Below are 42,171 nucleotides of genomic sequence, written 5' to 3'. Positions count from 1 at the left end.
CACTTGGTTTCTTATTCAGTTCTCAAAGGTCTTTGTCTCTCTTAAGACAACTCCTGTATTCTAGCAAATCTAGAATAGCTTGTCAACACTTTTTTGAAGTTTTTTTACTTCTCGTGTTGGCCGCCCCTTCCGAAGCAGCTTATTTATAATATCATCTCTCACTTGTCTTGTCAATAACTTTTTTAAAGTTTTTTTCAAACTTTTTTCAGTTACTGAACAATTTCCTTGAGACTTTATTAGTCTATCAAGTTTGTGAACCAATGTCAATACTTATTTTATATGCAATAAGTGAAAGCAAAAAGAAGATCTCTAGTATCTCCTTTTTCATTTTTTATAGAGCTGCTCGCATACGTGCTTGTGAATTTTCGACATTTCGTATTGAGCGCGGTAAGAACGCACGGATGTCATCTTCTTTATACCCCACTTGCAATCTCTTATCATCAATTAAGATTGGACTTTTCAAGATTCTTGGGTTTTCTTGAATCAAATCAATCACTTCACTAACACTGAGCTCATCGATATCACAATTTAAAGCTTTAGCATAGCGATTTTTTGATGAAACAATGCTCTCAACACCATTCTCTGTTTTTGATAGGATGTTTAAGATTTCTTCTTTTGTAAGTGGTTCTTTACCAAGGTTTTGTTCTTTATAAGGAAGTTGATGGTTGTTCAACCATGTTTTTGCTTTTTTACAACTTGTACAACTTGAGATTGTATAAATCTTAATCATGTTAATTCTCTCTTTCTGTCACATGATACTATTATCTTATCATTGTCCTTAGTTTAAGAAATCGGTCTAGCGACCTATTTTGAATCTAAGGGGACTTTTTCAATTATCATAGATCTTTTTTTGCTTAGATTAAATAAAAGAGAAAAAGAGCTCTTCGGCTCTTTTACACTCATTCTTCAATTTCAATGGTTGAATCAAGGTCCAAAACAAGTTCATCAGATGTTGCTTCAACTTGTGTTTCTTCAACACTATCCTCTTCATCTGGTTCAATCAAACCATAGTGTACACGTACTTTATGATCAATTTCTTCAAAAATATCTGGATGATCTGCCAAATATTTTTTAGCATTTTCAGATCCTTGACCAATCTTCTCTCCATTATATGAGAACCATGCTCCGGCTTTTTGAATAATTCCTAAATCACTAGCGATTTTTACAAGCTCACCTGTTTGTGAAATCCCTTCACCATACATAATTTCGACAAAGGCTTCTTTAAATGGTGGGGCAACTTTGTTTTTGACAACCTTGATTTTAGTTTCCTTACCAACATTTTGATCTTTTTTATCACCAGTCCCTTTGATTTGCGTATTTCCACGTACATCAAGACGTACTGATGCATAGAATTTCAGAGCACGTCCACCAGGGGTCGTTTCTGGATTACCAAACATAATACCAACTTTTTCACGCAATTGGTTAATGAAGATAGCAATTGTTTTTGTTTTATTAATAGATGCAGATAGCTTACGCATGGCTTGACTCATCATACGCGCTTGAAGCCCAACATGACTGTCACCAATATCTCCATCAATTTCTGCACGAGGTACCAAGGCTGCAACTGAGTCAACAACAACCAAATCAACTGCACCAGAGTCAATCAGCTTACCAGCAATTTCGAGACCTTGTTCACCTGAATCAGGTTGTGATAAAAGAAGCTCATCGATATTAACACCTAGGGCTGCCGCATAAGCAGGGTCAAGGGCATGTTCTGCATCGATAAAGGCAGCAATTCCACCTTCTTTTTGTGTCTGAGCAACAGCATGGAGGGCTACAGTTGTTTTACCTGATGATTCTGGTCCGTAAATTTCGATAATACGACCTTTAGGATAACCACCTGCACCAAGAGCAATATCCAAAGCTAGCGAGCCTGAGCTCATAACCTGAACCTTCTGCTCTGCACGCTCACCAAGACGCATAACCGCACCCTTACCAAAATCTTTTTCAATATTCTTCAAAGCATCATCAAGTGCTTTACGACGCTCATCTCCAAATTTCTTTGTAATTTCTTCTGTTTTCTTTGTTTTCTTAGCCACTTATTTTCCTCTTCTTTCTATAGTTAAAGACAAACTTAAATCAAGTTGTCTCTTGTAATAAAGCTTGGCGAACTAGGTTAAAGGCATAGAGGGTACTAATATATCTAACGTCAGAACGACTTCTTCCACCTATAACAACCTTGATTGACCTTACTTGATTCCTATCAGCAATACCAATAAATACTGTACCTGCTGGGTGTCCTTCTAATGAATCTGGTCCAGCTACACCGGTAAGTGCAATTCCGTAATCGCTATCTGTTTTAGCTCGGGCACCTTCAGCCATTTTTTCTGCAGTAAAATGACTGACAACACCATGTTTTTCTAGTTGCGACAAGGGAATATCCAACATTTTAGATTTTTCTTCAATGCTGTAAGTAACAAAGCCGCCTTTAAATACTTGTGAGGCTCCTGAAAAATCAGCAATACTAGCCTGAAATAAACCTGCTGTTAGGCTTTCAGCTGCAGTGATAGTCTTGCCATGGTTCTTAAGCAAACGAAAAGCTTCAAAGGCTAAACTATTAGACTCTCCATACCCATAAATAAAATCAGATAAGGATTTGCCATCTAGAGTTTTAGTAGAACGAATTTGTTTTTCTAAAACATCTAGTTTTTGATCTGCTTCTTCTCGTGAAGAAGCCTTTGTAGACAAGCGAAGTGTTACTTCCCCCACTTTAGCGTATGGAGCTATGGTTGGATCTGTTTGGTTAACAATAAAATCCTTCAGAATAGTCACCAATTGACTTTCTCCAACGCCAAAGAATCTTAGGACTCTCGAATAAAGACTTGCGTGATTCTCAGTAAGTGCTGGAACAAGTTCCTGATTCACCATAGGTTTGAGTTCACTTGGTGGACCAGGTAAGACTACATAGGTCACCCCTTGAGCAGTAATGACGCCTCCAACTGCAAGACCTGTAGGATTTTGCAAAGGGATAGCCCCCTCAACAATTTGCGCTTGACGTTCATTATTAGGCGTTCGTGTGTGTTTAGGACGAGTAGCAAAGAAACTGTCCAATTTTTTACTTGCCTCCTCATCAAAAATGAGTTCTTTGCCTAAAAACTTAGCCAGTGTTTGCTTGGTTAAGTCATCCTCAGTAGGACCAAGTCCTCCACAAAGTATGACTAAGTCACTACGTTTACTAGCTTGGTCTAGAACTGAGAGTAGGCGGTTTTCATTGTCTCCTACTGCTGTGTGAAAATACACGTCAATTCCTAGTTCAGCTAGTTTCTCAGATAAAAATTGGGCATTGGTATTGGTGATTTGCCCGGTTAGGATTTCGGTTCCTACTGCAATCAATTCAGCTTTCATTGGTTCACCTATATTACTATTCGTAAAATAATCTCAAAAATATGTTCGTTTATAAACTAACACGTTTTTCTCGTCTTGTCAATCAAATCCACTCATTTATTTGAAGTCACAGTTATTTTCATGATCATTCACAAATCCTGCGGCTTGTAAAAATGAGTAAATGGTAGTCGGGCCTAAAAATTTAAACCCTCGCTTTTTTAAATCCTTTGCTATTTGTTTAGAAAGGTCTGTTGATGATGGGACGTCCTTATATGTGGGAACGTTATTTATCAAGGGCTTCCCGTCAAAGAAATGCCAAAAATATTGGGATAGGGAGCCAAATGCATCTTGGAGTTTAAGTACTTGTTTGGCATTATTTACAGTTGCTTCTAGTTTAAGTTTGTGACGAATGATATCCGGATTTTGAAGCGCTTCTTCAAGTTCACTTAGGCTAAACTGGGCAACACACTCAATATCATAGTTATGAAAAACACGATTAAAAGCCTGACGCTTATTTAAAACCGTTAACCAGGAAAGCCCTGACTGATAACTTTCTAAGCAAAGAAGCTCAAAAAGTTTTTGATCATCAACAATAGGTTTTCCCCATTCCTTATCATGATAATCACAATAGAGTTTGTTGTCGGTTGGAACCCAACGACATCGATTGACCATTGCTTACCTCATTTCATCAACATCTTAAGAGCTGATTTAATGTATTGCTCTGCCGTTTCATTAGTACCTTCGAAGAAGGCTTTGATTTTCTTAAGTTCTGCAACTTTATAACCTAGAGCAAGCAAAGCTTCCATAGCCTCATCCAACTGATGATTCCCTTCAGGTTGACTTGGTGTCGTCTTGGTCGTTTCTGTTGGTAACTCTGCAAATTTCCCTACCAAGTCCAAAACCATTTGCTGGGCTGTCTTTTTACCAATCTTTGGAAACTTCATCAGGTACTTGATGTCACTATTATCAATGGCAGCCACCAAGCCTTGATTATCATCTACAGCAACAATGGCTAGAGCAGTCGTCGGACCTATTCCAGAAACTGAAATAAGCTTAAGGAAGACCTCTTTTTCATCTTCAGTATGGAAACCAAAAAGAAGGTGGGCGTCATCCCTAATAACCTGATGAAGGTAGACTTGGATAGTCTGATTCATCTGGTCAGAAAAACTATATGGGTTCGCTACAGTGACAATATAACCTAGGCCGTTTGCTTCTATAACAATATACTTGGCAGTAATTTTCACTAGAGTTCCCTTGATGTAATCATACATAGCGTGTGATTTCCTTTCTCGTTCGTATCTTCAATGGATTGCTTTGTTATTTTATACTTATAAGATAATTGTCTTGAGTGTTTATTTTGTCACCTCAAGCACTGCTGTACTATTGTAACAAAAAATCCACTCGAAAGTGGATTATGTTTGCTCTATTTTAAGGATGACTACTCGTCTTTAAAGTATCTGTAATCATCTTCAAGCCTAATAGAATATATGTTACAACGCCTAAAGTAAAGGCAATGCTAGAAACATTTACTAGGGCATTCTCCAAACTTGGTCGACCTAACCAAGCCAAAATATAGAAAATCAAGCTAGTCGCTAAAAATGTTAAGCCAACAAGTAAAAAGTGTTTATTAGTTTTTGTTAGGTGTCTCATCACTCTACCTCCTAACTTAAAAATCAGTCAATCATCCTACAATGATGTGCTAAAACATTAGAAGATTCCTTGTCTTCACCACTATTATAAATCTAACATTCCTATTCGTAAAGTAAGACGAAAAAAAGTTTTAATACTTCCCTAGGTCACGTAGACTAGTATGATTTTCTTGAATTCGACGGAACATTTTTTCCATATCAGACTTTGTAAAGTTGACAAGTACAGGACGTCCGTGAGGGCAATTGTAGGGGTTTTTACACTGTGCAAGCTGTACTAGAAGGTCACGCGCAGAGTAATCATCGAGAGCATGATTGGCCTTGATTGAACGTTTGCAACTCATCATGATGGCTAACTCAGCACGGTAGGTCTTAACAGACACTTCATTCGTCAAAAGAAGCATGTCGCACATCTCATAGACTGCAGATTCAATCTCTTCTTCCTTCATCCAGATAGGATGTTCACGAAGAATGAAGGTGTTATTCCCATAAGGCTCTAAATAGATACCAACCTGATTAAGAAGAGGCATTTTTTCTTGTAAACTAATGTAATCCGAACCTGAAAATTCAAAGAGATAGGGAACCAAAAGCTGTTGTAAACTACTGTCAACCTCACCAATATTTTCGCGATAGTACTCATACTTGACACGTTCTTGGGCAGCATGCTGGTCAATGATGTAAAGTCCACCTTGTCCTTGAGCAAAGAGATAGGTTCCATGCATTTGACCAAAAAACTCCAACTCAGGGAAGGTTGAGGTTTCCTCATTGTCCAGATTTTCAAGCATGCGCTTCATTTTCGACTTGTTTTTATAATCAAGTTTTTCGTGTTCACTATCACTTTCATCTGCTGAACGTTGTGCTTGTTTAACAGAAGGTTGCGGTTTGTTTTCTACCGATGAAACTGGAGACTCTGACACGAGTGGTTTGATATCCTCTTGGACTGTCTCTGGTTTGACAAAGAAATCATTACGACTGCTATCATAGTAAAGATTGGTTTGTTTGAGTGGGAGACTCGTCTGAACTGGCTTAGTTGCACCTCTAGTACTTGACTTGGCTAGATTTTCAAGGGCATCTGGAATTAAATCCTGCTCTCTAAGACTTTGAGCAATAGCAGAGCTGATAAGGGCCATGAGCTCTTTTTCTTTAGAGATACGTACTTCCTGCTTTGTTGGGTGAACATTGACATCAGCCAAATAGGGATCAATTTGAATATCAATAACCGCAATAGGGAAGCGTCCTACCATGAGTTTAGAACCATAACCATCAAAAATAGCACGGTTAAGCAGGAAGTTTTTTATATAGCGTCCGTTAATGAGAATTGTGATGTAGTTACGATTTGCACGAGTTAATTCAGGAAGGCTGACATAGCCAGAAACTTCAAAATCAAGGTCAGAATTTGAAATTTCCACCATTTTTTTAGCCGTTGTCAAACCATAAATCCCGGCAATAGCTTGACGGAGGTCTCCAGTACCTGAGGTCTGTGTCAACTGACGACCGTCATTAAGCAAGGTGAAGGCAACTTCGGGATGAGCTAGACTCAGACGATTGACAACATCGACAATATGAGCCAACTCGGCCTGTAAACTCTTCATATACTTGAGACGAGCAGGGGTATTATAAAATAAGTTTTCAACGGTAATCTTTGTTCCAACTGGTGTTGAAATAGGATCCTGACTCTCAATTTCCCCACCCTTGGCAACCAGTTTAGTTCCATAGGCTTCTCCATCAGCCGCCGTCACAATGGTAAGATGACTGATAGAAGCTATTGATGGCAGGGCCTCACCTCGAAAACCAAGAGTTCGAATACGAAAGAGGTCTCCTTGATTTTTGATTTTACTTGTTGCATGACGGCGCAAACTCATAGCTACATCAGATTGAGCCATTCCTTCGCCATTGTCTGTAATTTGAATTTTTGAGAGGCCTGATTCTTCAACTTCAATGGTAATCTGGGTGCTGCCTGCATCAATAGCATTTTCCACCAGCTCTTTAACTACACTAGCTGGTCGCTCTACGACCTCTCCAGCAGCAATCTGATTGGCTAGAACTTCAGGCAATTCGATGATTTTTGGCATAATTATTTTTTCTCCCTTCTAAAAGGTTGATAAATTCACTGGTGCTGACTGTTACTTATGCTTACTATAAAGCCACAACTCACACACAACTGTTAGCCAAGATAAGGCTGTGGCTATAACAATCATATCCCCATGACGAAGGTTGAACCAAATGAGCCCAGAAAAAATCAAGAGGTAGATGATTTGGAAAATCCATTGGTAGGTTTTAGGCGAGCTTGTAGAATCCATAAACTGCTTAACAAAGAAATAAAGCAAGAGCAGGTTCAGTGTTAGTGCCTTTTCAAAAGGTGTAAAAAAACTCAAAATCAGACTGCAGGCAAGAAAAATTCCTGCTAACCATTTCATTATAGATTTCATGTGATTACCTCGTCAGTACGTTTTCATTAAGTATAGGGGTTTTCTAAAATATTTTCAACCACTTAGACACCATATGGGACCACATAGACAAACGCTATTGCTGTGGACTAGTAAATAGTGTTTAATAAAGTTGTGAAAGGGAGGAGGCCTCCTCAATTACAAACAAGAAAGGATAGTTATGAAAATAAAAGTTCAGATTGACTCGGTATTTCAAGAAGAGACGTTGCAGATTCAGGCACCTAGTCGGACGCCAAAGATTCAGCAAGTCGTCGAGTTTGTCGAAAGTTTGGATGACAACCACCGACTCAAAGGAAAAAAAGATGGAGAAACTTATCTTATCGAACCCAAAGCTATTTCCAGAATTTACATCGAAAATCGACAAGTTCTAGCTGAAACTATTCAAGGAGAGTACCCCTTAGGCTTACGTCTCTATCAAGTTTTAGAAAAACTGCCATCTTACTTTATCAAAATTTCACAATCAGAGATTGTCAACCTCAAAGAAATTGAACGCTTCAACATCACCCCTAACGGCCTCGTAGAAATTCACCTTAAAAACAAGGAAACTACCTACTCATCACGCCGTTACCTCAAAGCAATAAAGGAGAAATTACAATGAAAAAACAATTTTTTAAATCAGGCACAAGTGGCATCCTTATTGGATTAGCTGTATCTATGATTATGTCTCTTATCTGGGCGCCAAGCTACATGCCTCTTAATCCTCACTCAGCCATTGGGCAATGGATGACATCACATCAGGTTCACGGATCTATAGTATTGGCCTACTGCCTCATCACTTGGTTTGCTATCGGTATTCTTTTTGAAGTCGCTAGTTATATCTTCCGTAAGGCTGAGTGGAGTTTGCTTCGTGCAACCCTCACTCACTACACCTTGACCTGTCTAGGTTTCATCCCACTAGCTACCCTCAGCGGATGGTTCCCTCTACGTTTGACTTTCTACTTGGAGCTAGTCATTGAATTCAGCCTTATCTATCTCCTCGTTTGGGTTTTCTCTTATTGGAAAATGAAAAAGGATATTGAACAACTCAACCAAGAATTGAAACACCTATAAAAGACAAGAAGCCTGTCAATTGACAAGCTTCTTTTATAGTTTCTGTTTTAAATCTGCTACAGCCATCATGACTTGCATAGGTGTCATATTGTAAATGTCCAAATCACGCAACTCTTGAAGAACTGGATTTTCAGTAAAATCATCAAAGAGAGAGATTTGCTCGTTGACATGCGTTTCAGTGGCAGGTTTCTCTTGAGGCGATACCTTTTCCTGAGGTTGGATGGTAACTGTATCGCCCTCTAGTTGTGTCAAGATGGTGTCAGCACGTTCCAGTAAAGCTGCTGGTAAACCTGCAATCTTAGCCACATGAATACCATAAGATTTATCGGCTGGGCCATCGACAATCTTGTGAAGGAAAGTCACCTCACCTTCCTTTTCAAGTGTCGCCACATGAACGTTGACAAGGTGTGTCAAAGTATTTGACAGAGCTGTCAACTCATGATAATGGGTCGCAAACATGGTTTTAGCCCCCACCTTGTCATGAATAAACTCAATGATAGACTGGGCCAGAGCCATACCGTCATAGGTGGCTGTCCCACGTCCCAACTCATCAAAAATAATCAAGGAATTAGGTGTCGCTCGCTTAATGGCCTGATTAGCCTCCATCATCTCAACCATGAAGGTCGACTGGCCTGAAATCAGGTCATCTGCAGCACCAATACGTGTATAGATGGCGTCAAAAACTGGCAAGTCAATACTATCTGCTGGCACGTAAGACCCCATCTGAGCCATAACGACTGACAAGGCTAACTGACGCATATAGGTGGATTTACCACTCATATTTGGTCCTGTGATGAGCTGAATATTGGTCTGACTGTCAAAGGTAATGGTGTTTGGAATGTATTCTTGAACGCCCATAACCTTCTCAACCACTGCATGACGGCCTTGATCAATAACAATACGATGCTCATCATTGAACACAGGACGAACATAATGATTGGTCTCTGCTACAACAGCTAGACTCTGAAGCACATCGACTGTCGCAATAGCTTTAGCCAAAGATTGCAAACGGTCAATATAGCGTTCCACCTGCTCACGGACACGCATGAAAATATCATACTCTAGCGTTGATGATTTTTCACGCGCCTCAAGCATCTCACCTTCAATTTTAGCCAACTCAGCAGTTCCAAAGCGCTCTGAATTTTTCAGAGTTGCCTTGCGGAAGAAATGGTCAGGAACCAAGCTAAGGTTAGAGTTGGTCACATGGAAGTAATAACCATCTTTACGGTTATAATCAATCTTTAGTGTTGTAATACCAGACGCTTCACGTTCTTTAGCTTCGATATCTGCGATCCATGAGGTTCCCTCACTCATCACCTTGCGATACTTGTCCAAGGTCTCATCAAAACCAGCACGGATAATGCCACCTTCTGTAATGGTTGCAGGAGCATCTGGATCAATAGCCGACCGAATCAAACTCTCTAATTCTGGCAGAGCATCTAACTCTTGTAAAAGGCGTGACAAGGCCTCATCATTAAAGGACTCCAAAATCGCCTTAATCACCGGTACTTGAGCCAAAGTATGACCTAGCTGAATCAAATCTTTTGGATTAGCCTTGCCAAAGGAAACACGACTGGCCAGTCGCTCAATATCGTAAACACCTTTTAGACTCTCAGTCAAGTCACTACGCTCGAAGAAATTGTCCAAGAAAACTTGGATAATATTCTGACGCTCGGTGATAGTGGCTTGATTCACTAAAGGACGATCAATCCAAGTTCGCAAGAGACGCATTCCCATAGCTGTCTTGGTTTCATCCAAGAGCCAGAAAAGAGATCCGTGTTTCTTGCCCGTTCTAGCATTTTCCAGTAAATCCAAACTTGACTTGGTCGCATAGGACATCTGCAAGTAATCCTTAATCTCATAGTGCTGAGCCTTTTGTAAATGACTGAGCTCTCGCATCTGAGTACGATGAACATACTGGAGAAGTTTACCCGCCACACTGCTTTCCAAATCTGTCAAACTAGTGTCAATCAAGTGGACATCATCGTAAACCTCCGTTTCCTTGGAGAGAAGCAGGTTGAGTTGCTTCACCAAAACTTGTTCATCAGCTTCAGGTAAATCATACCCAACGACTACTTCACGTGCCTTAAGATTCTGAATTTCACTGCAAACTGAACTAAAATCATCCAACTCTGTCGCAAAAAATTCACCCGTTGATACATCCATATAGGCCAGGCCGAATCGACTTCCAACCTTGTCAATGGCTACTAAGAAATTGTTGGCATTATCAGGTTTAGAGCTGTCAACCACTGTCCCTGGCGTGATAACCTGAACTACCTCACGCTTAACCACGCCAACAGCCTGTTTAGGGTCCTCCATCTGCTCAGCAATGGCTACTTTGTAGCCCATCTCAACCAAGACATCAATATAGGCTTGAGCCGAATGATAAGGAACACCTGCCATAGGAATGGGATTATCTGCGTTCTTATTACGACTGGTTAGGCTAATTTCCAAAATTTGAGCAGCCTTAACGGCATCATCGTAAAATAATTCGTAAAAATCCCCCATCCGAAACAGCAAAAAAGCATCTGGATAATTTTCCTTGATATCCAAATACTGCTGCATTCCTGGAGATATCTTTTCCTTAGCCATGTCTTAACTCCTCGTTAATCTTTTCTTCGATAGACTTGGTCACATATTGAATCAAGTCACTGGCATCTTGCATCTTTTGACGGTAATCCTGAACAATGGGCAAATTTTCCAACTCATTCTGAATCAAATCTGCCTGCTCACCTGCCTCCTCATAGGCACGTTGTTTCTCAATTTTTTGAAAAAGCACCGCTTCTTGTTGATAGGCCTTCATCTGTCCAGCCATAGAACTAATCTGAGGGATCTGTCCAATAGCTTTCTCAGCCTCTTGAAAAGCAAGAACCGCCTCATGGTGTTTGAGGAGGTCGATTAACTCTTCTTTGGCTTTTTGGAAATCCTGATGGGGAGTCTTCATCAGTGAAACTCACTTTCCAATCTTTCAGCAACCACTGCGTCCTTACAGATTACCAATAGGGTATCTGCGCCAGCAACGGTTCCTAAAATTTCAGGATTACCGTCACTATCAATCAGGTTAGCCAAAACATCTGCTTCACCCAATTCTGTATGGAGAACCAGCATAAACTGGGCACGGGAAACTGATTTGACATAGTCCTTAACCGTAGGATCCAAACTTGAAAGCACATGCTCAGACAAACTATAGTAAAGTTTACCTTCCTCATCACGAAGCTTCAACAGGCCAATCTCACGCAAATCACGTGACAAGGTAGCCTGTGTAACCGTGATACCTTCCGCCTCTAGGCGTTGCTTAATTTCCTCTTGTGTCCCAATCTTATCTCTTGAAATCATCTGTTTGATAACAGCTTGACGATCTCTCTTCATTATCTTTCCTCTTTTTATGTATATTCCTTGCATATTATAACAGAATTTTTGTATTTTTTCATGGAATACTTCCTAATAGATGCTTTCTTGTCCCTACCCTATTAACTAAAATAATGGTAAAATAGGTATGAATGACAAGATTTGAAATGGAGTACCTATGAATACTAAAGAACTCATTGCAGCAGAAATTGCTAAAGTTGTTCCCGAATTGGAGCAAGAAAACATTCAAAGTCTGCTTGAAACCCCTAAAAATGCTGACATGGGGGACCTTGCCTTCCCTGCCTTCTCATTGGCTAAAGTCTTACGCAAGGCTCCTCAAATGATTGCAGCAGACATCGCTGAAAAAATTGATGCTTCAAACTTTGAAAAAGTTGAAGCTGTTGGTCCTTACATCAACTTCTTCCTTGATAAATCAAAAATCTCAGCGGACGTTCTTGGACAAGTCATCGCTCAAGGCAGCCACTACGCTGACCAAAACATCGGTCACGGACGTAACATTGCCTTTGATATGTCTAGTCCTAACATCGCTAAACCTTTCTCTATCGGTCACTTGCGTTCAACAGTTATCGCTGACGCTCTTGCTAACATCGTAGCTAAACAAGGCTACAAACCAGTCCGCATCAACCACTTGGGTGACTGGGGTAAACAGTTTGGTATGCTGATTGTTGCCTATAAGAAATGGGGTAGCGAAGAAGCTGTCAAAGCCAACCCTATCAATGAACTCCTTCAACTTTATGTGCGTATCAATGCTGAAGCTGAAGAAGACCCTTCTGTAGACGAAGAAGCTCGTGAATGGTTCCGTAAATTGGAGGCTGGTGACGAGGAAGCAACTGCCCTCTGGCAATGGTTCCGTGACGAAAGCTTAGTAGAATTCAACCGTCTCTATGATGAACTTGGTGTTTCTTTTGATAGCTACAACGGTGAAGCCTTCTACAATGATAAGATGGATGAAGTCGTTGACATCTTGACTGAAAAAGGACTTCTCCAAGAATCTCAAGGTGCCCAAGTGGTTAACCTTGAAAAATACGGTATCGAACACCCAGCCCTCATCAAAAAATCAGATGGTGCGACACTCTACATCACACGTGACTTGGCTGCTGCCCTCTACCGTAAACGTACTTACGACTTTGCCAAAGCCATCTATGTGGTTGGTAATGAACAATCTGCCCATTTCAAACAGTTGAAAGCTGTTCTTAAAGAAATGGGTTACGACTGGTCTGACGAAATGACTCACGTTGCCTTTGGTCTAGTAACTAAGAACGGTAAGAAATTGTCAACTCGTAAGGGTAACGTTATCTTACTTGAGCCAACTATCGCTGAAGCTGTTAACCGTGCTCAAGCTCAAATCGAAGCTAAGAATCCAAACTTGCCTAACAAGGAAGCTGTTGCCCACGCTGTTGGTGTCGGAGCTATCAAGTTCTACGACCTTAAAACAGACCGCATGAATGGTTATGACTTCGACCTTGATGCCATGGTATCCTTCGAGGGGGAAACTGGACCTTACGTACAGTATGCTCACGCTCGTATCCAATCTATCTTGCGCAAGGCTAACTTCACGCCATCTGCAGATGCCACATACAGCCTAAACGACGTTGAAAGCTGGGAAATCATCAAACTCATCCAAGACTTCCCACGTATCATCAACCGTGCATCAGACAACTTTGAACCATCTATCGTTGCTAAATTTGCTATCAGCTTGGCTCAAGCCTTTAACAAATACTATGCCCATACACGTATCTTGGACGAAAGCCCAGAACGTGACAGCCGTTTGGCTCTTTGCTACGCAACAGCAACAGCCCTCAAAGAAGCACTTCGCCTTCTCGGTGTTGAAGCTCCAGACGAGATGTAAGCCATATTTAAAACGCCTAAGGGCGTTTTTTTAGTGACCAAAAAAAGAACCCAACACATGGTGTTGAGCTCTTTTGGAGATTATGAAAAAGAAAAGTTCGTTGTTCTACAAAAAGTGTAAGCCAACGAGACTTACTGAACAAGGTTCAGTAAAAGTTATTTAGGAGACTTAAAGTATAACCTCCCTACCTTAAAGAAACCTTAAATCGCAGAAAAAAATCCCCAAAGGGATTTTCACAGCAGCCCAGAGACCACTGAAAAGATACGATTGTACAGGCTTCCCAACCTCTTCTTCCTAATCCTCCAAGGTGACCACTTGTCCAATAGAATCTTTATATAACTATATTACCTTGTTTTGGAAGGGTTTTCAAGTATTTTCTTAAAATATCCTAATAAAACCTCAAAAAAGAAGAAAAAAGCCTAGATTTCTAGACTTTCTTCGGGGAGATTTGTTATGAAAAAATTATGTTTACCTCTAGCTCACAAAAGCTAGTTGCTTTATTAGGATGGTTATAATATATCTTAATAAGCTTAAAGGTAACTTAAGAAATCGTTATCTTGCATCACTTTTTAAAACGATAAGTAAAATAAGTAATAGTAAGCACCCATTAGGAATATCCATATCTAAAAACCAAGACGGTGCTTTAAGACTACCAATATCATTCATAATCCGGATGATATTATAAGCAACACTTACTATTAAGAGACTAAGTTCCGGTAAATAGCTAAGTCGTCCTTTTAAGATGGCTAACTTCTCCTTTCTGATAGTTTTCTAGCGATGACTCTATTATAAGGCTGAAAAGAGAACAAAAATAGTGACATAAATGTCACCATCAAAAAAAGCAGGTCAAACCTGCTTTCTGCTATCTTGCTTCAATTAGTCACCCAAACCAATGCGTTCAAAGATTTCATCAACACGTTTAGTGTAGTAAACAGGGTTGAAAATTTCGTCGATTTCTTCTTGGGTGAGGCGAGAAGTTACCTCTGGATCTGCTTCAAGAAGTGGTTTGAAGTCTACTTGGTTATCCCATGATTGAGCAGTCTTTGGTTGAACAAGGTCGTAAGCTTGCTCACGCGTCATGCCTTTTTCAATCAAAGTAAGCATCGCACGTTGGCTGAAGATCAAACCAAATGTAGAGTTCATGTTGCGGATCATGTTTTCTGGGAAGACCGTCAAGTTCTTGACGATATTTCCAAAACGGTTAAGCATGTAGTCAATCAAGATAGTCGTGTCTGGTGTGATGATGCGCTCAGCTGATGAGTGAGAGATGTCACGTTCGTGCCAAAGAGCAACATTTTCATAGGCTGTGACCATGTGACCACGGATAACACGCGCAAGACCTGTCATGTTTTCAGAACCGATTGGGTTACGTTTGTGAGGCATTGCTGAAGACCCTTTTTGTCCTTTGGCAAAGAACTCTTCCACTTCACGTTGTTCTGATTTTTGAAGACCACGGATCTCAGTCGCCATACGCTCGATAGAAGTTGCGATGCTAGCAAGAACTGCAAAGTACTCAGCGTGAAGGTCACGAGGAAGTACCTGTGTAGAGATTTCTTGAGCACGGATACCAAGCTTGTCGCAGACGTATTTTTCAACGAATGGTGGGATGTTGGCAAAGTTCCCAACCGCACCAGAAATCTTACCAGCTTCCACACCAGCAGCAGCATGCTCGAAACGCTCGATGTTACGTTTCATTTCGCTATACCAAGTGGCCAATTTAAGACCAAATGTTGTAGGCTCAGCGTGCACACCGTGGGTACGACCCATCATGATGGTGAATTTGTGTTCTTTCGCCTTATCTGCCACGATTTTAGTGAAGTTTTCAAGGTCACGACGGATAATTTCATTGGCTTGCTTGTAGAGGTAACCATAGGCCGTATCTACCACGTCAGTAGATGTCAAACCATAGTGAACCCACTTGCGCTCTTCGCCAAGCGTTTCAGAAACCGCACGTGTGAAGGCAACCACATCGTGACGCGTTTGCTGCTCGATTTCCAAAATACGGTCGATGTCAAAGTCCGCTTTTTCACGAATCAAAGCTACATCTTCCTTAGGGATTTCTCCCAACTCAGCCCATGCTTCGTCAGCCAAGATTTCCACCTCAAGCCAAGCACGGTATTTATTTTCTTCACTCCAAATGTTCGCCATTTCTGGGCGAGAGTAACGTTCGATCATGTTGTTTCTCCTTTAAATTATCTAAAAAATGCAAATATCAAAAATAAAACTAGAAATACTGCCGTAGCAACTGCCCACTTTAGTCTTTCTTCCTTAGAAGTCTGAGTTTTTTCTGCTGAAGTTACATTTGAATAAAATGTTTCGTTTTCATCTAATTCATCTTCATTATCATCAGAAGATAAACCTAATGCATTTCCCCCACACCCAATAAATAGTACTAAAAATAACCACTTCATCTATAGCTACCCCTTCAGTAGAGTCTGTCTATATTCGAATGCTTCAGCGTTCTCATTTAATTCTATAGTCAACTCTTCGTGTTTATCTAAAAGTGCCTTAATTTTTTCAAATGGAACCTTGAAGTACTCTTTACGGTTATTTACTTTATTAACCTTATACTCACTAAGTTGATTATGTAATTCAGTCTCTAATGCAAAAGCTTCTTCACTAAAAATCAAAGCATGGACATCAAATTGAAAAGGTACTGATGCGCTACTTAATTCCCTGATGCGTTCAAGAGGTTCTAAACGACGAGTAACTCCAATTTTATAAACATCTTCACCAAAGGAACCAATGTTAGAAATAACATATACGTAGCCTGCAGTTGCATGACCTTCACGATAATCAATATCTTCTTCGATTTCATCTAGTTCGGATAATTTATCTTGATACTCAGATAACTGTCTCTGAAGTTCTTCAAGCTCCTCACCAGTAGCATTTTTCAAAAGTTCCTCAACCTTAGAAACCATATTTTTAAAGTGGGTTCTATCTTTTTCCAATTGCTTTCGACGTGCTTTAATTTCAGCCTGAAGTTTTTTGTCCTCACGCTCTTTTGCTCTTTGCTCACGAAGCAATTCTTTTTCTTCTTGCTTCTGTAATTCAAACTCAGCAGCTAGGCGCAATTCTTCAATTTTTAAATTTAGATAGGGTATCGTTATTTCAATTTGATTACGTGAATACATTCTATTCAGTTGTTGGAATGCTTTCTTCAATGCCTGAATTTTCTTTTCAACATTCGAAACAGAAACTTTTACTAACAAGGCATCCGCTTCACCATTAAAACCACGAATAGCCGCTTTAATAAGCTGATTCTGCATTGCCTTCCCCTTGCTTTTATTATTATCTAAAAGCATAGGTACTATAATTCTACCAGCCTGACCAGATTTAACTAAATCTTTCTGCTGTTTTCGCAAATTATCCAAAGCTTCCTTATATTTTGTGCTATCGGAAAACTTATACTGTCTCTCAAAGAATCCAAACTCTTGTAATCCAAGTGTGTCATTAGCTAAAGAAATCTCGTTCTGAATAGCAAATAATTCTGACCGCTTCTGAGATAACTCCGTATTTAATGAGACTATCTCGTCTGCTATCTTTATTTGAGCTTTTAAATCTGCCAATTTTGCTTTTTGAATAGCAATCTCTTGATTTAATCTCTGAATTTTATTTTCTAAAGCTTCATCTTTGGGTTTTCCAAAATTAAATATCGACATTAAGGTCTCCTATTCAAACTCCTCTTTCCCAATCCACACTGATGGATAGTGATCCAGTGTATTCAAATCAGTATCCATCGGCAAATCATAGATAGCTAAATAGTTTTCAGGATATTGAGCAATCAACTCTTCATACTTAGCTCTCACTTTTTCGTGATTGCTACTAGCATACAAGACTTCGACGACTGCTCCAGTCTTATCTTTTTCAACAAATGCGTTGACGATGAGTTGAATCATAAAACCTCCTAAATCGAAATTCCCTTCATGTTTGCTTCTAGAATGGGCATGTCCACACCTAACTCCTGACCGGTCTGATAGACACTTTGACAACAGTAGAAAATATCCTGTTTATCATTGTGTAAGGTCATGATTTTTCGGGTCAGCTCATTTTTCGCAAACATGACTTTCATGGCTTTTCCTGCAATCCAAGCGGGAATTTTGTATGGCAAGAGTTCTGCCTTATAAAGCTTCAAATTTACGCCACGCGCTTCTACGACTTTCAAAGCCTCTTGAATGGCCTTGATGGCCAATGACAATTCCGAAGAACTATTCATCAAATTCAGAGCCAGCTGTTCTGGATTTTCCAAATTTCCTGAACGAGCAGCTGTCGAAGTAACACCCGCATTAATCGCCATGTGAATCCAAATCCACTCGACCATATCATGAGGAACTTCCCACTTCAAATCTGCAGAAGTCAATAAATCTGTCAGATCAGCATAGTTAGAAATGTCTGCTTTTTGCTCACCTTCTAGCATTAAATGGTCGAACAAGACACCATCCAAATGGTCCTCATGCATATGACCGCCCGCTGTCGGAAAAGCCAGAATATAGTCGTAATCTCCTGCCCACTCTTGAACCTCTTTTCGTGTATTCCAGAAATTGCAGAAGAAAACGAGGGTGCCTTTGATATTATTTTTTCGCAAGGTTTCCACGGCTTCTTTGACAAAACCATGACGCACACTCAGAAAAATAAAATCATATTCTGAATGAGCTTCTGCCACATGAACTTCATAGGTGTCGTGTTTGTTCTCACCTTTGGAATGATAGCGACCATCTAGTAGATCAACCAACAACTCCTTGGGAGCATTGTTTTTCTTACTATCTCTAAGTACGTGTTCCACTTGATGGCCTGCTTTTTGAAAAGCGTAGGCGTAAGTGGTCCCGATAACTCCGAGTCCTAGGATTGCTATTCTCACCTAAAAATCAATTCCTTTCCCGAACTCAACCACACTATCTGGTTCATTACTAAACAAAGTCACATGTCCCATTTTGCGGTTGTGCTTCGCTTCTAGTTTACCATACATGTGGAGGTGGGCGCTTGGATTTTCTGTGACATAACGCTCAGCAGCCTCGACATGTTGGCCGAGGACGTTGAGCATGACAGCAGGTGCATGGAGGTGAATTGCTGGGAGTGGCGCTCCGAGAACGCCCAAGATATGCGTGTCAAACTGTGAAAAGTCGCAAGCTTCGATTGAGTAGTGGCCTGAATTGTGTGGGCGTGGCGCAATTTCGTTGACGATGATGTCATCAGCAGTCGCAAACATTTCCACACAGAGAGTACCAGAGAGGTTAATCTGCTCAGCAATCTTCACCGCCATAGCTTTCGCTTTCTCAGCTAGACTGTCAGAAATGCGAGCAGGCACGATGGTTTTAGAGAGGATGTTGTTGCGGTGAATATTTTCCTGAACTGGGAAAACTGTCACGTCTTTACCATTACCAGACACGATAACCGAAATTTCAAGGTCGAAGTTAACGAACTCTTCCAAGACACACTCGGCTGAGTTAGCAAGGGCATTTGCCTCTTCCAAATCGTCGGCTGACGTGATGACCTTTTGACCGTGACCATCGTAACCACCTGTCGCAGTCTTGAGGACGTATTTTTTAGAAAGGTCAATATCTTCCAAATCAAGACTAGATGTCACAACCTTGTAAGGGGCAACGGTCACTTTAGCCTTGTTTGAGAGGAAGTCTTTCTCAAAGATACGGTTTTGCGAAATGCGAAGCAGGTCTGTTCCTTGTGGAAGCTGACCGTCTTTGATAACAGCGTCAAGGCCGTCAGCATCGACATTTTCAAACTCATAAGTGAGAACATCACAGCGGTCCGCCAACTGACGAAGGGCATCTACGTCATCGTAGGGTGCCACGATAACCTCAGACACACGAGAAGATGGACAATCTGCTGCAGGATCAAGGGTGATAACCTTGTGGCCCATGTAGATAGCTGAGATAGCCATCATCTGACCGAGCTGGCCACCACCGATGATACCAATGGTTTTAGTTGAGCTCATTTGTAGACTCCTCTGCGATTTTTCCTTGTTCTTCAGCAAAGTTAGCAAGCGCATCCGCAATGGTCTTGTCTTCTACTGATAGGAGACGGAGGGCAAAGAGGGCAGCGTTAGTCGCACCCGCTTCACCGATAGCCATGGTTGCGACAGGTACACCACCCGGCATCTGAACGATAGAATAGAGCGAATCTACACCGCTAAGGGCACGTGATTTGACTGGCACACCGATGACTGGAAGGGTTGTTTTAGCAGCAACCATCCCTGGCAAGTGAGCAGCGCCACCAGCACCTGCGATGATGACCTTGATGCCACGGCTACGTGCTTCTTCCGCATGTTTGAACATGAGGTCCGGTGTACGGTGTGCGGAAACAACTTTCTTTTCGTAAGCGACGCCGAAGTTGTCGAGAACTTCAGCAGCTTTTTGCATGGTTGCCCAGTCGGATTTTGAGCCCATGATAATGGAAATTACTGGTTTAGTCATAATTTTTCCTTTTCTTTTTTGATAATGGTCTTAGGTGGTGGGGACGGAAGCAAACCTTCGGTTTCATTCCTAAACTTTGAGACTAAAGTCTCAAAGTTTCCCCCGACCAGAACAGATGCTGTTCTGGTCTTTTCACCACGGCGACCATTATCGGATTGGCGACTTCGTCGCCTAAAATAGCATTGATATTCGAAAACTCAAAGAAAATCATAGAGTGACAAGGCAAAGCGACGAAGATAGAACTAAAGTTCATCAAGGAGCTTTAACACAGTCAATCGAAGGTTTTCAAAGAGTTTTATTTATTCGCCTTGCTACCGATATCCGTACGGTAGAAGAGGCCTTCTGTGTTTTGTTTGTTGAGTTCGTTGTAGATGATATTTTGGCCATCTTTGACGGTATCTGCTGTGGTAACCAGCATGTAGACACGTCCACCGTTTGAGAGAAGGTCTTGGCCATTTTCAGCGATTTTGGCACCGGCATAGTAAGTGATGATATCGCCTTCTGTCTTGGTAGGAAGCTTGACACCTTTCTCATAAGCGAGTGGGTAGCCATTTGAAGCTACAACCACGCCCAGTGTCACACCCTTATCCGTCCAAGTAATAGCTGGCTCTTTGCCATCCAAAATGTCAGTGATATTTTGCGCAAAATCAGAAGTCAAACGAGGCAAGATGATTTGCGTTTCAGGATCGCCGAAGCGAGCGTTAAACTCGATGACTTTCGGTCCGTCAGCTGTCAAGATAAGCCCCGCGTAAAGGACACCAAGGTACGGACGGTCTTCTTTAATCATACCTTCAAGAACTGGCTTGACAATGGTGTCAACCGCTGTGTCAACCACGCTCTGTGGCAAGTGAGGAACCGGCGCATAGGCACCCATCCCACCAGTGTTAGGGCCCTTGTCCCCATCATAAGCACGTTTGTGGTCCTGAGCCGTTGGCATAATGTAGAATTTATCTCCATTGACAAAGGCAAAGAGAGAAAACTCTTCCCCGTCAAGAAATTCCTCGATGACCACTCGCGCACCTGAATCACCGAATTTATTGTCCAAAAGCATCTCGTGAGCAGCTTCGACGGCTTGCTCAACTGTCTCAGCAACGACGACACCTTTCCCAAGGGCCAAACCGTCTGCCTTGACGACGATTGGAGCGCCTTTTTCCTCGATGTAGGCCTTGGCTTCCTTGAAATCTGAAAATGTGCCATAGGCTGCTGTCGGAACGTCGTATTTGACCATGATTTCCTTAGCGAAATCCTTAGACCACTCCAACTCAGCCGCAGCCTTGGTCGGACCAAAGGCTTTGAGTCCTGCCGCATTGAAATCATCCACGATACCAGCCGCAAGGGCATCATCTGGACCGATAAAGGTCCAAGCAATATCGTTCGCTTTTGCAAAGTCAATCAGCTTAGAATGTTCGGAAATTCCGATATTGATCAAATCAAGACCGTCCAATGTCATCCCGTCATTACCAGGAGCCACGAAAACTTGCTCAACATCCTTAGACTCCAATAATTTCTTGGCAATCGCATGTTCACGACCACCAGAACCAACAACCAAAAGTTTCATTTGAAAGATACCTCAATATCAAATAAGACTAGGGGCAAATGCCCGTTAACGACAATCATTCGGAAAAATTAGCAATTTTCACGAATTATACATAACCATTATAACATATTTGTTCGGAGATATGGGTGTGTATCCAAATTTGGACATAAAAAAGGCATCCCTTCAGGTAGCGGAATGTACTGCTCCCTCAAAGCTAGACAATTTATCATAACGAAAAAGTAGTAAGTACTTTCTCCCGTCGGAGATTTCCTCACTACTAATCTTAATTTTTTTATAACAACTTGATATAGTCGCTTTTAGAACTAAAGATGTGGGAGACTACAATCTCTTTTCTACTTTCGTCTATAAAATAAAGTATGACATAGCGTTTAACGACAAGTGCTCGTGTCTCAAATGTGTCATTGATTCTTTTACCATAACGTTGATCTGCATTAAAACCAGCCTCAGGAAAAGTCTTCAAACTTTCCATTCCTTGCAAAAGCTTCGAAACTATCTTCTTGGCAGCAGTTTCATTAGAAAGTACATCACGAATGTAGTCATATATACTTCTCAAAGAAGAGCGAGCACGCTTAGTGAGTGAAAGACTATAGGTTGTATTCATCCTTAACCTCCTCAAGGGGTATTATATTACCCGCCTGATACTCAGCTACACTCTCTGCTACTTCAGCTTTAAGCTGCCTAAACAGTCTTTCTTTTAGCAATTCATCCTCCGTCATTACTGGTATTTGCTCGGTAGCAACAATCGTCTCCAAAAACAAATTAAACGATTTACTCATATCTAAATTATTTGCCTTTACAATTTTTCTTGCCCTTTCCAACAAAATCGGGTTAGTTTGGAAATTTACTTGAACACGCTTCTCTACAACAGTCATAATTAACTCCTTATATATTATTTTATATAATTATATATAGTTTTTTGAAAATAGACAAATTATCTTCATTTTCCAGAAAAACTACGAATAAGTAGGTGGAGGTTAAAATGAAGAAAAAAATACTAAATTGTCTTTTACCGCTAGCTTGTCTAGCGACTGTATCGGTTTCGTGTGGCTCCTCTGCTCAGGCGGCTGTCCTCGGAGATGACTATCCTTCCTCTTGGAAATATGGAGGCTTCGGCGTTGATCCTTGGACCATGTACTGGCGTCAGTGTACATCCTTTGCGGCCTATCGCCTCAGTAACACGAATGGTTTCAACCTACCTGTAGGCTATGGGAATGCCATTACATGGGGAAGCATCGCACGTGCCAATGGTTACCGTGTCGACATGAATCCTGCCGTAGGGAGCATCGCTTGGTTTTCAGCTGGTGTCAACGGGGCCGGTCACATGGGGCATGTAGCCTGGGTTGCTGACGTTCAAGGAGATCAGGTAACGATTGAGGAGTACAACTACGATGTGGGGCAAGGACCTGAGAAATACCACAAACGTAGCTTCCATAAAAGTCAAGTATCCGGCTATATCCACTTTAAAGACCTTGAATCAGGAACTCAGACTAGTAATACAACCAACTCTTCTATCAACATTGGTGATACTGTCCGATTTACAGGTACTTTCCGTGTAACATCTATAGTAGGAAATAACATCACCAGCCAAGATTTAGCAGGAGGCACACCAACCAAACACAATATCGTTGATCCTGGACCTGTTCTTGAAGTTGATGGACAAGGCAATCCAACTTCAGACCAGTACCTCAATCCTGGTGAGACCTTTACTATTCCAGGTAACTTCAAAGTGCTAGCCATTGACCCACCTAGCGATGGCGTCCTCGTCCAAATCGGAAATCGCAAGACTTGGGTAACCCAGTCTGTCCTTGAAAAGGTTTAAATCTATTGAACAATCGTGAGAACGGTTGTTTTTTTGATACTATGAAATCATAACCATCCGTCTAATGATATGATATCAGAACGGGTGACTTGCTCTTCGGCTGAAAGCCTCTGCTACCGGCCGAGGCCTAAAGGCCCACCAAATGGTTTCCCTTTAGCACCACCTTTGCTAGCTGACCCGACTAGCGGATCTCTTTAATACTACTTTCTTTTATTCTTCTCACCTGTAAACGGATCATACTCCTCAAAAAGACTGAGCTGATCTGCTATCACGTCTTCTTGTATCGGAACCACTAGCACAGCTAGTGGTTTTCGTGAGACAAAAAGAGGACCTATCCGGTCCTCTCTAGATGTTAGTTTTTCGTCACCCACTACAGTTGACAAATAGCCAAAAACATCCAATTTTTTGGATGCTTTGTAAATTCTTAATGACGGAAGTGACGAACGCCTGTAAAGATCATTGTCAAACCATGTTTATCAGCCGCTTCGATTGACTCTTGGTCACGTACTGATCCCCCCGGTTGAATGATAGCTTTAATACCTGCTTTAGCAATTTCTTCCACGTTATCTGCAAATGGAAAGAAGGCATCTGAAGCAAGAACAGCGCCGTCAAGACGGTCTTTAGCTTGGTCAATGGCGATACGGACAGAAGCCACACGATTAGTTTGACCAGGACCAACACCAAGTGTCATGTGGTCGTTAGTCACGATGATACCATTTGATTTGACGTACTTGATAGCTTTCCAAGCAAACTCAAGAGCTGTCGCTTCTGTTTCAGTTGGTTGGCGTTTAGTAACCACTTGCCAGTCAGCTGGACTTTCTTTAACAACGTCTTGGTTTTGAACGAGAAGTCCACCGACAACACCAGTGTATTCTGCTTCCACTTCGCTAGCATCTTGAGCGTCAAATGGCAACTCAAGGATACGCAAGTTTTTCTTCTTGGTTGTCAAGATTTCAAGCGCTTCGTCTGTGTAGCTTGGTGCAATGATGATTTCAAGGAAAACACCATGCATTTTCTTAGCTGTCGCAGCATCAACTTCACGGTTGAGGACTACAATACCACCGAAGATTGACACTGGGTCAGCTTCATAAGCGTAGTCCCAAGCTGTTTCAATGTCATCAGCTTGACCGATACCACATGGGTTCATGTGTTTGAGAGCCACAACTGTTGGGCGGTCTTTGAAATCACGGATGATACGGATAGCAGCATCAGCATCACGGATATTATTGAATGACAATTCTTTACCGTTAAGCTGTTTAGCTGAAGCAATCGAGTAAGCCGTTGGCAAACCTTTTTGGTAGAAGTCTGCGTCTTGTTGAGGGTTTTCACCGTAACGCATTGGTTGCTTAAGGTCATAAGTCAAAGTGAGTTTTTCAGGTTTTGTTTCACCCACTTGAGCTGTGAAGTATTCTGCAATCAAAGCGTCGTATGAAGCTGTGTGACGGTATACTTTCGCTGCCAAACGTTGGCGAGTTTCGTAGCTTGTTTCGCCGTTTGCTGACAATTCGTCAAGAACAACAGCATAGTCAGCAGGGTCTACAACAACTGTTACGCTAGCATGGTTTTTAGCTGCTGAACGAAGCATTGATGGTCCACCAATATCGATGTTTTCAACTGCATCAGCGTAAGTCACGTCTGGTTTGAGAATGGTTTCCTTGAATGGATAAAGGTTTACCACAACAAGGTCAATCAATTCGATATTATTGTCCTTAGCCGCTTGAAGGTGGCTATCGAGGTCACGACGAGCGAGGAGACCACCGTGGATATTTGGGTGAAGGGTCTTAACACGTCCGTCCATCATTTCTGGGAAACCAGTCACATCGTCGATGGCGATAGTGTCTACCCCAGCATTGTCAAGGGCAACTTTGGTACCACCTGTTGAGATGATATCCCAACCTAATTTTTTGAGTTCTTGGGCAAATTCAACGATGCCCGCTTTATCTGAGACTGAAATAAGTGCTCGTTTAGTCATGTATTCTCCTTACTAAAAATAAATTTATTGCGTTATCTAATCTTCATTATTAGAATATTTCTTTTTTAGTTCATCGTAATAGTATATGATATCAGAGAGATTTTCACTTTTATCTAAAATATGATATTGTCTTTTAAATTTAGGGATTTCTTCCTTTATCCACTCTCTGCGTATAGATCCATTATTATTTGATAAACCACCTATTGTCTCTTTCAATTGTTGTTTATGAGTTTCTACTTGAAGAAGGTAATAATCTGAAAAATCAGAGCTATTTCTCACTATCATGTATAGTACTGTATTACGTTCACTAGAAATAGAAAAGCTAGAAATTGTATTATATCTTAGCGAATACTTCAAATATCTTTTTTTATCTGTGTATTTTATTACAAAAAATGCTTGTAATATAAGGCGGAATAAAATCAGACAATTTACACTCCATAAAATATTTAAAATATTACTATTTTCTTGGTTTTTTAAAAATATAAAATAATCGTCAACTATATAAAAGTTTGGATTGATAATAAAGATTAGGCAACAGTAAAATATAAAATAATCAGTTGATAAACTAAAAATCAAACTAAATAATCTATTGACTGCACTAAGTGGATTCCAAGAAACAACCGTTCCATCAGTATACTCAATATCTTCTGGTAATTTATTAAAAATATTAGTTTTCTTAAATAACACCAAAATTAAAAGAGCAATGAGAGTTACTATCAGAAGAATCCCAATATAGTTGTTAAAAATTATTGATAATAATTCAGTTAATAATGTTATAATCTGCCTTATAACATTACTCAAAGTAATAACCTCTGAAATTTGTTGCCCTTTACCAGAATAGATTAATACATTTAAGAGAAAGAACATCATGTATGTGAAAGGAACCTTAATCGTTTCCTCAGTTATTTCCTTCAGTTTTGACCAAATATCAATAATATTATTCATTAATACCTCTCCACTCCCAAACTATCCAAGACTTCTGGATAGAGTTTGTACTCTGCTTCGTGGATGCGAGTTTCGAAAGTATCAAGGGTATCACCTTCAAGGCGTGGCACACGGACTTGTTTGATGACCTTTCCGGTATCAACGCCAGAATCCACCCAGTGAATAGTTACACCAGACTGGTCAACACCTGCATTCCAAGCATCCTCAATACCATGAGCCCCTGGAAATTCAGGGAGATAAGCCGGGTGAATATTGATAATACGGCCTTCATAAGCTGCTAGCAAGGTTGGGCCGACGATTTTCATATAACCGGCCAAACAAACCAAATCAATCTGGTGATCATCCAAGAGTTTGACGATAGCCTCTTCATAAGCCGCTTTATTGTCAAATTCCTTGAGTTCAAAGGCATGGCTAACCACATTGAGATTCTTGGCACGTTCTAAGACATAGGCATCACGGTGATCTGAAAAGACAAATTCTACTGGAAATTGTTCTGCAATCACCTGAAAGTTTGAGCCGTTGCCAGAGGCAAAAACAGCAATCTTTTTAGCCATTATTTAATCACCACACTTGCGCCATCTTTCTTCACAATACGACCGATTTCATAAACAGGTTCGTCAAGAAGTTCTTTGACGCGTTCAACATTTTCTGGTTTAACCGCAAGCATGAGACCAATACCCATGTTGAAGATTTCAAACATTTCTTCATGTTTGATTTCACCATATTTTTCAAGGGCTTTGAAAATTGGAAGGACTGGCACTTTGCTTTCGTCAATTTCAGCAGCCAAGTCATCTGAGAACATACGTGGCACATTTTCGATGAAACCACCACCTGTGATGTGGGCAATACCGTTAACCAATTCTTCTTTGATAGGTGGCAAAGCTGCTTTAACGTAGATACGAGTTGGTTCAAGAAGAACGTCTTTAAGTTTTTTGCCTTCAAGTTCTGGGAGAACTTCTTCACCTGTGTAATCCGCAAAGACACGACGCACGAGTGAGTAACCATTTGAGTGGATACCACTTGAAGCAAGTCCAAGAAGCACGTCACCTTCAGCTACTTTTGATCCGTCGATGATTTGAGATTTTTCTGCGATACCTACCGCGAAACCTGCCAAATCATAGTCGTCTTCACCATACATACCAGGCATTTCAGCAGTTTCACCACCAATAAGGGCTGCACCAGCTTGCACACAACCTTCAGCAACACCAGCAACGACCTGCTCCAATTTAGCTGGTTCATTTTTACCAGTTGCTACGTAGTCAAGGAAGTAAAGGGGCTCAGCACCTGCGGCGATGATATCGTTAACACACATAGCGACACAGTCTTGACCGATAGTATCGTGTTTGTCGTACTTAATAGCAAGCATGAGTTTAGTACCGACACCATCTGTACCTGAGATCAAAACAGGCTCTTTGACACCTGTTTTTGAAAGGTCGAACATACCACCGAAGCCACCTAGAGCTCCCATGACACCTGCACGCTCTGTACGAGCAACGTGTTTTTTGATACGTTCAACAACTTCATAACCTGCTTCAACATCTACACCCGATTGAGCGTAAGCATTTTTAGACATAATTTTTTCCTCTTTTTTCTTCTGCACTGCTCTTAATAGAAAGAAGTGTGTTCTTTCAAACTTTCCAAATAGCGTTCTTCGTAGTCATACAATGGTGTTGGATATTTACCATCAAAGTAAGCCACACAAAGGCCACCGTTTGGTGCATCTGTGTCAATTCCAATAGAATCAATCAAGCCATCAATAGACAAGTAAGTCAAGCTATCCGCACCAATGATTTCGCGTGTTTCCTCAACTGTATGATTGGCCGCAATCAATTCCTTACGTGTTTGAATATCGATACCGTAGAAACATGGATAGGCAAGGGCTGGACTACCGATTGCTACGTGAACCTCTGTTGCTCCTGCTTCTTTTAGCAAATTAACGATACGACGTGAGGTCGTCCCACGTACAATAGAATCGTCAATCATAACCACACGTTTGCCTTTAACAACACCTGATACGGCAGAGAGCTTCATACGAACCCCTTGCTCACGTAATTCTTGTGTTGGTTGGATAAAGGTACGTTGAGTGTATTGGTTTTTAATCAAGCCCATTTCATTTGGCAAGCCTGATTCTTCTGCAAATCCCATGGCTGCGCTAAGTGATGAATTAGGCACACCAACTACAATATCCGCTTCATGTTTGAATTCACGTGCCAATTGAGCACCCATACGTTTACGAGCTGTATGGACATTGACCCCTTGGATATTTGAATCAGGACGGGCAAAGTAAATATACTCCATTGAGCAAACAGCCAATTGGGTGTCCGTTGTATAGTTATCGTAAGTAATGCCATTATCATCGATGATAACAACCTCACCTGGATTCACATCGCGAATCCACTCTGCTCCAACCACTTCAAAGGCACAGGTTTCAGATGAAACCACAATAGCTCCATTGGCCATCTTACCAATAGAAAGGGGACGGAAACCATTTGGATCCAAGGCTGCAATGAGCTTGTCCTCAAGCATGAGGAGGTAAGCAAATCCACCTTTAACAGTGTTCAAGGCTTCTTTCACCTTACCCATGAAGGATGGGTTATGGCTACGACGAATCAAGTGAGCCAAAATTTCTGAGTCAGAAGTCGAGTTAAAGATTGCACCATTTTTTTCCAACTCACGTCTAAGTGACTCTGCATTAGTCAAGTTCCCGTTGTGGGCAAGTCCAAACTGATTATCATAAAACTTAAACAAGAAAGGTTGAATATTGTCTACAGAAGCTTCACCAGCAGTCGCATAACGAACATGACCGATAGCAGCCGTTCCAGTTAGCTTATCCAAGTTGGCTGGATCACGGAAAACTTCTGAGAGAAGCCCCATATCACGATGACGCTTCAATTGACCCGCATCATTTGAGAGAATTCCTGCTCCCTCTTGACCACGGTGTTGGAGACTGTGAAGTCCGAAATAAGTTAATTTGGCAGCATCTGGGTGACCCCAGATACCAAAAACACCACATTCTTCATTAAGAGATTTAACTTCGTATGTCATTTTTTATACCTTTTATTTTTGATATTTTCCTTATGCAAGGCGAACGAAAAACTGTTTCTACCCTCTCATTTCACTAATTGGAACTCAAGTTTTCAAGCTCTTTATAACCACTGCATATCGAAAAATATCATTACTGAGTACACTTGGCACTCTATTATTTTCCAGTAAAGTATTTAACCGCTGACGCAAAGAGGTGTTGGTCTTTATTTCCTGGAATATTTTGGAAAAGACCGTCTTCGAAACGTTCTGAGTGACCCATCTTACCAATAATTTGACCGTTCTTACTTGTGATACCTTCGATAGCATTCACAGATCCGTTAGGATTGTATTTTGAATCCATGCTTGGTTTACCTTCGAAGTCAACATATTGGGTAAAGATTTGACCATTGTCACGAAGCTCTGCAAATTCCTCAGCTGTCACGACAAACTTACCTTCACCGTGTGATACTGGGATGGCATGGATGTCACCAACTTCTACTCCGGCAAGCCATGGTGAGTTCGTGTTGGCAATACGTGTTTCAACCATCTTAGCCACGTGTTGGTTGGCATCATTGTAGAAGAGGCTTGGACTAGTACTGCTTGCATCTTCAAAGTTACCATATGGAAGAAGACCTGATTTGACAAGAGCCTGGAATCCGTTACAGATACCGATAATCAAACCACCACGTTCGATGAAGCTATCGATGGCTGCACGTACTTTTTCATTGAGCAAGATGTTAACGATAAATTTAGCTGATCCATCTGGTTCATCGGCTGCTGAGAAGCCACCTGCAAAGAAGATAATGTTAGCTTTTTCGATATTGTCAACCATAGTGTCAACAGACTTGACAATAGCTTCTTCATTAAGTGTTACAAATGGTACCAAGTTAACTTTTGCACCTTCTTTTTCAAAGGCCTTAGCTGAATCGTACTCAGAGTTAGTACCTGGGAATACTGGAATGTAAACTACTGGTGTCTCAACTGTTTCTTTAGCTTTGATCACAGCATCTGATGCCACAGCTGGCACTTCTTCCAACTCAGTTGCTTGTGCAAATTCCGTTGGGTAAACTTCTTCCAATTTACCTTGGAAGGCACTGTCAAGTTTGTGTCCATCAAGCGTTACATCATTGACAGTTAGTGTAAAGTCAGCTACTGTTTGTCCAATCTTGGCAACACCTGAAATCTCTTCCGGAGATGTGAAGACGAATCCACCCAATTGAGCTGTCAAGGCAGTCTCAAGATTTTCAAGGGTTACAGTGGCACCAATATGGTTACCAAATGTTGCAAGGGCAAGAGCTTCAAGGACACCACCATATTTGACAGCTGATGCAGATGTGACTTTATGGTCACCTTGGATGGCTTCAAATTGAGCAAAGTTAGACTTGATAAGATTGAAGTCAATTTCTTGTGCCAAAGCTTGACCAGGAATGTAGTAAATATTTTCACCAGCAGCTTTGAATTCTGGAGAAAGAACCTTACGGCTATCTGCAGTTGTTACCCCAAAAGCAACCAAGGTTGGTGGTACTGTCAATTCTTCAAAGGTACCAGACATAGAGTCTTTACCACCGATAGATGGCAAACCAAGTTGAATCTGAGCTTCGATTGATCCAAGGAGAGCTGATACTGGTTGACCAAAGCGCTCCGCTTGTTTATCCATACGCTCGAAGTATTCCTGATAAGAGAAGCGAGCCTTAGACCAGTTTGCACCAGCAGCAACCAAACGAGCTGTTGCTTCGATTACTGCATAGGCAGCGCCATGATATGGAGACCATTCTGCTACATAAGGGTTGAATCCTTGCGCCATAACAGAAGCAGTTGTTGTCACGCCATGTTGGACTGGCAATTTCTGTACAGAAGCTTCCGTTGGTGTGATTTGGTAGCGACCACCGAGTGGATGATTGACTGTTGAACGACCAACTGAACTATCAAAGATGGTTTGTAAACCTTTTTGACTGGCATGGTTAAGGTCAGCCAAGACTTCAAGAGTATCAGCTTCAAGGGTTTCAGCAGATGTTTGACGTTCTTCTGGAAGCTTGACATCCTTGTCAACCACCTTAGCATCTACAACCACACGTACACCGTTTGTATCAAGGAAACGACGTTCCAAATCAACGATGGTTTCACCATTCCAGTGCATGACAAGATTTGGTTTTTCAGTCACTGTCGCAACAACAACAGCATCAATATTTTCTTTGTTACATTCAGCAACGAAGGCATCTACATCTTCTGGACGAACCACTACGGCCATACGTTCTTGAGATTCAGAGATGGCAATTTCTGTACCGTTCAAACCTTGGTATTTCAATGGCACTTTGTCTAGATCAATTTCAAGACCATCTGCCAATTCACCAATAGCCACACAGACACCACCAGCACCAAAGTCATTTGATTTCTTGATAAGACGTGTCACATCCCCATTACGGAAAAGACGTTGAATCTTACGTTCTTCGATGGCATTCCCTTTTTGAACTTCAGCACCAGCTGTTTCAACAGATTCAACCGTTTGAACTTTAGAAGAACCTGTCGCACCACCGACACCGTCACGTCCAGTCTTACCACCAAGCAAGATAATCACATCACCTGCTTCAGGTTTTTCACGGACAACATTTTCTTTAGGAGCCGCACCGACAACTGCACCTAGCTCCATACGCTTAGCAACGAAACCTGGGTGGAAGTATTCACGAACATAAGTTGTTGCCAAACCAATTTGGTTACCGTATGAAGAATAACCGTGTGCCGCTGTTTTAGAAATCACTTGTTGTGGTAATTTACCAGCACGAGTTTCAGCAATTGGTGTTGTAATATCACCAGCACCTGAGATACGCATGGCTTGGTAAACATATGAACGCCCTGACAATGGGTCACGAATGGCACCACCGATACAAGTAGCCGCACCACCAAATGGTTCGATCTCAGTTGGGTGGTTATGCGTTTCGTTCTTGAACATGAGAAGCCATGGCTCTTTGACACCATTGACATCCACTTCAATTTCAACAGAGCAGGCATTGATTTCATCAGACACTTCCATATCATCCAAACGACCATTGGCACGCTCATAACGACCAAAAATAGTCGCCATATCCATCAAGGTTTGAGGTTTTTCGGTACGTCCCAGCTCATCCCGCATGGCAATATACTTGTCATAAGTCGCTTGCAATTGTTTTTCAAATTTAGAAGCTGAGAAGTCGATATTCTTCAACTCCGTCTCGAAAGTTGTATGACGACAGTGGTCAGACCAGTAAGTGTCCAAAACCTTAAGCTCCGTCTCAGTTGGCACTCGTCCAATAGACTTGAAGTAATCTTGAATGAAGAGAAGGTCATCCACTTCCATTGCCAATCCTTGCTCAGCCTTATACTGTGCAAAATCTTCTGCCGTATAAGTTTCAAAGAAATCCAAGTTTGGAATGGTCTTGTCAGACTCAGAGAAATCCTGTTTCGCAATACCAACAGTGATATCTTTGAAACGAGAATCCACTGGGTTCAAAAGGTAGTTTTTGACAGCTTCCAACTCATTCGCATCAATATCCTTGTTAACCAAGTACAATTGTGCTGTATTCACCGTTACATCATTTGAGCTACCAAGCAACAGCAAAGCTTCCTGTGAAGATGCCGCACGTTGGTCAAATTGACCAGGCAAACTTTCGATCGCAAAGAAAGCAACCTTCTCAAGATCAGCCTTAACTGTAGCTTCATCCAAAACAGTATCGGTCACCTGCTCAGAGAAGATGTGTTTTTCCGCACGCGCAAACAAATCCTCTGCCAAACCAAAAACATCATAAACCTGAACGATCCGAAGATCCTTCAAGGTTTTCAACTGAAGATTATGCTGTAATTCTTTTACTAAAGAGTCAGATTTCACACGAAAATCAGCTTTTTTCTCAACGAAAATACGTTTATCCATTTTATTTCCTTTAATTCTATTCAAACATGTTATCGAAGACGAAGTTTTCCGTTTCAAAAAGATCACTTCAAACCTTGCAATTTTTCCAATACAACTTCATAAACATCTGTCAAGCTACCAAGATCACGACGGAAAACATCCTTGTCCATATGGTGCCCTTCCGCATCCCAAAGACGGCAGTTGTCTGGTGAGAATTCGTCTGCCAAGATGATCTTGCCATCCTTATCAAAGCCAAATTCCAATTTGAAGTCAATCAAACGAAGACCAATTTGTGCAAACCAATTTTTCAGCAATTCATTGATACGACGTGTTTCTTCCTTGATATAGGCAATTTGTTCGTCATTGGCAATATCCAAAAACTTCACATGCTCATCATTGATGAATGGGTCATCCAACTCATCGTTCTTGTAGTAAAATTCAACGATTGGAGTTTTCAAGTCCAAACCTTCTTCAACGCCAAAACGTTTGGAGAAAGAACCCGCAGTCACATTACGAAGAACAACCTCCAAAGGAATGATGGTCACTTTCTTGTTGAGTTGTTCGGTATCAGAAATACGTTCGATAAAGTGCGTCGCTACCCCAGCAGCATTCAATTTTTCAAAAATAAGAGACGAAATCTGATTATTCAGCACACCTTTTCCTTCGATGGTCTCTTTGCGAGCCCCATTTAGCATAGTGGCCTGGTCCTTGTAGACCGACTTAATCACATTTTCGTCTTCTGTACTATAAATATCTTTAGCTTTACCAGTATAAATTAGTTGGTTTGACATGGTATTGTTCGCCTTTCAAGTTTATTCTTCCTAATTATACCATACCAGAATCCAAAAACCAATATATAGCAAACTTTATTACTTTAGTAAAAAAACAACGTTCGTATTTTGATTCTTTTTTAGAGTTTCCTAATAAAAAATGTATAGAAAAAAGGAGTGTGACAGAACTAAATCCATATAACATTTAGTTTCTTGCCTCACTCCCACAAAATAACAATCGTATAGTACACAACTATTATCTATCTCTAGCTTTCTTATTCTTTATTCAATTCCTCAGACAAATAGTCCAACAAATCAGCTACCTTAACCATATGGTCAATAGTGTCATCGGAAATCTCAAGAGCAAACTCATCCTCCAAATTAATAATGAATTCCATAAGCTCTATTGAATCTACACCCAAGTCATCTAATTTGGTGTCTTCAGTTAAAACAATGTCCTCTTTACCCATCTGCTCTTGAATCACGAGCTGCATTTTCTGAAGAATTTCTACTCTACTCATCAGTTAGCCTCCTCTTTCGGACTAAAGGCTTCAACTAGCTGCTCAACAACCTTAGTATCAAGCATCGTACGAACCTGCTTAATGGTGTAGTAAACTGCCTTAGCATCACTAGATCCATGACATTTTACTACGGGAGCTTTAAGACCAAAGAGAACCGCACCTCCGGCGCTAGAGTAATCCATAGTCTCTTTCATACCTTTTAGACTATCCTTCAATAGGAAGGCACCTAACTTAGCTTTAAGACCACCATTCATGATAGCTGACTTAAGAGTCTTCATGGCACCAAGTCCCGTTCCTTCAATTGCCTTAAGAACTGCATTTCCTGTGAAACCATCAGCGACTACTACATCAGCAGCTCCTGACATAATTTCACGCGCCTCAACATTACCAACAAAGTTAATACTTGGCTCCTTAGATAGGAGTTCAAAAGCCTCCTTACGAAGACTATCCCCCTTTGTTTCCTCAGTCCCATTATTAAGGAGACCTACACGAGGGTTGGCAATACCACGCACATTTTTAGCATAGAAAGAGCCTAAAATAGCATATTGATGCAAATGACTAGCTGTATTTTCCGCATTTGCACCTAAATCAAGCATATCAAAGGGTTGACCAGTAAAACTTGGCATTGTTGACATAAGACCTGGACGCTCAACTCCCTTAATACGTCCGACCACGAAGAGACCTGCGGCAAGAAGGGCACCTGTATTTCCCGCAGAAATCACGGCACCTGCTTTTTTCTCCTTAACAGCTTGTGCACCTAAGACCATTGAAGCTTTTTTCTTCTTGCGAATAGCTTTAGCTGGCTCATCATCCGAATTTATCTTTTCATCAGTATGCACAATGCTCACACGTTCATTCGCTGTCAAATAAGTCTTGATTTTAGCTTCATCACCATAAAGCTGGATTTCAATATCTTTGAAATCTGCTATAGCTTGGTTGACTCCCTCTACAATTGCTTGTGGCGCATTATCGCCACCCATAGCATCTACTGCAATTACATGCATAGCATTCTCCCTCTCGTCCTCTGCCATAAAAAACAAACTCAGATTTCTTTCAATAAAATATTAGGTAACTAAAATAGACTAGTTCACTGTTTCTAGCAGAGTCTTTCAGCTTATTATCTTATTATTATAGCACGAACTGACCTGCATTTTAACCCCTGAGACTGAAAACCATTACTTTCCTGTTTCACGTGAAACAAAAAGAAGATAATGTCTAGTCAGCACTATCTTCTTTATTCATAATATGGCCCCAAGAATTTAGATTATCAATAAATTTCTTACTTTTAAGATGTATTCCAACATAATTATCATAGAGGTCATCGATAAAATATCGTAGCTTTCGTTTCATGTCATCCTTAACAGATATGCTTCTCAATTCTTCAAAGGAAAGCCCCTGAAAACGATCTAAAAGATAAGGCACATTAGGGTCCAAGTGACTACGCCTTTCATCCTCTGCAAAGTGATTTGGACAAAGTAGCCCCGAGAACTTAAACGAGAAATCAAAAGGAAGGCCTACACGATGACAAAAGACACACTCGTGAAAATTCAAGCGTACGCCGAAACGGTCTAAAACCTGAATCTCAAAGATATTAGTCAATATTTCATGATCCAAGCCTTCTTCCATTAATTCAAGCGTCTTCTCCAAGAATACAAATAATTGCGCATCTGTCACACCATCAGCAATAGTAGCATCTGTCAATGCAGCCAAATAAGTCGCATAAGACAGCTTGAAAATATCGCCTGTAATTTCCTTGAAGGACTCTGCCTGGCTATAATCTTCTATGAAAGATAGACCTTCATCATTTACAGTTATCATGAATTTAGCGATGGTCAAAGGTTGAATGACAGCACTTAATTTACCTGCCCCACCACCTCTAACAAAAAACATCCGTTTACCAGCTTGCTCGGTAAAAATTTTAACTAGTTTATCATTCTCACGATAATTACGATTGAAGAGGACAAGCCCTCTACTCTCAAGCTTCTGCATGTTCTTCCATAAACTCTTTCAAACGAGTCATAGCTGTTTCAATAGTATCCATGCTAGCCGCATACGACAAGCGAACAAAGCCTTCGCCATACTTCCCAAAAGCGACCCCTGGGATAATCGCAATAGCTTTTTCACGAGCAAAGTCTTGGCAGAACTTAAAGGAGTCTTGAGTATACCCTTCTGGAATCTTAGCAAAGATGTAGAAAGCACCATCAGGTTTAATAATTCTGAAACCAAGTTCAGTCATTTTTTCAAGAATATAATCGCGACGCTTCAAGTACTCAACTTTCATTGGTTGGGCATCATCCTTACCAGCAGATAAGGCTTCAATAGCTGCAAATTGCGCCATTGTTGCTGCAGCTGTTACCAAATATTGGTGACTCTTAATCAACTGAGCCGTCAAGACTGCAGGTGCGAAAATCAAACCAATACGCCACCCTGTCATCGCATGAGATTTAGACAAACCATTAATCAAAATCGTTTGTTCCGGTAAATACTCAGCAATAGATACATGGTGATCCACATAAGTTAGTTCAGAGTAAACTTCATCACTAACAACAAAAATATCGTATTTTTTCAGAACTTCAGCCAGATCTTTAATCTGTTGACGTGAGTAGGTCACACCGGTTGGGTTGGTTGGGTAGTTAAGCAAAACGGCTTTAAGCTTATCTCCCTGCTCCAAAATTGCCTTTTCTAACATCTCCGGAGTCAAAACAAAATCATTAGCTGTTGTATCAATTTCGACAATTTCAGCACCAACTAGATTTGCAATCGGCTCATATCCAGGATAGGCTGGTGCAGGTAAAAGAATCGTATCTCCTGGCTCCAAAATAGCAGTCAATGTTGCAGAAAGGGCTTCTGTAGCTCCAATAGTCACCAAAATTTCATTATCTGGGTTATAAGTAAGATTGTATTTTTCCTTAACAAACTCCGCAGCTGCCTGACGTAAGGCAGGAAGCCCTGCCATACCTGTATAGTGCGACTGGTTAGCATCGATAGCAGCTTTAGCAGCCTCTTTTACATGATCTGGAGTTGTAAAATCAGGTTCACCAAGTGTCAACTTTTTGATCCCTGGTACATCTGAAATTGATTGGTCAAACTGACGAATCATTGAAACTTCAATCTTATCTAAATTTTTATTAAAACGTTGTGTTAAATCCATCACAGTCACCTCTTTGCAATTATGCCTAACATTATATCAAAAACTCAAACGCATTTAAACACCAAAAAAGCTAGCCTAGGCTAGCTTCAGTCTATTTATGGCCCATTTCAAACAAAGGTGACAATGGACGTTTTTCATGAATACGAATAATTGCCTCTGAAATCAAATCAGCAATTGAAATTTGTTCAATTTTATCAATCAAACGTTCTTCTGGAAGATAAATCGTGTCCAATACGACAAGCTTCTCAATAGCAGATTTTTGAATATTATCAAGTGCTGGACCTGACAATACAGGGTGAGTACATGAAGCATAAACATGAGTTGCACCAGCTTCAGCAAGCGCATCCGCCGCATGACAGATTGTACCCGCAGTATCAATCATATCATCAATCAAGATACATGTTTTACCTTCAACGTTACCAATAATATTCATAACCTCAGAAGTGTTCATTTTATCAACACTACGACGCTTATCAATGATTGCAATTGGTGTTTTCAAACATTGAGCAAGTTTTCGTGCACGAGTCACACCACCATGGTCTGGAGAAACAACAACAACATCATCTCCAGTAAGACCAGCACGATCAAAGTAATCTGCGATAAGTGGTGCACCCATCAAATGGTCTACAGGAATATCAAAGAATCCTTGAATTTGAGAAGCATGGAGGTCAACTGTCAAAAGTCGATCAACACCAGCAACCTCAAGCATATTAGCAACCAACTTAGATGTGATTGGTTCACGTGAACGTGCCTTACGGTCTTGACGTGCATAACCATAATAAGGCATAACAACACTGATTGTTTCTGCACTGGCACGTTTTAGTGCATCAACCATAATCAAGATTTCCATCAAGTTATCATTTACAGGGGAGCTTGTAGATTGAAGAATAAAAACGTGATGACCACGGATAGATTCTTCAATATTAACTTGAATCTCACCATCTGAAAATTCACGAACACTTGATTTTCCGAGTTCAATACCCATTTTATCAGCAACTTTTGCTGCTAATTCCTGGTTAGACGATAAAGCAAACAACTTCAAATTCGTATAAGACATGATTTCCTCCAAAATATCTACTAAACCATTCTACCTTTTTTTAGATTGATTTTCAATGCAAAATAAATGGTGTCACAGTAACTTAACAAGACTAAAAAGATTTAACCTTAGCTACGACATTTTCCCAGCTAAAATCAGTTCCACAAAGTAAAGAGATTTTCCCGTAAAATAAAAAGGATTCGAGAAAATTCGAATCGCTTTTTTGTGTTCATTATGGGTAAATATAATATACAGAACCACCGTGAGCTGAAGATGTTGGATCAAATGTACCACGGTAGTTACCGATTGACATGTTACCAGCATAGTTTGATTCCATAACTTGAATTGAATTTGAACCTGATGCTGATGTTACGTAAGCTACGTGACCATAACCACCACCATCATTTGGCCAAACCGCAATTGCACCGGCTACAGGAGTCGTACCAACTGAGTGACCAGCTGCTTGTGCGCTAGCAATCCAGTTTTTAGCATTACCCCAGTAATTACCAACCCATGAAGCTAATGATTTAGCACCCCAAGTACATTGACCAACTGGATATGTATTAGGAGTTGATGCTGCTGATACTTTAGGTGTTTCAGCAGCAGGAGCTGGTGCTTCTGAAGCTGCAGGTGCTTGACTTGCTGGTGCTTCAGATGTTGCTGCAGGTGCTTCGCTAGCAGGAGCTTCTGAAGCTGCTGGAGCAGCTGATTCTGGTTGTGCTTCAGATGTTACTGGAGCAGCAGGCTCTTGTTGTGCCTCTGACGCAGCTGATTCTGGCTGTGCTTCAGATGTTGCTGGAGCAGCAGGCTCTTGTGTTGCTTCTGAAGTTGCAACAGTTGGCTCAGTTTCTGAAGTTTCTGATGAAACCGGTTCTTGTGCTACTTCTGAGGCTGTCGCTGTTTCTGAAACAGTAGCTTCAGAAGGTTGAGCTACAGCTTCTGAAGTTGCTGCCGCCTCTGATTGAGCTACAAATGCTGCCGCTTCTGAAGATGCTACTGCTTGTGCTGCTGCCTCTGATTCTGCAATTGCTTGAGACTGAGCAACTGATGCTGCAGTTGAAGCTGCCACAGCTTCTGCAGTTGATTTAGCAGAAACAAGTGATGTTTTTTCATCTTGTGCTGTAGCCAATTCTGCAGCCAAAGTAACTTGTGCTGCTTCTAGTTCAGCTTGTTGAGTTGTCAAACCAGCTTCTGTTGTTTCAAGCTCAGCTTTATTAGTTGCAATTTCATTAATAGCAGCTTGGTTTTGTTCTTGCTTTGCAGCAAGCTCTTTTTGATCAGACTCTTGTTTTGTCAACATGTCATTATTAGCTGTAACAACTTTTGAAATAGCTGTGATACGAGTAATAGCTTCAGAGATTGACTTAGAGTTCAAGATAGAGTTGATATAGCTAGTCGCAGTATTATTTTGTTGAGCACTACGAGCTTGTTTCGCCAAAGAATCTTGACGAGCTACAATTTTACTTGATAATTCTTGAATTTCAGATTCCAAATCTGCTGACACTTTTTCAAGTTCAGCATTTTTAGTTTCCAATTCTGATTTTTGTGTTCTAAGTGTAGATACTTGAGATTGGATTGTAGCAACTTGCGCTTGTGCAGTCTCTTGTTGAGAAGCAAGGTTACTAATTGCATTATCTGCAGCAGCAATTTGCGAATCATAATCCTCTGCATGTACTGATGCAGCTGCTGATAAGGTTACACCACTTACCAACACTGCTGAAAGAATACGTTTTTTCATAATATAAAATACTACTCCTTTTCGATAAGACCTTCTTATTGTAACAAAAAATGACGCAAACTTTGTTACGCCAATATTACAGTTCTATTTAAATCTATCAACTGACAGATATAAAAATAATTTTTCAATAATAGGTTTAATAAAGATAAAGATCAAAAGATTAAATACTATACTAGGACTTAGTTGATAAATAATAAAATCAGTCACAGACTCATTGGTGAAACCATAAAATACGGCAAAGCCAAAATTTATGGTATCAAAAAGAAATAAGAATAAAAACATTAACAAAAAATCAACATAGGTATTCCTCTTAACAATTCGACCTAGCTGAGTTAACAGATAGCATAATAGTGGCAGAGTTAGAATTACTATACCAACTGTTTTGAAATAATAGGTATCATAAAGAAATCCAAAACAAACTAGGTAAAGAAATGCATACTTATTTGGAAAATCAAGAGTTAAGATGAAGATATAAATAATAAAAAGGTGAGATGATAGAAAAAATTCAGGAGATAAATAATGATTAAGTATCATCGAAATATGACCATCCCATAGAAAAGGAACAATACTCAGTAAGAAAGGAATAATAGAATACTTGGATAATTTCATATTATTTACCATCTCCAACTAAAGTAACATAAGAAATTTTATCAAAATCAGCATAAGGTTTTACCAAAATCGTACGATTTCCTTCATAATCAATAACAGAGTCTACAGTACCAATTGGAACATCCTTTACTGATACATCATCAAGACCACTTGTGACTACTACAGTGCCGACCTTAACGTTAGAAGATGAATTGAGTTGTGTCATCTCTAATAGCTTCTTTTTATTATCATAACGTGATATAATCCCGAAAATCTGATTATCATCCTCTGATTTAACACTAGATGCAAGGTAGCTATCACTAGAATTACTAGAAAGTAAAGAAATAGTTGTTGTATCATCATAAACTTTAGTTACAAAGCCAATAACTCCACCATTAGAAGTTGCTAGCATAGATTTACTAACATTCTTAGACTTACCCACATTAATAGTTAACTCTTTTAACCAAGTCACAGAAGGCCTCATAGAAACTTCAGCAGTGAGAACATTATCACGACTTAGCTTGTCCGAAAGATTAAGCGATGCTCTTAAAGAATCATTCTCTTCTTGCAAGTTAGAAATAATAGCCGATTGATTTTCTAAATTTGATAAAGATTTTTTTAAATCACGATTCTCAGAATAAGTTGATAAAAGATCAGAAAGAACATTGTGAGATTTTGATAGTGCAGTAAATGGAACTGAAACCACAGAGTCTACTTTTGTAACTAAACCGGATACATTAAAAGAGATATCCTTCGTTAATTTTTTATTAGTAAAGACAAAAGAAAAAAGCATTACAAAAAATAGAATAATAATAAACCCATAAAGAAGAAATCGATAAAAACTATTTTTCATTTGTCACCTCAAAAAAAAGAAAACGAATTATCTAAAAGATAATTCGTCATAATACTACGGAGAATGGGGGATTCGAACCCCCGCGCCAGTTACCCGACCTAACGATTTAGCAAACCGTCCTCTTCAGCCTCTTGAGTAATTCTCCAATATGGGCACGAGTGGAATCGAACCACCGACCTCACGCTTATCAGGCGTGCGCTCTA

General features: G+C 40.6%; 40 protein-coding genes, 1 tRNA gene and 1 pseudogene. 4 read left to right on the top strand and 38 right to left on the bottom strand.

Features of this window, described 5'->3' with window-relative positions:
* Positions 1-331: 331 nt before the first annotated feature.
* The 8 genes from spx to AX663_RS05000 form a co-directional block, all read right to left on the bottom strand.
* Entirely contained in the window at positions 332-730 is a 399-nt protein-coding gene (gene spx, locus AX663_RS05035; RefSeq protein ID WP_002886328.1) for a transcriptional regulator Spx, read from the bottom strand.
* A 169-nt stretch (positions 731-899) separates the two neighbouring features.
* Positions 900-2,039: a recombinase RecA gene (recA, locus tag AX663_RS05030; protein ID WP_060972897.1), complete on the bottom strand. Its 1,140-nt coding sequence runs from the start codon at positions 2,037-2,039 to the stop codon at positions 900-902.
* Between the two features lie 40 nt (positions 2,040-2,079).
* Positions 2,080-3,345, bottom strand: coding sequence for a competence/damage-inducible protein A (locus tag AX663_RS05025; protein WP_060972896.1), 1,266 nt, complete (start codon positions 3,343-3,345; stop codon positions 2,080-2,082).
* A 96-nt stretch (positions 3,346-3,441) separates the two neighbouring features.
* On the bottom strand, positions 3,442-3,996 hold the full coding sequence (locus AX663_RS05020; protein WP_060972895.1) for a DNA-3-methyladenine glycosylase I: 555 nt from the start codon (positions 3,994-3,996) through the stop codon (positions 3,442-3,444).
* An 8-nt stretch (positions 3,997-4,004) separates the two neighbouring features.
* Positions 4,005-4,595 carry a Holliday junction branch migration protein RuvA gene (gene ruvA, locus AX663_RS05015; RefSeq protein WP_060972894.1) on the bottom strand — a complete coding sequence of 197 codons (591 nt, stop codon included), beginning with the start codon at positions 4,593-4,595 and terminating at the stop codon, positions 4,005-4,007.
* Between the two features lie 157 nt (positions 4,596-4,752).
* Positions 4,753-4,974: a hypothetical protein gene (locus tag AX663_RS05010; RefSeq protein ID WP_037597288.1), complete on the bottom strand. Its 222-nt coding sequence runs from the start codon at positions 4,972-4,974 to the stop codon at positions 4,753-4,755.
* 130 nt (positions 4,975-5,104) lie between these two features.
* Positions 5,105-7,042: a DNA mismatch repair endonuclease MutL gene (gene mutL, locus AX663_RS05005; RefSeq protein WP_060972893.1), complete on the bottom strand. Its 1,938-nt coding sequence runs from the start codon at positions 7,040-7,042 to the stop codon at positions 5,105-5,107.
* A gap of 51 nt (positions 7,043-7,093) precedes the next feature.
* Positions 7,094-7,399, bottom strand: a complete 306-nt coding sequence (locus AX663_RS05000) for a hypothetical protein (RefSeq protein ID WP_037603797.1) — start codon at positions 7,397-7,399, stop codon at positions 7,094-7,096.
* Positions 7,400-7,577: 178 nt separating this feature from the next.
* Here AX663_RS05000 and AX663_RS04995 point away from each other — a divergent pair, with 178 nt between their 5' ends.
* Positions 7,578-8,015, top strand: coding sequence for a LytTR family DNA-binding domain-containing protein (locus AX663_RS04995; protein ID WP_013989911.1), 438 nt, complete (start codon positions 7,578-7,580; stop codon positions 8,013-8,015).
* Positions 8,012-8,467, top strand: a complete 456-nt coding sequence (locus AX663_RS04990; RefSeq protein ID WP_060972892.1) for a DUF3021 domain-containing protein — start codon at positions 8,012-8,014, stop codon at positions 8,465-8,467. The genes AX663_RS04995 and AX663_RS04990 overlap by 4 nt, the downstream gene beginning before the upstream one ends.
* A gap of 33 nt (positions 8,468-8,500) precedes the next feature.
* Here AX663_RS04990 and mutS read toward each other — a convergent pair whose 3' ends face one another.
* The 3 genes from mutS to argR are packed head-to-tail and all read right to left on the bottom strand — an operon-like array spanning position 8,501 to position 11,839.
* The gene (mutS, locus tag AX663_RS04985) at positions 8,501-11,032 is read right to left on the bottom strand and encodes a DNA mismatch repair protein MutS (protein WP_414820569.1); all 2,532 of its coding nucleotides are present in this window, start codon (positions 11,030-11,032) and stop codon (positions 8,501-8,503) included.
* Between the two features lie 19 nt (positions 11,033-11,051).
* Positions 11,052-11,411, bottom strand: coding sequence for a YlbF family regulator (locus AX663_RS04980; RefSeq protein ID WP_060972890.1), 360 nt, complete (start codon positions 11,409-11,411; stop codon positions 11,052-11,054).
* Positions 11,411-11,839, bottom strand: a complete 429-nt coding sequence (gene argR, locus AX663_RS04975) for an arginine repressor (protein ID WP_171963598.1) — start codon at positions 11,837-11,839, stop codon at positions 11,411-11,413. The genes AX663_RS04980 and argR overlap by 1 nt, the downstream gene beginning before the upstream one ends.
* Before the next feature lie 154 nt (positions 11,840-11,993).
* Between argR and argS the strand changes: the two genes are divergently transcribed.
* A complete protein-coding gene (gene argS / locus AX663_RS04970) occupies positions 11,994-13,685 on the top strand; it encodes an arginine--tRNA ligase (protein WP_060972889.1) in 1,692 nt (563 codons plus the stop codon).
* An 876-nt stretch (positions 13,686-14,561) separates the two neighbouring features.
* Here argS and purB read toward each other — a convergent pair.
* The 10 genes from purB to relB all read right to left on the bottom strand — a co-directional run bounded on the left by purB (position 14,562) and on the right by relB (position 22,543).
* Complete coding sequence (gene purB / locus AX663_RS04965) at positions 14,562-15,860, bottom strand: adenylosuccinate lyase (protein WP_060972888.1); 1,299 nt, start codon at positions 15,858-15,860, stop codon at positions 14,562-14,564.
* Positions 15,861-15,877: 17 nt separating this feature from the next.
* Positions 15,878-16,096 (bottom strand): hypothetical protein, encoded by a 219-nt coding sequence (locus AX663_RS04960; protein ID WP_060972887.1) that lies wholly within the window; start codon positions 16,094-16,096, stop codon positions 15,878-15,880.
* A gap of 6 nt (positions 16,097-16,102) precedes the next feature.
* Complete coding sequence (locus AX663_RS04955) at positions 16,103-17,347, bottom strand: DUF4041 domain-containing protein (RefSeq protein ID WP_060972886.1); 1,245 nt, start codon at positions 17,345-17,347, stop codon at positions 16,103-16,105.
* A gap of 9 nt (positions 17,348-17,356) precedes the next feature.
* A complete protein-coding gene (locus tag AX663_RS04950; RefSeq protein WP_060972885.1) occupies positions 17,357-17,584 on the bottom strand; it encodes a phosphoribosylaminoimidazole carboxylase in 228 nt (75 codons plus the stop codon).
* A gap of 8 nt (positions 17,585-17,592) precedes the next feature.
* Positions 17,593-18,543, bottom strand: coding sequence for a ketopantoate reductase family protein (locus AX663_RS04945; protein WP_060972884.1), 951 nt, complete (start codon positions 18,541-18,543; stop codon positions 17,593-17,595).
* Positions 18,544-19,635 carry a 5-(carboxyamino)imidazole ribonucleotide synthase gene (purK, locus tag AX663_RS04940; protein ID WP_060972883.1) on the bottom strand — a complete coding sequence of 364 codons (1,092 nt, stop codon included), beginning with the start codon at positions 19,633-19,635 and terminating at the stop codon, positions 18,544-18,546.
* Complete coding sequence (gene purE, locus AX663_RS04935; RefSeq protein WP_060972882.1) at positions 19,622-20,113, bottom strand: 5-(carboxyamino)imidazole ribonucleotide mutase; 492 nt, start codon at positions 20,111-20,113, stop codon at positions 19,622-19,624. Before purE ends, purK begins: the two co-directional genes overlap by 14 nt.
* A 295-nt stretch (positions 20,114-20,408) precedes the next feature.
* The gene (gene purD / locus AX663_RS04930; protein WP_060972881.1) at positions 20,409-21,671 is read right to left on the bottom strand and encodes a phosphoribosylamine--glycine ligase; all 1,263 of its coding nucleotides are present in this window, start codon (positions 21,669-21,671) and stop codon (positions 20,409-20,411) included.
* Between the two features lie 271 nt (positions 21,672-21,942).
* Positions 21,943-22,272 carry a type II toxin-antitoxin system RelE/ParE family toxin gene (locus AX663_RS04925; RefSeq protein ID WP_002889576.1) on the bottom strand — a complete coding sequence of 110 codons (330 nt, stop codon included), beginning with the start codon at positions 22,270-22,272 and terminating at the stop codon, positions 21,943-21,945.
* Positions 22,256-22,543, bottom strand: coding sequence for a type II toxin-antitoxin system RelB/ParD family antitoxin (gene relB, locus AX663_RS04920; RefSeq protein WP_002889575.1), 288 nt, complete (start codon positions 22,541-22,543; stop codon positions 22,256-22,258). The genes AX663_RS04925 and relB overlap by 17 nt, the downstream gene beginning before the upstream one ends.
* A 107-nt stretch (positions 22,544-22,650) precedes the next feature.
* On the opposite strand from relB, the gene AX663_RS04915 reads away from it, so the two are divergent.
* Positions 22,651-23,490 carry a CHAP domain-containing protein gene (locus AX663_RS04915; RefSeq protein WP_037597278.1) on the top strand — a complete coding sequence of 280 codons (840 nt, stop codon included), beginning with the start codon at positions 22,651-22,653 and terminating at the stop codon, positions 23,488-23,490.
* Positions 23,491-23,690: 200 nt separating this feature from the next.
* Here AX663_RS04915 and AX663_RS11045 read toward each other — a convergent pair.
* The 17 genes and pseudogenes from AX663_RS11045 to AX663_RS04830 all read right to left on the bottom strand — a co-directional run.
* Positions 23,691-23,774 (bottom strand): annotated as a pseudogene (locus AX663_RS11045) (IS200/IS605 family transposase); the annotation flags it as partial.
* A 140-nt stretch (positions 23,775-23,914) separates the two neighbouring features.
* On the bottom strand, positions 23,915-25,462 hold the full coding sequence (purH, locus tag AX663_RS04905; protein ID WP_002889572.1) for a bifunctional phosphoribosylaminoimidazolecarboxamide formyltransferase/IMP cyclohydrolase: 1,548 nt from the start codon (positions 25,460-25,462) through the stop codon (positions 23,915-23,917).
* A gap of 36 nt (positions 25,463-25,498) precedes the next feature.
* Complete coding sequence (locus tag AX663_RS04900; RefSeq protein WP_060972880.1) at positions 25,499-26,407, bottom strand: hypothetical protein; 909 nt, start codon at positions 26,405-26,407, stop codon at positions 25,499-25,501.
* A complete protein-coding gene (gene purN, locus AX663_RS04895) occupies positions 26,407-26,961 on the bottom strand; it encodes a phosphoribosylglycinamide formyltransferase (RefSeq protein ID WP_060972879.1) in 555 nt (184 codons plus the stop codon). The genes AX663_RS04900 and purN overlap by 1 nt, the downstream gene beginning before the upstream one ends.
* Complete coding sequence (gene purM / locus AX663_RS04890; protein ID WP_331462065.1) at positions 26,961-27,983, bottom strand: phosphoribosylformylglycinamidine cyclo-ligase; 1,023 nt, start codon at positions 27,981-27,983, stop codon at positions 26,961-26,963. The genes purN and purM overlap by 1 nt, the downstream gene beginning before the upstream one ends.
* A gap of 29 nt (positions 27,984-28,012) precedes the next feature.
* Positions 28,013-29,452, bottom strand: coding sequence for an amidophosphoribosyltransferase (gene purF, locus AX663_RS04885; RefSeq protein ID WP_002889568.1), 1,440 nt, complete (start codon positions 29,450-29,452; stop codon positions 28,013-28,015).
* 154 nt (positions 29,453-29,606) lie between these two features.
* Complete coding sequence (locus tag AX663_RS04880) at positions 29,607-33,332, bottom strand: phosphoribosylformylglycinamidine synthase (protein WP_060972877.1); 3,726 nt, start codon at positions 33,330-33,332, stop codon at positions 29,607-29,609.
* Positions 33,333-33,394: 62 nt separating this feature from the next.
* On the bottom strand, positions 33,395-34,102 hold the full coding sequence (purC, locus tag AX663_RS04875) for a phosphoribosylaminoimidazolesuccinocarboxamide synthase (protein ID WP_060972876.1): 708 nt from the start codon (positions 34,100-34,102) through the stop codon (positions 33,395-33,397).
* 254 nt (positions 34,103-34,356) lie between these two features.
* Complete coding sequence (locus AX663_RS04870; RefSeq protein ID WP_002889565.1) at positions 34,357-34,602, bottom strand: phosphopantetheine-binding protein; 246 nt, start codon at positions 34,600-34,602, stop codon at positions 34,357-34,359.
* On the bottom strand, positions 34,602-35,606 hold the full coding sequence (plsX, locus tag AX663_RS04865) for a phosphate acyltransferase PlsX (protein WP_013989885.1): 1,005 nt from the start codon (positions 35,604-35,606) through the stop codon (positions 34,602-34,604). Before plsX ends, AX663_RS04870 begins: the two co-directional genes overlap by 1 nt.
* A 211-nt stretch (positions 35,607-35,817) precedes the next feature.
* A complete protein-coding gene (gene recO / locus AX663_RS04860) occupies positions 35,818-36,591 on the bottom strand; it encodes a DNA repair protein RecO (protein ID WP_060972875.1) in 774 nt (257 codons plus the stop codon).
* Positions 36,578-37,753, bottom strand: a complete 1,176-nt coding sequence (locus AX663_RS04855) for a pyridoxal phosphate-dependent aminotransferase (protein WP_049545078.1) — start codon at positions 37,751-37,753, stop codon at positions 36,578-36,580. The genes recO and AX663_RS04855 overlap by 14 nt, the downstream gene beginning before the upstream one ends.
* 91 nt (positions 37,754-37,844) lie before the next feature.
* Positions 37,845-38,810 carry a ribose-phosphate diphosphokinase gene (locus tag AX663_RS04850; RefSeq protein WP_002886286.1) on the bottom strand — a complete coding sequence of 322 codons (966 nt, stop codon included), beginning with the start codon at positions 38,808-38,810 and terminating at the stop codon, positions 37,845-37,847.
* Positions 38,811-39,021: 211 nt separating this feature from the next.
* A complete protein-coding gene (locus AX663_RS04845) occupies positions 39,022-40,527 on the bottom strand; it encodes a PcsB-like coiled-coil domain-containing protein (RefSeq protein WP_060972874.1) in 1,506 nt (501 codons plus the stop codon).
* 84 nt (positions 40,528-40,611) lie between these two features.
* A complete protein-coding gene (mreD, locus tag AX663_RS04840; protein ID WP_060972873.1) occupies positions 40,612-41,136 on the bottom strand; it encodes a rod shape-determining protein MreD in 525 nt (174 codons plus the stop codon).
* Between the two features lies 1 nt (position 41,137).
* The gene (gene mreC, locus AX663_RS04835) at positions 41,138-41,968 is read right to left on the bottom strand and encodes a rod shape-determining protein MreC (protein ID WP_060972872.1); all 831 of its coding nucleotides are present in this window, start codon (positions 41,966-41,968) and stop codon (positions 41,138-41,140) included.
* Between the two features lie 57 nt (positions 41,969-42,025).
* A tRNA-Ser gene (locus AX663_RS04830) sits at positions 42,026-42,113 on the bottom strand.
* Positions 42,114-42,171: the final 58 nt, after the last annotated feature.

Origin of the sequence: Streptococcus sp. CCH8-H5 (assembly GCF_001556505.1) — a bacterium.
GTDB lineage: Bacteria > Bacillota > Bacilli > Lactobacillales > Streptococcaceae > Streptococcus.
The sequence above is the reverse complement of the archived record's forward strand: the minus strand, read 5'-3'. Positions and strand labels throughout refer to the sequence as shown.

What these genes read in the sequence shown, in the direction of transcription:
- purD (WP_060972881.1), bottom strand. Translation starts at nt 21,671, where the DNA reads ATGAAACTTTTGGTTGTTGGTTCTGGTGGTCGTGAACATGCGATTGCC.
- AX663_RS05010 (WP_037597288.1), bottom strand. Translation starts at nt 4,974, where the DNA reads ATGAGACACCTAACAAAAACTAATAAACACTTTTTACTTGTTGGCTTA.
- mutS (WP_414820569.1), bottom strand. Translation starts at nt 11,032, where the DNA reads ATGCAGCAGTATTTGGATATCAAGGAAAATTATCCAGATGCTTTTTTG.
- purK (WP_060972883.1), bottom strand. Translation starts at nt 19,635, where the DNA reads ATGAGCTCAACTAAAACCATTGGTATCATCGGTGGTGGCCAGCTCGGT.
- AX663_RS04950 (WP_060972885.1), bottom strand. Translation starts at nt 17,584, where the DNA reads ATGATTCAACTCATCGTCAACGCATTTGTTGAAAAAGATAAGACTGGA.
- AX663_RS04955 (WP_060972886.1), bottom strand. Translation starts at nt 17,347, where the DNA reads ATGTCGATATTTAATTTTGGAAAACCCAAAGATGAAGCTTTAGAAAAT.
- relB (WP_002889575.1), bottom strand. Translation starts at nt 22,543, where the DNA reads ATGACTGTTGTAGAGAAGCGTGTTCAAGTAAATTTCCAAACTAACCCG.
- AX663_RS05020 (WP_060972895.1), bottom strand. Translation starts at nt 3,996, where the DNA reads ATGGTCAATCGATGTCGTTGGGTTCCAACCGACAACAAACTCTATTGT.
- AX663_RS04880 (WP_060972877.1), bottom strand. Translation starts at nt 33,332, where the DNA reads ATGGATAAACGTATTTTCGTTGAGAAAAAAGCTGATTTTCGTGTGAAA.
- purB (WP_060972888.1), bottom strand. Translation starts at nt 15,860, where the DNA reads ATGATCGAACGTTACTCTCGCCCAGAAATGGCGAACATTTGGAGTGAA.
- AX663_RS05025 (WP_060972896.1), bottom strand. Translation starts at nt 3,345, where the DNA reads ATGAAAGCTGAATTGATTGCAGTAGGAACCGAAATCCTAACCGGGCAA.
- purN (WP_060972879.1), bottom strand. Translation starts at nt 26,961, where the DNA reads ATGGCTAAAAAGATTGCTGTTTTTGCCTCTGGCAACGGCTCAAACTTT.
- AX663_RS04915 (WP_037597278.1), top strand. Translation starts at nt 22,651, where the DNA reads ATGAAGAAAAAAATACTAAATTGTCTTTTACCGCTAGCTTGTCTAGCG.
- AX663_RS04995 (WP_013989911.1), top strand. Translation starts at nt 7,578, where the DNA reads ATGAAAATAAAAGTTCAGATTGACTCGGTATTTCAAGAAGAGACGTTG.
- AX663_RS04900 (WP_060972880.1), bottom strand. Translation starts at nt 26,407, where the DNA reads ATGAATAATATTATTGATATTTGGTCAAAACTGAAGGAAATAACTGAG.
- AX663_RS04845 (WP_060972874.1), bottom strand. Translation starts at nt 40,527, where the DNA reads ATGAAAAAACGTATTCTTTCAGCAGTGTTGGTAAGTGGTGTAACCTTA.
- AX663_RS04980 (WP_060972890.1), bottom strand. Translation starts at nt 11,411, where the DNA reads ATGAAGACTCCCCATCAGGATTTCCAAAAAGCCAAAGAAGAGTTAATC.
- AX663_RS04870 (WP_002889565.1), bottom strand. Translation starts at nt 34,602, where the DNA reads ATGAGTAGAGTAGAAATTCTTCAGAAAATGCAGCTCGTGATTCAAGAG.
- AX663_RS05000 (WP_037603797.1), bottom strand. Translation starts at nt 7,399, where the DNA reads ATGAAATCTATAATGAAATGGTTAGCAGGAATTTTTCTTGCCTGCAGT.
- AX663_RS04855 (WP_049545078.1), bottom strand. Translation starts at nt 37,753, where the DNA reads ATGGATTTAACACAACGTTTTAATAAAAATTTAGATAAGATTGAAGTT.
- mreC (WP_060972872.1), bottom strand. Translation starts at nt 41,968, where the DNA reads ATGAAAAATAGTTTTTATCGATTTCTTCTTTATGGGTTTATTATTATT.
- spx (WP_002886328.1), bottom strand. Translation starts at nt 730, where the DNA reads ATGATTAAGATTTATACAATCTCAAGTTGTACAAGTTGTAAAAAAGCA.
- plsX (WP_013989885.1), bottom strand. Translation starts at nt 35,606, where the DNA reads ATGCATGTAATTGCAGTAGATGCTATGGGTGGCGATAATGCGCCACAA.
- AX663_RS04850 (WP_002886286.1), bottom strand. Translation starts at nt 38,810, where the DNA reads ATGTCTTATACGAATTTGAAGTTGTTTGCTTTATCGTCTAACCAGGAA.
- purH (WP_002889572.1), bottom strand. Translation starts at nt 25,462, where the DNA reads ATGACTAAACGAGCACTTATTTCAGTCTCAGATAAAGCGGGCATCGTT.
- purF (WP_002889568.1), bottom strand. Translation starts at nt 29,452, where the DNA reads ATGACATACGAAGTTAAATCTCTTAATGAAGAATGTGGTGTTTTTGGT.
- mutL (WP_060972893.1), bottom strand. Translation starts at nt 7,042, where the DNA reads ATGCCAAAAATCATCGAATTGCCTGAAGTTCTAGCCAATCAGATTGCT.
- AX663_RS04925 (WP_002889576.1), bottom strand. Translation starts at nt 22,272, where the DNA reads ATGAATACAACCTATAGTCTTTCACTCACTAAGCGTGCTCGCTCTTCT.
- ruvA (WP_060972894.1), bottom strand. Translation starts at nt 4,595, where the DNA reads ATGTATGATTACATCAAGGGAACTCTAGTGAAAATTACTGCCAAGTAT.
- purC (WP_060972876.1), bottom strand. Translation starts at nt 34,102, where the DNA reads ATGTCAAACCAACTAATTTATACTGGTAAAGCTAAAGATATTTATAGT.
- AX663_RS04990 (WP_060972892.1), top strand. Translation starts at nt 8,012, where the DNA reads ATGAAAAAACAATTTTTTAAATCAGGCACAAGTGGCATCCTTATTGGA.
- mreD (WP_060972873.1), bottom strand. Translation starts at nt 41,136, where the DNA reads ATGAAATTATCCAAGTATTCTATTATTCCTTTCTTACTGAGTATTGTT.
- purE (WP_060972882.1), bottom strand. Translation starts at nt 20,113, where the DNA reads ATGACTAAACCAGTAATTTCCATTATCATGGGCTCAAAATCCGACTGG.
- recO (WP_060972875.1), bottom strand. Translation starts at nt 36,591, where the DNA reads ATGCAGAAGCTTGAGAGTAGAGGGCTTGTCCTCTTCAATCGTAATTAT.
- argS (WP_060972889.1), top strand. Translation starts at nt 11,994, where the DNA reads ATGAATACTAAAGAACTCATTGCAGCAGAAATTGCTAAAGTTGTTCCC.
- AX663_RS04960 (WP_060972887.1), bottom strand. Translation starts at nt 16,096, where the DNA reads ATGAAGTGGTTATTTTTAGTACTATTTATTGGGTGTGGGGGAAATGCA.